Below are 56,357 nucleotides of genomic sequence, written 5' to 3'. Positions count from 1 at the left end.
CGCAGAACCAGTTCGACGCGATGGTATCGCTGGCATTCAACATCGGCGGGCCCGCTTTTGCAGGTTCAACGCTGGTGAAGAATTTCAATGCTGGTGATGCCCAGGGGGCGGCGGATGAATTCCCCAAATGGCGCAACTCGGCAGGCAAAGTTATGCCTGGGCTGGTGAAGCGTCGCGCGGCAGAACGCGAGATTTTTTTGTCATGAACACCTCATTCAGCTTCCGCGCGATGGCGATCGGCCTGTTGCTGGTGGCGCTGATTGTTGCCGGCAGGCTGGCGTTTCACTTCCACAGCAACGCAGTAAAGGCCGGTGAGAAAGTTAAGCAGCTTCAGAGCGATAACACCCTGCTGGCGAAGGCAATCGCCACTCAGGCATTTCAGTTCCAGCGCGCCAACGAAATCAGCAACGCGGCGACTCAGTATGGCATCAACACCGACGCGGCCACACAGGGGAAAGAAATTGAATACCGGACGATCCTCAAGAATCAGCCGACGTGCGATCTGGCTGTGCCTGCCGCTATTGCTGGTGGGCTGCTCGACTACACGCACCGTCTACGTTCCCGCGCAATGTCAGCCGATACCATCGTCGCTGACGCAACCGGTGCTGGCGCCACTGCCTCCGGCACCCTGACATACTGTCAGGCGGTGCTGTGGATTGATCCGCTGCTGGCGGCGCTCGACAAAGCGAACAACCAACTGCTGGCGATACGCCAGTTAGACAAGGGAGTACAGGATGGAAAACAAACAACGCAGTAGTGATGAAGATTGTGGCGAATCGTGGGCTACCGGTAGCTTCGAAGATGCAGCCAGGCCGTTAATCAGATGGTTGGCTGAAAACGCACACCCACACCACACAGCCATTGTCACCAGCAATCGCGCTGAGTTGTTAGAAGCACAATCAGTGGTTGCCACTGAGGTCTATTTGAAAGGCTAGCTACCGTTTTACAAAATTCTGCAGAAGGTATTCACTGAGTGCCTTTGACAGAATAAACACTCTGAATCATCGCGTGGTGTTCAACTGCATCGCCGGGGTTATATCCAGCGAACCAGCAGGAAATTCTAATATGGCATTATCAAAAGAAGAAGAGACTCAGCGGCTGATTCTGCTGGGCGCAATCAGTCAGCTGAATGAAGCTGAACGGAATGAAATTTATGCACTGAAAGATAAGTTTCTGGGGGTGTTCAAAACAGCAACCAAGCCAGAGCTTGCAATGGCAGCCTTAGGATTGGCCTCAGCGGACGCTCAGAAATAGGATTGATAAGGAGTCGAAATGACGCTGACAGAAGAACAGAAGGCGCTTTTCGATGCCCTGACGAAGCTGCAAAAGAAATTCGTTACCTGCCTATTGAATGGCGACCGCCAGGCGGAGGCCTACCGTAACGCGGGAGGGAAAGCGAAGGGCGACGGAGTCCACTCGAAAGCCGCCGTGATGGTAAGAAATGGTAATGTCCAAGCCTTCCTCAAGTCCGTGCAGTACGAAGCAATCAATGAGGCGATCATGACACGCACAGAGGCGCTGGAGCGTTTGTCGAAGATGGGCCGAACAGCGTTGACCGATATCGCAGAATTCAAAAACTGCCAGATAGGCGAGGACGAAGAGGGCAAACCAGTTTATCAAGCGTCCTGGTCATTCCGCGATTCGGCGTTGCAAGACCCTGAAGCGATGGCGGCCGTTGCCGAACTGACGACGGGTAAAGACGGCATCAAGTTGAAGATGCACGACCCGAAGGCGGCGATTAAGCAGCTCGGCGAAATGATGGGCTGGGAAGCGCCGAAGAAAACCGAACTATCCGGCCCCGGCGGTGGTGCTATCAAAACCGAGAGCACCAACCTGTCAGCTGAAGAGGCGGCCGAGGCCTATCGTAAGTTGATGGGGTAAAACTGCTGAAAACACCCCGGAAATTCAATTTCAGGGCTATGCAAAAACACCCTTGTTTTATGCATCGTTTATGCAGTCCGTTTCCGACCAATCCGACGAGAAAACCCTGACAAATCACCCACTGAGCGTAATCAGCGGGTGAGTGCTGTTTCGCCGGTGCGGGAAACGGTCATTATGTTAAATAACCCCATTTTTCACACATTTTTCCCAGAGTAGCGAGCTATGCCTATTCCGTTCCCGTTCGACTTCAAAAACCCGGATTACACCCAGGTGTTCGAATGGCGGATGGAGCGCCTGCAACGCATCAGGGCTAACCCAGAAACGCTGCCTGCTATTCGCGAGTTTTACCGTACCAACCCGGCACAGTTCATTATCGACTGGGGAATGACGACAGACCCCCGCAACATCGATTACGGTCTGCCGGTGACAATCCCGTTTCTGCTGTTCCCCAAACAGGAAGAGTGGATCCACTGGATTATGACGCGCCGGGAAAACATGGAAAACGGCATCACGGAAAAGAGCCGTGAAATGGGGCTGAGCTGGACGGCGATCGGGCTGGCTTGCTCGCTGTGCCTGTTCAACAAAGAAATGGTGATTGGCTTCGGCTCCCGTAAAGAGGAGTACGTGGACAGCACCGGCGACCCGAAGGCGCTGTTCTGGAAGGCGCGCAAATTCGTTGAAACACTGCCGGTGGAGTTTCGCGGCAGCTGGAGCGAAAAAAAACACGCCCCCTATATGCGCGTTGAATTCCCCGATACGGGCGCCGTTATCAAAGGTGAGGCTGGCGATAACATTGGACGCGGCGACCGCACCACGCTCTATCTGGTGGACGAGGCGGCATTCTTGCAGCGCCCTTTGCTGATTGATGCTGCGCTGTCGCAGACAACGCGCTGCCGTATCGATTTGAGTTCGGTCAACGGCATGGCTAACCCATTCGCCCAGAAGCGCCATAGCGGGAAAATCCCGGTGTTCACGTTCCACTGGCGCAGCGATCCGCGCAAAGACGATGCCTGGTATCGCAAGGAGTGCGACAAGATCGATAACCCGGTAGTGGTGGCGCAAGAGCTCGACCTTAACTACAGCGCATCCGCCGAGGGCGTGCTTATCCCGTCAGATTGGGTACAGGCTGCTGTTGATGCGCATATCAAGCTGGGTATTCAGCCTACTGGTAAACGCCTTGGCGCAATGGACGTTGCAGACGAAGGGCGCGATAAAAACTCCTTTTCGACCCGCCACGGTTTCCTGCTGGAGAACGTCCGCGAGTGGTCAGGCGTCGGCAGCGACATCTACCAGTCGGTTGAGAAGGTTTTCGGGTTCTGCGACGCGGACAACATCGATGAGTACCGTTTCGACGAGGACGGATTGGGGGCTGGTGTTCGCGGCGACGCCCGCGCCATCAACGAGCTGCGTAAAGCCGCCCGCCGGCCGATGATTCTGGCCACCCCATTCAGGGGAAGCGGCGCGGTATTCGACCCCGACGATGAAGCGGTACGCGGCGACAACGGCCAGCAGGCGCGACTGAACAAAGATTTCTTTGCCAACGCCAAAGCACAGAGCTGGTGGCGTCTGCGCAAGTTGTTCCAAAACACCTACCGCGCAGTTGTCGAAAAAATGCCGTACAACCCCGACGAAATCATCTCCATCAGCAGCACGATGGAAAGCAAAGACAAACTCATCATCGAACTTTCACAGCCGACCTACTCAATCAACGGGGTGGGGAAAATCGTTGTGGACAAACAGCCTGACGGCACCAAATCGCCCAACCTGGCCGACTCGGTGATGATCAGTTACGCGCCAATGAATTCAGCCCTGAATATCTGGGAGCTGTTAGGGAGACAGGCCTGATGGCACGAAATAAACCCACCTCAAAGCGGACGGCACAAGCCACCGCCGACGGGTACGAGAACTTTGTCGCCCGCGTTGGGATGCAAACCCCTAACCAGCATTCAGCATCGACTTACCGGGCAAACTTCACCAGTCGCAACCGCATGATGATTGAGTGGTCATATCGCTCATCCTGGGTGATTGGTGAAGCCGTAGACGCCATCCCTGACGATATGACCCGCAAAGGCATTCGCATCACCTCAGAGATTGACGCGAAAGACCGTGGCGTTATTGAGTCGCAACTGGACAACATGCAGATCTGGGATGCACTGAATGACGTACTGAAATGGTCACGGCTTTATGGCGGTGCGGTTGGCTTCATCATGATCGAGGGGCAAGCCCCGTTTACGCCGCTGCGCCTGGAAACGATTGGCGAAGGTAAGTTTAAGGGGATCCTCCCGCTTGACCGCTGGATGATTAACCCTGTGCTCACCCGCCGCATTAAAGAGATGGGGCCAGACCTCGGTAAGCCCGAATTCTACGACGTTGTGACGACTGCTACGGGCATTCCCGCCTGGCGGATACATCACAGCCGCCTGATCCGGTTCGACGGCGTTACGCTGCCATTCCAGCAGAAAATGACCGAGAACGAATGGGGGATGTCAGTTGTAGAGCGCATCTGGGACAGGCTGACCGCATTCGATAGCGCTACGGTAGGCGCTGCGCAGCTGGTTTACAAAGCACACCTTCGCACCTACAGCGTGGAGAAGCTTCGCGAACTGATCGCGCTTGGCGGCCCTGCGTTTGAGGCACTCCTGAAAAATATCGACCTTATCCGCCAATTCCAGAGCAATGAAGGTATGACGCTCATGGATACCAAGGATAAGTTTGAAACGCACCAGTACAGCTTCAGCGGGCTTGACGACGTCATATCACAGTTTGCAGAGCAGATAAGCGGCGCCGTCGGCATTCCGCTGGTGCGCCTGTTCGGCCAGTCGCCAAAAGGTTTCTCAACCGGTGACGCTGACCTTGCCAACTACTACGACCGTGTCAGCTCACTGCAAGAGCGCCGCCTGCGCCTCCCGCTTAGGAAGGTACTGGACATCATGCACCGCTCTGAGCTTGGTAAGGAGCTACCGGAGGACTTCACTTTTGAGTTTAATCCGCTGTGGCAGATGTCCGACGTTGACCGCTCAACCGTGGCGGTGAATACCGTTACCGCCATCAGCACCGCGCTGAATGACGGGCTGATGTCGCCAAAGGCTGCGATGACGGATTTGCGCGAAAACTCGGATGTGACGGGTATTGGTGCATCGATCACTGATGAGGACATCGATAATGCGCAGTCGCAGTATGAGGATCCTGAACTTGAAACCGGCCCTGCGCCGGCGTTCAGAAATCCAGTATCAGAAAAGCCTACTGGGGATAGTCAGTCAGATAAATCAGATCGTAACTGGCTCCTACGATGGTTCCCAGGCAAGCGCTGACACGGTAGCCGATCACCTCATCGACTACTCGCAGGTGCTGGACGACTGGGCGGCAATGGTCGGTCAGAAAATGTTCCTGCAGGTGGAGCGGGAAGAGTGGAAGCAGTGGAAATCGGTATCACAGCAGATTTCCGAGGGACTACGTGATGTGGTCGGAAACACGCCGATCGGCCAGGTGACACAGGATATCGTTTACCGGCAAATCCAGTTGATGAAGTCGCTTCCCCTGGAAGCCGCCGACCGTGTTCGCGAAATCCAGCAGCGCGCTATACAGGCCACCATTCACGGCGAACGCCCAGACGCGCTGTACGAAATGATCATGCAGTCCGGTGATGTGGCGGCCAGTAGGGCGAAGATGATTGCCCGCACGGAGATCGGACGCGCCACGGGCGCACTGACGCAGGCCCGCGCTCTTGCTGTTGGCTCTGAAGGGTATTGGTGGCGCATTGAGGGCGCCGGCACGCGACCATCGCATAAAAAAATGCGGGATAAGTTCGTGTACTGGCATAACCCGCCGACGCTGGACGGCATGACCGGTCATGCCGGTTGCCTGCCTAACTGCAAATGCTGGTCTGACGTTCACATACCTGGGCCGAGAAAGTGAAAAATGCGGGCTTCGCCATCAATTCTCGCTGAACTGCAATAGTGGTGAATTATTGCGAAAATGTTGTAGTGAAAAACGTGGACTTTCAGCCGAGAAATCTGTGAGTTTTACGCCTCTCAGCCCGCATTTGCAGCGAGTGCCGATCGCGTGGTGCGCAAAAGGTCTATTATGTTAAATACGCCGGAAATCGGCGAAATTATCCCCCTCGATACAGGTCGCGCAAGCGGCCTTTTTTATGCCCGCCATTCAGCAGGTAACCCATGAAATATTTCTTTGAAACCCGACTGGGTGAGACGCGCTATGCGTTGGCTGACGGCTCACTGCTGTGTAAGGACGTGCCGATCGCCCGAACAGGTACGCAAGTCTACTCAGCCAAAGACCTGCCTAATCTGAAGCCGAACGCAGCGGGAGAAATCATCGTCAGACGCTCGCCAGAGCAGGTATTCGATCCTGCTACGCTGGCCTCGTTTGAGGGGATGAGCATCACGGTGCTGCACCCGGAGGATGAAGAAGGCAACGTTCGGCTGATCAATCCGCAGAACTGGAAAGAGCTGGCGCATGGTCATATCCAGAACGTTAGGCGCGGGACGGGTGACCAATCCGATCTGATGCTGGCCGACATCATCGTCAAAGATGAGTACGCCATCCAGTTGATCGAGGAAGGTCTGCGGCAGGTGTCATGTGGCTATGACGCAGAGTACGAACAGACAGCCCCTGGCGCAGCTGACCAGGTGGATATCACAGGAAACCATGTGGCTCTTGTTCCAAAAGGCAGAGCCGGAAATCGTTGTGCAATTGGAGACAGAGACACAATGGCAACTCAAAAGAAAAGCTGGCTACAGCGCCTTCGTTTCGCCCACAAGACAGGTGACGCGGACACGATGAACGAACTGCTGGACTCTGCTCCGGCAGCCGTGACAGTGGATGAGGGGGACTTGCCAAGCGGCGTAAACCTCAACATCAATCTTTCACCTCAGCAGCCGCTCCCGAAGAAAGATCCGGAGATGGGCGGCGAGCCTACCGGCGACGGCGAGGACGATATCAAAACCTTGCTGAAAGCGTTGCTGGCAAAACTGGAAGGGACGACCACCGGCGATAATGCCGATGATCCAGAAGGCAAAGAGAAAAAGGAGCCCACCGGCGACGGCGAGGACGACGAAGAAGAAACCACCATTACCGGCGATTCTGCTTACCGTGCGGAAGTCATCGTTCCTGGTATCGACCTCACCCGCAAGGTGAAGCCAACCGCCTTTAAACGTGACGTGCTGGCCGCTGCTGATAAAGCGCTGGTGCGCCAGGTGGTGGGGGACGCTGATATCAGCAAACTGCCGAAACAGTCGGTAAACATGGCCTTTAACGCTATCTCTGAGATTGCGAAAGGTCGCAATACCCGATCAACTACCGGCGATGCCCGTAGCCCGAATATCGGTACTCCAAGCATTTCCGCCCTGAACAAGCAAAACGCCGACTTCTGGTCTAACCGAAAAGGATAAAACAATGACTGCATACCTGTACCGGATGCCTGTGGGCATTGCCGGGGCTATCTCTCGCCCGCAGGATTTGACCGTAGAGCCGGTAATCCTCAAATCCGCTAATGCCTTCCCGGCTTATGGCCTGGCGGGGAAAATCGACGCAGACGGCTTTTTCGTGCCGCTGGCTGACGGTGACACAGCCGACAAAGTGAAAGGTATCTATGTGCGGCCTTACCCAACCACGTCGCAGCCTGACATGGTTCGTCAGGTAGGCACCGACAAGAACTTCCCCGGCGATGCAATGAAGCGTGGCTACATGACCGTCAACGTGGGCTCCGATGCCAGCACCATCAAAAAGGGCGCGCCGGTCTACATCGTTGTTTCCCCTGATGCTTCTATCAATGTCCCCCTGGGCGGTTTCATGGCGACGCTGGTTACCGACAAAACCGTTCTGCTGCCTAACGCAGAATTCACTGGCGCCGGCGATGCCGACGGCAACGCTGAAATCTCCTGGAAGATTTAAGGAAAAGACGAATGATTACTTTTGATCAGGCAACCGTTGATGCCTCCGGTGCGTTTCTCATCGGCGAACTGGAGCGCCTCGACCAAACGCTGAACTTGCCGCTGGTGGGCTATACCTGGAGCCGTGATATTCAGCTGCGCGAAGATGTGTCAATTGCTGATGACATCTCCAGCTGGACAAACACCAGTTTCGGCGCTGCCGGTACTGGCGCAAACCCGAACGGCAAAAACTGGATCGGTAAAGACTCGACCGCTATTGCTGGTGTGAACGTCAATATCGGTAAAGACGGCAACCCACTGAACCTGTGGGGCATGGAATTGGGCTGGACTGTTGTTGAGCTGAAAGCAGCGGAGCAAGTTGGCCGTCCGATCGATACCCAGAAATACGAGGGTATGCAGCTCAAGTGGCAGATGGACAACGATGAGCAGGTTTACATCGGCGATGATTCACTGGGTCTGAAGGGATTGACCAACCTGGTCGGCGTTACGTTGAACAACGCGCCGAAAACCTGGGCGGCATCCACCAATGACGAAATTCTGGATAGCGTGAACAGCATTTTGTCGAATGCCTGGGCAGCGTCTGGCTATTCCGTTGTGCCTTCTGATCTGCGCATTCCGCCTGAGCAGTATTCTTTGCTGGCAAGCCGCAAGGTTTCCGAGGCAGGCAACATGTCTCTGCTGAGCTATCTCTCGGTTAACACCATTGCATACCATCAGAACGGCGTGCCACTTGAGATCAAGGCCGTCAAATGGCTGAAGAAACGCGGTGTGGGTGGCAAGGATCGCATGGTGGCTTACACCAACGACAAGAAATACGTCCGCTATCCGCTGGTTCCTCTGCAGAGCGTGCCTATTCAGTATCGCGGCCTGTACCAGATCGCCACCTACTACGCCAAGCTGGGTGCGGTTGAGCCGGTGTACAAAGAAACCCTGTCCTACGTGGACGGCATCTGATCACCAGAACGGCCCCGAAAGGGGCCTGAAGGATTACCGAAATGACGAAAGAAAAACTGGTTACGATCCACGTACACACCCCATTCAAACTCACTCACGCGGATAACTCGGTGCAGGAGTTCGGCAAGGGGCGTCACAACGTTCCCGAGTCTGTGGCCGCTCACTGGTTTGTCGAAGCGCACACCGAAGCTTTGGGCGATTTCACCCCGCCAAATATCGACGAAGCCGGCGCGCAACGCATTGCTGAGCTGGAAGGCAAGGTTACCGAACTGCAGCAGCTTCTGAAGATTGAAAAGGACAAGGTGGTAGAGCAAACCGAACAGTTGCAGGCTGCTGCAAACGGTCTGGTTGAGCGCAATGAACAAATCACCGCACTTAACACCCAGGTAGCGGATCTGACCGCACGACTGGAGAAATCCAATGGAGCAGCCAAGAAATAAGGCGCTGCCAACGCCTGCAGACTTTCGCCGCGACTTCCCGCAATTCGCTAATGCCGCCACCTACCCAGAAGCGCAGATTCAGTTTCGCCTTAACCTGGCTGACATCCTGCTGAGCGAGAAAGTAACTGGTGCCAAAATATTCCCCTATCTGGTGGAGCTATTTGTGGCCCATTACATGGCGCTCTTTGCTCAGGATCAGCGGTCTGCCGCTGCCGGCGGTGCGGGCGGTGCATCCAGCGGTGTCCAGACATCAAAATCGGTTGATAAGGTCAGCGTGAGCTATGACGCAAGCGCGACGCTTAACCCTGATGCTGGATTCTGGAACAACACGCGCTACGGCGCGGAGTTCTGGCAGCTGATCACGATGTTCGGGGCAGGCGGCCGGCAGCTATGAAAAGCGGACTCAAGGTCAGGAAGGACAATGCCGAATCGGTGCTGTCGTCTTTGCGCTCGCTGTCAAAAATGGATGTGCTGGTGGGCATTCCAGAGGCTAACGCAACGCGTGAAGATGGCGAGAGCCTGAACAACGCGGAGATCGGCTATCTGCAATCTACCGGCGCCACGGTGCAGCTTGGCGGCCAAACCGTCACGCTGCCACCGCGCCCGTTTCTGGATATGGGGATCGAGGATACCAAGCCTCGAACCACTGAACACCTGAAGGCGGCGGCCGTGGCTGCGCTGAATGGCAAAGCGGAGGCAGCGCAGCGGGAGCTTGAAAGCGCTGGGCAGATTGCGCGGGATGGCGCCAAGGCGGTCATTGGTGCCGGTGATAGGCTTCACCCTCTCTCTGAGATGACGAAGGCTAACCGGCGCGCCAGGGGCATTCCCGGCGACAAGCCGCTCTATGCACATGGCTACCTGCTGCGCTCAATCACTTACGTGGTAAGGAGTAAATAATGCCGCTTCTCGACGTGACCGAGGTACTGCTGGATCCTGATTTTGTCGATACGACGTTGGTTTGCCATCGGCAGATTCAGCATCGGGACGATGACAACTTCACGACCAACACCCAGCAGGACATTCCTTTCTCCGGCGTGGTGACGGTTGACCGCTCCTTGGAAGCTCGCCGTATGGCCGCCGGTCAGAACATTAATGGCGCCATTCTTATCGTGACGCAATTTCGGCTCACACAGGGCCAGCCTGGTCTTGATGCGGATGTCGTAACCTATCGGGGTAGGGAATACCGCGTGACGTTCGTAGACCCGTACACGGCGTATGGCGCCGGGTTCGTTCAGGCACACTGTGAGCTGATGGAGTTTGACGGAGGATCACCCGTTGAGTAACGACAGCACAGCGCCCGGATACCTGACGCCGGTCAGTGATGGGCCTACCTACGACGAGGCGCTGGAACGCCAGGTTAGTCGGTGGATCCGTGGTGTCACCGGCATGGACGCGGGCGACGTCTATCCGCGCTGGACTGACCCGCAACCGCAGATACCGAAAAACGGCACTACCTGGTGCGCCTTCGGCATTACCGGCGTACAGGAAGACGCCAACCCCGCGTATATCCAGGGCGATGAAAGCGCCGCACAGTGGTCGCACGAAACCATCGATGTTCTGGCGTGCTTCTACGGCCCGCAGGGCATGACGGTAGCAACCCGTTTCCGTGATGGTCTGTTTGTCTCGCAGAACAATGACGAGCTGAAAAACAGCGATCTGACCCTGCTCGACTGTGGGCGCATATTCAACCTTCCAGAACTCATCAACAACCAGTGGGTGCGCCGGTATGACATCGCCGTGCGCCTGCGTCGCAAAGTGATCCGCGAGTACGGCATCAAGTCGCTGGTGGAAGCACCGGTTCAATTCTTCGGAGAATAATCTATGTCACAGGGCTTACCTGTATCGAACATCGTCAATGTGACGGTGAATATGGCGCTGCGCGCTGCACAGGGGCGCAATTTCGGCGCGCTGCTGATCGTTGGTGGCTCTGATGTCATTGACGGCAGTCAGCGCATGCGCAGCTATTCGGGAATTACCGACGTCGGCGCAGATTTCGGCATGGATGCGCCGGAGTACAAGGCCGCTAACCTGTATTTCCAGCAGACGCCGCAGCCGCGCACGCTGTACATCGGCCGCTGGATTAAAGAAGACCAGGCGGCGCTGTTGCGCTGTGCCATTCTGACGCCGGCGCAGCAGGCGATCAGTACCTGGGCTTCTGTCACCGATGGCGCGATGAAAATCAGCATCGACGGCACCAACAAGACGATCACCGCCGTGGATTTCTCAGCAGAAACCAACCTGAACGGCGTGGCCGCGCGGATCGCTGAGAAGCTGAGCACGGCTAACGTGACGTGGGACGCAGTGAACAGCCGATTCATCATCACCTCAAAATCGACCGGCGCATCGTCGGCGGTGGGGTATGGTTCGGCTAACACGACCGGCACGGACATCTCGGCAATGATGGGGGCGGTGCAGAATGCCGGCGCGCTGGCTATTCCGCGTGCGGCTGCTGAAAATATCCAGTCCTGCATCTACAAGCTGGCCGATATGTCTACTGGCTGGTATGGCCTGCAGATCGCCGATACATCGCTGAGCGATGACGACGTAATCAGCGTGGCGGCCTTTATCCAGTCCGATGACGTTTCCCGCATTTTCGGTTACACCACGCAAAACACCGGCGTGCTGGATCTGGATAACGAGAACGACATCGCCAGCAAGTTGAAAAACGCCAAATACGGTCGCACCTTCATTCAGTATTCCAGCGCGAGCCCGTATGCGTCTGCGTCCATCTTCGGGCGTGCTTTTACCGTGAATTTCCTCGGTAACAACACCACGATCACGCTGAAATTCAAGCAGCAGCCAGGCATTGCGGCGGAAACGCTGACACAGACGCAGGCCAAGACGCTGACGGCGAAAAACTGCAACGTGTTCGTCAACTACGACAACGACACGGCGATCATCCAGGAAGGCCTGATGTGCAACGGCGATTTCTTCGATGAGCGCCACGGCCTGGACTGGCTGCAGAACTATGTGCAGAACAACCTCTATAACGTGCTCTATACCAGCACAACCAAAGTGCCGCAGACCGATCCGGGCATCACGCGCTTGCTGACCAGCGTCAACGGCTCGCTTGAGCAGGGCGTCACCAATGGCCTGATGGCACCTGGCGTGTGGAATGGCGACCCAATCGGCAACCTGGCGACCGGTGACACGCTCACCACGGGTTATTACACCTATGCGCCGCCTATCGCTAGCCAGGCGCAGGCAGACCGAGAGGCACGTAAGGCACCGGTGATCCAGTGTGCTATTAAACTGGCCGGCGCCGTGCATTTCGCCGACGTCATCATCAACGTTAACCGCTAAGGAGCCGGGGAATGTCTACTTACAGCTTTTTGGATTTTTCCGCCTCTATCGTTGGTCCCGGCGGTGCGTTTGATCTGGGCTATGGCTCAGGGAACGCCGAGGAAGGCGTGACCGTCACAATGGTTGAAGCGAAGAACACCATGACCACCGGCGCCGACGGATCTGTGATGCACAGCCTGCACGCCGGTAAAGGTGGCACGATCACGGTGACGTTACTCAAGACCTCGCCGACCAATGCGAAATTGAGTGCGATGTATAACGCGCAGTCGCTCTCTTCCGCTACGTGGGGAAATAACGTGATCGTGCTGCGCAACAGCGCCAGCAACGACGTTTGCACCGCGCGCTCGGTCGCGTTCCAGAAGCAACCCGACTGGCAGAACGCCAAAGACGGCGGCACTGTGTCCTGGGTATTTGACGCCGGCATGGTCGATCAACTGCTCGGCACCTTCTAAGGAGTGAAGCATGGAATTTGAAATTAAGGGCGTGCAGTATCGCGCGGCCAAACTAGACGCATTCGCTCAACAAGATGTGGCTATCGCGTTGGCGCCGGTTTTATCCGGCCTTATCCCGTTGCTGAAAGACATCATGGCCGGTAATGGGAAGTCGCTGCAGGAGGATAAAAACCGCCTGTTTGACGAGATCATTCCGCTGGTGGTGAAGGCCATCGGCCAGCTGAGCCGGGAAGGCCGCGCGGAGATAAACCATGCTTGCCTGTCTGTGGTACAGCGCCAACAGGGTAAGGCTTGGACAAAAATCTATGAGCCAAGTCAGCGCGTGATGATGTTCGACGACCTCAACGGACTTGATCTGGTGAAAATCGTAGGCAACGTAGTGCGGGATTCCCTCGGTGATTTTTTTCCCGCACTCCCCGTGAGCGACAGCAACGCGGCCCAGGAATCAGCTTAGCGCTTGAATCGCTGGCAAAGGGGCGCAGTTATCTGCTGCGCCCGGTACATGCCCGGATGTGCAGCTATGAGTCGCTTAAAGACGGCACGCTGTCACTGGCTGATATTGCGCTGATGAATGAGTCGCTTGATGTTGAGGCGGAAAATAATTACCTGATAAAAAAATGGCAGGCAGAAAATGAACGCTGAAACCATCAAGGACTTCCTGATCTCGCTGGGGTTCGACATCGACGAGGCCGGCGGCCGCAAGTTCGAATCGGTGGTTTCCGGCGTCACGATGAATGCGATCAAGATGGGTGCCGCGGTCGAAGCGGCTGCGCTGACCGTCGTCGGGTTCACGACCAAGATCGCCAGCAGCCTCGACCGCCTTTATTGGCAGTCACAGCGTACTGGTGCCACTGCGAACAATATCAGGGCTATCGGATACGCTTTCAGCCAGGCCGGCGGTAGCGTGGAGGGGTTCAACGGCACGCTGGACAATCTGGCGCGCTTCCTGCGTTCGACGCCAGGCGCAGAGGGGTTCCTGCGTAATCTGGGTATTCAGACGCGAGACGCGGCCGGCAATCTGCGTGACACAGCCCAATTGGTGACGCTGGTCGGCGACAAGCTGGCGAAAATGCCGTACTACCGCGCCAACCAGTATGCGCAAATCCTCGGTATTGACGAAAGCACGTTGCTGGCAATGCGGCGGGGTGTGAAGGGATTCACTTCTGATTATCAGAGCATGCTGCAGGCGACAGGGTTCGATTCGCAGAAAGCGGCGGAGCAGTCGAACAAGTTCATGACCCAAATGCGCGGGTTGGCGAATCTGTTCGGCATCATGCGAGACAAGATCGGCGGTAACCTTGCCGGCGGCCTGGCAGGGAATCTCGAAAGCTTCCGCAAAAATATCCTCCTCAACTTCCCCAAAATAGAGGGTACGATCACCGCCGTGCTGAAAAAGGTGCTTTCACTGGCTGATAGCATCATGACGTTGGTTTATCGGGGCGTGCAGGGCGCCGGTGATCTCATGAGATGGTGGGATCGGCTGGATGATACAACCAAGGGGCTGATTAAGGTGCTGGGCGGCCTGCTGTTAGCCTGGCGCATGCTGAATAGCGCGTTCCTCACTTCCCCGATCGGCATGGTCACGGCGCTCATTGCTGCGCTGGTGGCGCTCTATGACGATTATCAGGTCTGGAAAGAAGGCGGCGACAGCCTGATCAACTGGGGGAAATGGAAGCCTGAAATCGATGCCGCGATGAAGGGGATAAAAGAGCTGCGGGATTCCATATTCAGCGTCGGGCAGGAAATCGCCAAGCTGCTGAACATCGACCTGAAAAGCTGGTCTCTGAAAGGTGACATTGCCGACTTAACGAAGCAATTCGGCGAGTTCGGCAAGATGATGAAGATGATCGGCGATCTCATCAACGCGCTGAAGGACGGGAACTGGAGCGAGGTTGGCAGGCTTGGCAAGGCGTTGCTTAGCCAGGGGCAGGGAAATCCTGACGCGTTGCCTGCTGTCACCGACAGCGCGAACAGCGCCGCCGATTGGGTTAAGGACAAAACAGGATTCGACCCGCGCAGCGTTGGACAGTGGATACGCGGTCAGTTCTCAGGCGCTAACGAGCCGCGCGGCATCCGCAACAACAATCCCGGCAACCTGAACTACGTTGGCCAGAGCGGCGCGACTCTGGAAGATCACGCTACACCCCGATTTGCTCGATTCAATTCTGCTTTTGAAGGGTTCGCGGCGCTGGGTAAGCAGATCAAGGCGTACTACAACGGGACGTCAAAGGCCGCAGGTTATCAGAAGCTGCAATCTGTCGAGGACATCATCAGCCGCTTTGCGCCGGCCAGCGAGAACAACACCCAGGCCTATATCAACAAGCTGAGCAAAATGCTCGGCGTTGGTCGGGGTGACTCGCTGAATATTCAGGATCCGCAGGTGCTGGCAACACTGATGAATGGCATCACGCAGATTGAGAACGGAAAAAATCCCTACGCGCCGGACATGGTGCTGAAGGCGGCTCAGTCAGCCGTTGGTGCTGGTGGCTCGAATAGCTCCGTGTTCAACATCAACGTGCAGGGCGGCGGAGATCCACGCGAAACAGCACGCCTGACCGGTGACGCGGTTGAGGGCGTTTACCGCCGGCAGACGCGCAACATGCAAACACAGGTGGGCTGATGGATATTTTATCTGTGCTGTTCTCACAGCAGCGGCGCCGCATCGGCATTATCGTGCCGAGCGTAGCAATCAGCGAGAAGCACATGGACGCGACGGAAATCACTGAGCATCCCGTGGAGCTCGGCGCGCCGACAAGCGACCATGCGTATGATCGCCCCGCTGAGGTGACGATGGAGCTGGGGTTTGCCAGCGGTGGATCGCTGATAGACGGAATCGACACGACCGAGATTTTTAACGTCAGTACCGGTTTATCGCTTGGCACCAGCCCGGCGGATGTCTATCAGCAGTTGTTGGAACTGAAAAAAAGCAAAAAGCCGTTTGACGTGACGACCGGTAAGCGGCAGTACCAGAACATGCTGATCCGCGCTATCGAGGTGCTGACCGACAGAACCAGCGAAAACGTGCTGATGACGACGCTTACCCTACGCGAGCTCATCATTACCGAAACGCAGAAGGTGACGACCACACCGGCGGAAAACATGCAATCGCCCCAGGACACCGGCGGCGTGAGCAACACAGGGCTGAAAAACCCTACCACACCGGAAAAGCAGCAGAGCATTTTAAAGTCTGCGGGAGGCTTCATTGGCATTGGTTGAAATCCCCCTTACGCCGGTATCCCAGCAGTTCGCTATCCAACTGGCCGGTGTGCAGTACCAGCTTACGCTGATGTGGCGCGATGTGGCCGGATGGGTACTGGACATTGCCAGCAACGACAAGACGCCGATTATCAAAGGGATCCCGCTGGTGGCGGGTGCCGACCTGCTGGCGCAGTATCGTTATCTGGGGATTGGCGGTCAGCTGTTCGTGATGTCCGATCCCGCCGTGCTGGCGCCACCGACGCAGACTAATCTGGGCATTGAGTCCCATCTCTACTTTCTGACCAACTGACCGCCTTCGGGCGGTTTTTTATGGGGCGCCTATGACCACTAACTGGATGCGAAAATGCAGCCTGATCGTGGCGAACGATGCCGGGGAGGGGCTGGAGTTATCCGGCCTGAAAATCAGCTTCAACATCAGCAGACCCGACATCAGTTACCCCGCCACGGCGATGTTCAAGATTTACAACCTGAGCCGGAACACCAACAGCCGGATCAGGCAAAACGAGTTCACGCAGATAAAATTTGTCGCCGGTTATCAGGACAACTACGGACTGATTTTTTCCGGGCAAATCCAGTATTCCTACAGCGGGCGTGAAAACCCGACCGACACCTACGTGGTGATCCAGGCGGCCGACAGTGACCAGGCGCATAACTTTGCAGTGATGAACACCACTCTGGCGGCTGGGTACACGCAGCAGGACGTTCACACCGCGCTGATGAAGCCGATCGGGGTATACGACATCGTCGCCGGCGCTAAGCCGGAATTTGCCACCACCAAGGCGCCACGCGGTAAACCGATGTTCGGCATGCACCGCGATGAAGTTTCCAGCCTGGCGGCGCAGTGCAAGGCAACATGGCGCTATGAGAACGGGCGCCTTCAGATGGTGCCGGAAAACGCCTATCTGGCCGATGCCATCGTGCTGAATGCGCAGACTGGCCTGATCGGTATGCCTGAGCAAACCATTAACGGCGGCATCAACGTGAAATGCCTGATTAACCCGAATATCCAACTCGACACGCTGATCCGCCTCGACAACAAATCGATAAATCAGGTCGGCCTGTCCAACCAAGAGATCGCCACCGGCAGCACGGCGGGCGCCTCCGTACAACAGCCGGCAGTTCTGGACATGGACGGCGATTATATCGTGAAGAACATCGCCTATTACGGCGACACGCGCGGGAATGCCTGGTATCAGGACATGATCTGTATTGCCAAGGGCGGCGCGGGGCTGCTGAACCAATCAACTATCCGGGCAGGAGCATAACGTGGTAACGAACAATGAACGCCAGGACTCTCCCGAGCTAGTGCTGAAGGCCGTAGCCGATTCGCTCAGCACCAGCCTACGGGTGGCAATGCCGGGCATCATCCAGTCTTTCGACTCTGGCGCGGTAACTGCCACGATCCAACCGGCCGTAAAAGCCTCTGTGCGGCAATCTGACGGTGCCTTGTCATCGGTGGCGCTGCCACTGCTGGTAGATGTTCCTGTCGTGTTCCCGCGCGGTGGGGGCGTCACGCTGACGTTTCCTGTGGCCGCCGGCGATGAGTGCCTTGTCGTTTTCGCCGACCGCTGCATCGATTACTGGTGGCAGAACGGCGGGGTGCAGGAACCCGTAGACCAGCGCCAGCACCATCTTGCGGACGCTTTCGCAATGGTCGGCCCGCAGTCGCAAGCGAAGAAAATCAGCGGCATCAGTACCACCACCGCACAGTTGCGCACCGACGACGGCGCCGCATTTATCGAACTCGACCCAGGCAGCCATGCCGTTAACGTCACCACGCAGGGAAAACTGACCGCCAGCGCGCAGGGCGGCACGGAGATAAACTCCCCGGAAATCGTGCTCAACGGCAACGTGACCATCAACGGCAACCTGTCACAAGGCATGGGCGACGGAGGCGGCACGGCTACGATGCATGGGCCGGTGACCGTGACTAACGATGTCACCGCCGGCGGCATCAGCCTGCAGACGCATAAACACGGTGGCGTAGAAACTGGCGGCGGCCAGACAGGAGGCCCGGAGTGAAGTACCGCAAAGAGGACGAGAACGGCGATTACACCTTCGGCCAGGGTGACAACACCTTTTTGGAGAACACCCCGGAGGCAGTCGCACAGGCAGTGAAAACGCGCTTTGAACTGTGGACGGGCGAATGGTTTCTCGATGTGACCGACGGCACGCCGTATCGCGAGACGATACTCGGCAAGCACAAATCAGCCGCCTACAACATGGCGGTGCGCGAGCGGATCCTCGGCACGCAGGGCGTGACCGAAATCCTCGAATTCACCACGGAATATAACCCCGATACGCGCCGCGTGACGTTCACCGCGACCATCAACACGCTATACGGCGAAACGACTGTAACCAGCGAGGCATAATGCTAAATCTCGATACGTTAGGGCTTGCGGCCAAGGTGACCGCTAGCGGTATCAGCGCGCCTGATTATCAGACGATACTCAACACGCTGACTGGTTATTTCCAACAGATTTACGGTGATGATGTCTATCTGGAATCAGACAGCAAAGACGGCCAGATGCTGGCTATCTATGCTCGCGGCATCCATGACGTTAACAACATGGCGATCGCAGTCTATAACTCATTCAGCCCGGCAACGGCGCAGGGCCGCGGCCTGGCCTCCAACGTGAAAATTAACGGCATTTCGGTAACGCCGGCGTCTCGCTCCACTGCTGATGTGCGGATCGTGGGACAGGTTGGCACACCCATTACCAACGGCACAGTGCGCGACAGCAACGGCATCAGTTGGTCATTGCCTGCCAGTGTTGTCATAGGCATTGATGGCACGGTGACCGTGACCGCGACATGCCAGATTGATGGCGCTGTCGTGGCGCCTGCCGGCAGCATTACCGAGATCGGCACCCCTACGCGCGGCTGGCAGTCGGTAACCAACCCGGCGGCCGCAACCGCTGGGCGAAAAGTGGAGACGGACGCAGAGCTGCGTCAGCGCCAGGCTAAATCCGTAGCTATCCCATCACTGACGGTGCTAGATGGCATTATGGGCGCCGTTGCGACGTTGGACGGCGTAGAGCGATATCGTGGTTATGAGAACGACACCAGCGTAACAGACGCCAACGGCTTGCCGCCACACAGCATTTCGCTTGTTGTTGCCGGCGGTGACGTGGCTGCGATCGCCAAAACCATCGCCACGAAGAAAACGCCAGGCGGCGGCACCTATGGCACGACCACGATCGACGTTACCGACAAATACGGCATCGTGCATCCGATCAGCTTCTTCCGCCCGACCAGCGTTGATATTTACGCGCGCGTCGAGATCAAGGCGCTGCAGGGCTACACGTCTGCGGTCGGCGAGGAAATCAGAACGGCTGTTGCGGCATACATCAACGAAATCGAGATCGGCGATCCGGTATACCTGACGCGTCTATTCCTGCCTGCCAACCTGAACGGCAGCGCAGACAGCGCAACGTTCGACATTACCGACCTGCAGATAGGCACCTCACCGGGTAGCCTGGCGCCGGCAAACGTCGTGATCGGGTTCAACGCGGTAGCCGCTTGTGCGCCGGCGAATGTCGAAGTGGTGGTGATCCCATGAGTGAGACGAAATACCAAAAGCTCATCACGTCCTATCACAAGCACAAGCCGAAATTTTACGACCATATCTCCCTCATCACCCAGCCCCTGATCGACGTGCAGAACGCCACAGCTAAGCTGATTGACGATTTTGACCTGGATACTGCCGTGGGTGTGCAGCTGGATGCTGTCGGCTTATGGGTAGGGATAGGGCGGAAGATTGCGACGCCAATTACCGGCGTCTACTTCTCGTTTGATGATGAGGAACTCGGTTTTGATGCTGGGCTATGGCGCGGCCGATTCGATGCCGGCGGCTTCACTGAACTGGACGATGACACCTACCGAACCATCATCCGTGCGAAAATAGCGGCCAACCATTGGGACGGCACCACGGAGACGCTCAGTGACGTCTACCAGATTATTTTCCCAGACGGAAAAACGAAGATTTTCGCCGTCGATAACTTCGATATGACGATGTCGGTTTACATCACCGGCGAGAAGATAACGCCAGTCATGAAGGCCGTGATCGAACTGGGTTACCTGGACATCAAACCCTCAACTGTCCGCATCAAAAATTACACCATCACTACCGATTCAGGGCCGCTATTCGGCTTTGACATCGACAACGAATTTATCTCAGGCTTCGACAGCGGCGCCTGGGGAACATTGCTGGGAGCATCCAATGGCTAAGAATGAATTTTTACCCTTCGGCACAGCGGCAAACGCTAACGTTATACCTAATGCGGACTACCTGGCACTGCCTGAGCGCTCTTCAGGCTTTAACTCTGGTGTGGCTAAGTCTGAACAGCTCAACACTGTCTGGCGACAGGCATCAGTGATCGCCAGCGTCGTCGCGCAATTTATTGCGGATAACAGCGGGCAGGATGTGCTGGATGATGGCAATGTGACGACGCTGAAGACCAATTTGGAAGATGCTTTGATGGCATTTGCGGGGACTTCTCTAGACAGTGGTACTAATTTTCAGACAATGCCAGGTGGCATGATTTTTCAATGGGGAATAATTCAAACTGGAGCAGCGGGTAGCCCCACATTAATTAATTTCCAAAAGCCATATCAAAGGGTTATATCATCTATAAATGCAACGAGAACAAGTGCTTCTGCTACCGACACATCAAACAGTATTGTAGTAGCACCAGTGGGCTTGACTGGTTTCAATGTTAGAGCAAGAGAGGACAACATCACCGCATACTGGATGGCAATTGGCTATTAATTTTACTTGTAGGGAGAACATTAAGCATGTGGCTTACTAGCCATGTAATTCTATTTGCTATTGGTGTTATTAGGAAAGAAATAACCAAACTAAACACAAAGCAGGTTAGCGTTAATAATATGTAAAGATTTGATTTACTTAACACCTCTATAAATTCTGGTAGATTGGTTGTTATTGCATCAAGAACCATGATGTGAACTAGGTAAACGATGTAAGTTTTATCGCTTATTGATATTATCGCGTTTTTTATGTTATTGCTAATTGACTGTATTTTTTCACCTAGCTTTAAGAAGGTGATTAAAATTGCTGATGAATAAGCAAGCATTGTGACGTTTATATCGTACGGCCTAAAATGAATAAAATCTATGGATGATAACTTGTAGGTTGCGATTAGGCCAACAAGCGAAACAACAATTGGTGTATATATGTTTATCATAGACGAACACCTAGCTAACAGGCCACCGAATATGAAATATACAACCCACACAAAAGGCCCTGGCTTGAAATTATACTCTGGAGTATTGAGTGCAAAAGAAAGTGCGGGGTAATTAGAAATGAAAGCGTATATTATCAATGTGATTAATAATGCAGTGATTGATTTTTTTTCATTTATACAAGATAGGATTACTGTTATGATTGGCGAGAAAATATAGAGAGCCAAAATAACATATACAAACCAGAAATGAACGGACACTCCGGTAATGCTGGTTGTGATTGTTTTTATGTAATCCAATAACACATTGGGTGAAATGTCGTATAGATATATGTAATGAGCTAGTGAAATGATTATGAATGGTATTGTTATTTTAATTATTGAGTAAATGTAGGATTTCACATTCCATTTTTTATTTATCAAGAAAAAGCCTGACAAAAGAAAGAAAATTGGCAATCCAGCCCTGTAGAATGCCTGCATTAATAAGTTTGCGCTGTTATATTCCTGTCCGTTATTTATATGGATGGGAGTTGTATGTATCCCAACAACCATAAAGCAAGCAAGTATTCTAAGGATGTCGAGCCCTATGTTTCTATTCATATTTCACCATCATAAAATGCTTGCTTGCATTAAACGTGCAATCATTATTTCTTGTCAAAATTTATTCTATCCATATTAAAGCTAATCGTCAATTTGTAACCTCCAACAATACCGGAGAATCATCTATGTCCTCTGAAGGATTGCCAGTTGATGGCGTCGTTGGCACAGACATTGTGCTGGGTTCCCGCAGCACACAACAAGCCACTGACGAAGCAAAGAGCAGCCTATCTGCAGATAGTGCCGCCCAGTCAGCTGATGCGGCGTACAAATACAGCCGAGAAGCAAAGGCATTCGCTGCTTCTGCAAAAGAATCTGCAGAAAACGTCCAGAACATCGCAGACGCGAATACCTACTACACAACGCCTACCGATCCAGACGGAACGATTGCGGGCATAGCTGGGACACCAGACGGGAAAATGTTCCGAGTTGCTATTCCTGACGGCGGCGGTGTAACAGTCATTTTCAATTACTACAAAAATGCGGCGGGAGTTGCTGAATTTATTAACTCGGAGGCCAGTGAGCGGTTTGTAACGTCAGTATCGCGCCGGGTAATGCAGGCATTGCGCCGCGTTGGTGCGCTAGAGAGCAAAACAAAGCGCATTGCACAAAGCCGCGAGCACTTTTCTACGGCGCAGGATATGTCGGGCAATGTGCTGACATCATTCGAATTCGGTCGATTTGACGCGTTTGGGGCTGGTAATAGACTGGTTAAATCTATCGCTAAAAAACTACGGATAACTCAAAAAATGTTAAAGCCGATGCGTGACCTTGGTAATCTCATTGCGATAAAAGACCTATCTGATAATGTCATTCTCGGGTTTAAAGATGGAATGTTAGTCGCTAAAGGCATTCACAAAGACACATTAAAAAGTTCAGCAATAATGAGTTTTACGGATGGCAGCACGTTGTGGCCATACCGCGCTAAAGTGGCAAAGCATGATATTGGCAGCAACCAAAACCTGAGGGTTATCACTGTCGGCGATTCGTGGATGGAGTGGAAAGCGATTTCTCAGGCTATCGCTAATTTGATTTACTCCAAATATGGTCGTGGTGGAGATGGGTGGGTTTCATTTAACATTGACGGCGGTACGGAAACGAACAATTGCCTGAATAATGTTTCTATCGTTCACAACGGTTTCACTGTTTATGATGCGTCCAACGGTAGTGCGCCGAATAGTGACATTGGATGTTCACATGACGGGTTTTCGCTCACTTCTGCAAACCAGTTCGCCACACTTCAAATCAATGGCGCCAACTGCAATACGCTGCGCATCAACTATTACGATGGTGACGGTACGTTTAACTATCGCGTAGATGGGGCGGGTGATTGGGTTGCTGTTGTGGGGGGGAATACGAAAACGAAAAAATTCGTAGATATTACTGGTCTATCAGACGGAGAGCACTCACTGAGAATTAACACCACTGGTAATGCCGGCACGGTTGCGCTATATGGGTTTAATGCAGATAAACCTACTGGTGCCACGCTATACAAATGCGGTAATGGTGGCATGACAACGCAGAAGTATAGTTATGTTCTGCCACACATTCAGCATTTCGTTGAATATATTAAGCCAGATGTGGCAATTATCATCATCGGGGTGAATGACTACCGTCTTAGTGAAGATGTAAACGCATTTTATACGGGGTACAGCAATCTGATTGATTCATATCGCTCAGTTAATAAAGACATGGGGATTATTCTCATATCTCCACCAGTTCCAAACGCCTCTGGGGCTACTGATATGTCAGTATTTAATGACGCCATCAGGTCGCTAGCCGTAGCAAAAAACGCCGAGTTTTATAGTGGGTATGAGGCATTTCCAAAGGTGTGGGCCGATGGAGACGCCGCAGGACTCTGGTTTAACGCCCTCCATTTAAATGATGTTGGTGCTCAGTTGCTGGCAACACAGAATGTAGATAAATTCCTTTAAGAGGTGAATAAATGCCATTCCCAGAAATAATTAACTGGACAATGCCAGGTGTAGGATTCCCGAAAGCAAGTGACTTTGAAACTATGGCTCTGGATGTTCCTGTGAAATTAGGCCTGCTCGGTGCGTATTTCACAACTGAATATACCGCCGACGCACTTTACAACTATGCCGATCCAACCAAGCCGCTGAAAAAAATTGGTAGCCCGCAGCTCGATGGCCCGTATGCCGTCTGTAACGCGCAAAACTGCTTTGATACCGGCATTCCGTCACAGAACGAAATGAGCGTCATCTCAATAGCACTGCGCTCAGATACTGCAGTGTCCACCGGGCAGGGTATGGTGGTGTCGAACTATGACGGCGTCGGCGGCGATTCACTACGGCTTACTGACACATCCGTAGTAGCGAATGCATGGGTAACTGCAGGGCTGACAAATGCGATTACGCCGATCGTGAATATCCCGAATACAGACTTCGTGATCGCAACAGGTCAGTTTAACCCAGGCCGTTCTGTATCGGGTTTCTATGACCCCACTGCAAAAAACATTGTTTCCAACTCGTCGCTGGGTGCTGGCCGACAGGTGCAATCAAACACGCTGCTGATCGGTGGTCATCGCGGTGCTGGTCAGTTCACTGGCTGGGCGCATGTTTCGGTTGTGCTGGTATTCAATCGGCTGCTGACAGTCGATGAGTACAAGGCGATCTGCTTGTACTTGCGCTTCACGTTTGGGCCACAGTTCCTGATTTGGTAATGCCTTTGCGCCGGGAAGGATCCCGGCTACTTGTACAGGGTGGCAAAGTCGAATGCGAGCGCCGCATCAACGGCTTTGCCCTCAGTTTCGAATGGCGTTTCTGAGACGAGCGGCCAGCGCCCTTTATGCCATACATAAAGCCAGTGCTGGCGCTCCTCGTCTTCGCGTATCGCGAACATCGGAGGGCTGTTCTGCTGTGGTTCAGGGTATCTGTCGTTTTCGTTGAGAATGAAGATCTGCCGGCCGGCGATGGTGATGCTGCCCATTCCTATCTCCTGATAGCCATATCTTACAAAACGTAGTCTGCCGCTGGCTTTCGCGCAACGCATAGACAGTGTAAGATGCGCCCCATGCTATGTGGGTAGTTTTGGTTTTATGTCCATCACTGTGTCCACCGATTAAAAACGAAAGCGCTTAATCTGAGAAATAACCAATATAATGAAACACATAAGAAACTTTTCCATTATTGCCCATATTGACCACGGTAAGTCGACGCTGTCTGACCGCATTATCCAAATTTGCGGTGGCCTGTCCGACCGTGAAATGGCTGCGCAGGTGCTCGATTCCATGGATCTGGAGCGCGAGCGCGGCATCACCATCAAGGCGCAAAGCGTCACGCTGGATTACAAGGCGCTGGATGGGCAGACCTATCAGCTTAACTTTATCGACACCCCAGGCCACGTTGACTTCTCCTATGAAGTTTCCCGCTCGCTGGCGGCCTGCGAAGGCGCGCTGCTGGTGGTGGACGCCGGCCAGGGCGTAGAAGCCCAGACGCTGGCCAACTGCTACACCGCGATCGAAATGGATCTGGAAGTGGTGCCGGTGTTGAACAAAATCGACCTGCCGGCCGCCGATCCGGATCGCGCCGCGCAGGAAATTGAAGACATCGTCGGCATCGACGCCACCGATGCCGTGCGCTGCTCGGCCAAAACCGGCGTCGGCGTGCCCGACGTGCTGGAGCGCCTGGTGCGCGACATTCCTGCGCCGCAGGGCGATCCGGATGCGCCGCTGCAGGCGCTGATCATCGACTCCTGGTTCGATAACTACCTGGGCGTCGTGTCGCTGGTGCGCGTCAAGAACGGGACGCTGCGCAAGGGCGACAAGATCAAGGTCATGAGCACCGGCCAGGTGTACAACGCCGATCGTTTGGGCATTTTCACGCCGAAGCAGGTCGATCGCGACGTGCTGAACTGCGGCGAAGTGGGCTGGCTGGTCTGTGCGATCAAAGACATCCTCGGCGCGCCGGTGGGCGATACCCTGACGCAGGCGCGTCAGCCGGCGGATAAAGCGTTGCCGGGCTTCAAAAAAGTGAAGCCGCAGGTGTACGCCGGTCTGTTCCCGATCAGCTCCGACGACTATGAATCTTTCCGCGATGCGCTGGGCAAGCTGAGCCTTAACGACGCCTCCCTGTTCTACGAACCGGAAAGCTCCACCGCGTTGGGCTTCGGCTTCCGCTGCGGCTTCCTTGGTCTGCTGCATATGGAGATCATTCAGGAGCGTCTGGAGCGTGAATACGATCTGGATCTGATCACCACCGCGCCGACGGTAGTCTACGAAGTGGAAACCACCGGCAAAGAAGTGATCTACGTCGACAGCCCATCCAAGCTGCCGCCGTTGAACAACATCCAGGAACTGCGCGAGCCGATCGCCGAATGCCACATGCTGATGCCGCAGGAATACCTGGGCAACGTCATCACCCTGTGCGTTGAGAAACGCGGCGTGCAGACCAACATGGTCTACCACGGCAACCAGGTGGCGTTGACCTATGAAATCCCGATGGCGGAAGTGGTGCTCGACTTCTTTGACCGCCTGAAGTCCACGTCGCGCGGTTATGCGTCGCTGGATTACAACTTCAAGCGCTTCCAGGCCTCCGACATGGTGCGCGTGGACGTGCTGATCAACAACGAGCGCGTGGATGCGCTGGCGCTGATCACCCACCGCGACAACTCGCAGTATCGCGGCCGTGAATTGGTGGAAAAGATGAAAGATCTGATCCCGCGTCAGCAGTTCGACATCGCGATTCAGGCGGCGATCGGCACGCACATCATCGCGCGCTCCACCGTGAAGCAGCTGCGTAAAAACGTGCTGGCGAAATGCTACGGCGGTGACGTCAGCCGTAAGAAAAAGCTGCTGCAGAAACAGAAAGACGGTAAGAAGCGCATGAAGCAGGTCGGCAACGTCGAGCTGCCGCAGGAAGCGTTCCTGGCCATTCTGCACGTCGGTAAAGACGGCAAGTAACCGCGACGAGTTCGCGAAACGAGGGAGTTTGCATGGCGAATATGTTTGCCCTGATCCTGGCGTTGGCCACCCTGGTCACCGGGATCATCTGGTGCTTCGAGCGCTTTAAATGGGCGCCGGCCCGCCGCGCGAAGATTGCGGCGGTCAACGAGCAGACCGCGGGCGCAGTAGACGATAAAACGCTGGCGAAAGTGGCTAAGCAGCCAGGCTGGGTAGAGACCGGGGCATCGGTCTTCCCGGTGTTGCTGCTGGTCTTTGTGGTGCGCTCGTTTATTTACGAACCGTTCCAAATCCCGTCCGGCTCAATGATGCCGACGCTGTTGATTGGCGATTTCATTCTGGTGGAGAAATATGCTTACGGCATTAAAGATCCGATAACCCAGACCACGCTAATTGAAACCGGTCATCCGAAGCGCGGCGATATTGCGGTATTTAAATATCCGCTGGATCCGAAGCTGGATTATATCAAGCGCGTGATTGGCCTGCCGGGCGACCGTATTACTTACGATCCGGTGAATAAGCGCGTTACGGTGCAGCCGTCGTGCAACAGCGGGCAGTCCTGCGATACCGCGCTGGCGGTCACCTACGCCGACGCGCAGCCGAGCGACTTCGTACAGCTGTTCAGCCGCAGCGGCATGGGCGAGGCCAGCAACGGTTTCTACCAGATCCCGCTGAATGACAACGTGCCGCAGGGCGGCATTCGTCTGCGTGAACGTCAGGAGAGCCTGGGTAACGTGACGCACCGCATCCTGACCGTGCCGGGCACGCAGGATCAGGTGGGCGCTTACTACCAACAGCCGGGCAAACCGCTGGCGGAGTGGGTGGTGCCGGCCGGGCATTACTTCATGATGGGCGACAACCGCGACAACAGCGCGGACAGCCGTTACTGGGGCTTTGTGCCGGAGAAGAATCTGGTGGGTAAAGCCACGGCCATCTGGATGAGCTTTGAAAAGCAGGAAGGCGAGTGGCCTACCGGCGTGCGTTTCAGCCGGATTGGCGGCATTCATTAATCGCTGATTTATTCCCTGTCAATTTCACGCCGCAGCCTGCTGCGGCGTGAAAGATTAAGGGGATATAAACACAGCATTATGTTTCCACTCGTTGTAGAATACTTTCTCGAGCGATAAAAGTTGGCTCCTGCAGGGAGCCACTGCAAACGAAACAGCTTTGGATCGGCTTTCGGCGAAGCAGGCCTGTTCCGTATGCTGCAAGTTTTTGACGCATTCTTGATCTATTGGTAACTCATGAACCCCATCGTAATAAACAGGCTGCAGCGGAAGCTGGGCTACACTTTTCAACAGCAGGAGCTTTTACTGCAGGCTTTGACTCACCGCAGCGCCAGCAGTAAACACAATGAACGTCTTGAGTTTCTGGGTGACTCGATTCTTAGCTTTGTCATCGCCAATGCGCTCTATCACCGCTTTCCTCGCGTAGACGAGGGCGATATGAGCCGCATGCGCGCCACGCTGGTGCGCGGCAACACGCTGGCGGAGATGGCGCGCGAGTTTGACCTGGGCGAATGTCTGCGGCTTGGGCCGGGCGAATTGAAAAGTGGTGGGTTCCGCCGCGAGTCAATCCTGGCGGATACGGTGGAGGCATTGATCGGCGGCGTGTTCCTGGACAGCGACATCCAGACCGTCGAGCGCCTGATTTTGGACTGGTATCGCAGCCGGTTGGACGAAATCAGCCCCGGTGATAAGCAGAAAGACCCGAAAACCCGTTTGCAGGAATTTTTGCAGGGGCGTCATCTGCCGTTGCCTTCTTATTTGGTGGTGCAGGTTCGCGGTGAAGCGCACGACCAAGAGTTTACCATCCACTGCCAGGTGAGTGGTTTGAGCGAGCCCGTGGTGGGCACCGGCTCGAGCCGCCGTAAAGCCGAGCAGGCGGCAGCGGAACAAGCGCTGAAAAAGCTGGAGCTTGAATGAGTGAAGTAAAACAACACTGCGGTTTTATCGCCATCGTCGGCCGCCCGAACGTGGGCAAATCGACGTTGCTGAACCAACTGCTGGGGCAGAAGGTTTCCATTACGTCGCGTAAGCCGCAGACGACCCGTCACCGCATCATGGGCATCGACACCGATGGCGCCTATCAGGCGATCTACGTCGATACCCCAGGGTTGCACATCGAAGAAAAACGCGCCATCAACCGTTTGATGAACCGCGCGGCCAGCAGCTCGATCGGCGACGTCGAACTGGTTATCTTCGTGGTTGAAGGCACCAACTGGACCGCCGACGACGAAATGGTGGTCAACAAGCTGCGCAGCCTGCGCTGCCCGGTATTGCTGGCGATCAACAAGGTAGATAACGTCACCGACAAATCCAAGCTGTTGCCGCATATCGCGTTCCTTAGCCAGCAGATGAATTTCCTCGACGTGGTGCCTATCTCCGCCGAGAAAGGGATGAACGTCGACACCATCGCCGGCATCGTGCGCAAGCTGCTGCCGGAAGCGGAACACCACTTCCCGGAAGACTACATCACCGATCGCTCCCAGCGCTTTATGGCGTCCGAGATCATCCGCGAGAAGCTGATGCGTTTCCTGGGTGAAGAGCTGCCGTATTCGGTGACGGTGGAAATCGAACAGTTCGTGGCCAACGATCGCGGCGGCTACGATGTGCACGGCCTGATCCTGGTCGAGCGCGAAGGCCAGAAGAAAATGGTCATCGGCAACAAGGGCGCCAAGATCAAAACCATCGGCATCGAAGCGCGCCAGGACATGGAACAGATGTTCGATGCCAAAGTGCATCTGGAGCTGTGGGTGAAAGTGAAATCCGGTTGGGCGGACGACGAACGTGCGCTGCGCAGCCTGGGCTATGTTGACGATCTGAAGTAACGCCGTGGACGGCTGGGAGCGCGCTTTCGTCCTGCATGGGCGGCCGTACAGTGAAACCAGTCTGATGCTGGATCTGTTTACCGAAGGTCATGGGCGGGTGCGCTTGCTGGCAAAAGGCGCGCGCAGCCGCCGCTCCAATCTGAAGGGTTGCCTGCAGCCCTTTACCCCCCTGTTAGTGCGCTGGGGCGGCCGCGGCGAAGTGAAAACGCTGCGCAACGCCGAAGCGGTCTCTCTCGGTTTACCCCTCAGCGGCATGATGCTTTACAGCGGCCTGTACGTGAACGAACTGCTGGCGCGCGTGCTGGAGCAGGAAACCAACTACTCGGTGCTGTTCTTCGACTACCTGCAATGCCTGCAGGCGCTGGCGGCGGAAGACAGCTCGCCGGAACAGGCGTTGCGCCAGTTCGAGCTGGCCTTGTTGCAGCACCTGGGTTACGGCCTCGATTTCCTGCACTGCGCCGGCAGCGGCCTGCCGGTGGATGACACCATGACCTACCGCTACCGTGAAGAGAAAGGCTTTATCGCCAGCCTGGTGGTGGATCACTACAGCTTCACCGGGCGCGAACTGCGCGCGCTGGCGGAGCGGCAGTTTCCCGATGCCGAGACGCTGCGCGCCGCCAAGCGCTTCACCCGCATGGCGCTGAAACCCTACCTCGGCGGCAAGCCGTTGAAGAGCCGCGAACTGTTTCGCCAATTCGTGCGCAAACAGCCGAATACGCCGGTCGACGACGCCTGACCTTTTCCCCTTTTGCCGCCCTGCGCCCGCGTGTAAACTGCTGGCACTGAAAATCGTATTTAGAGGTTGTCATGGCTGATTTGCTGCTGGGCGTCAATATCGATCACATCGCCACGTTACGTAACGCGCGCGGAACCCAATACCCGGATCCGGTTCAGGCGGCATTCATTGCCGAACAGGCGGGGGCCGATGGCATTACCGTGCATCTGCGCGAAGATCGCCGCCACATCACCGACCGCGACGTGCGCTTGCTGCGCCAGACCATCCAGACGCGCATGAATCTTGAGATGGCGGTGACCGACGAGATGCTGGACATCGCCGTGGAGTTGAAGCCGCACTTCTGCTGCCTGGTGCCGGAAAAGCGTGAAGAAGTGACTACCGAAGGCGGCCTGGACGTTGCCGGCCAGCTGGACAAAATGAGCGTGGCGGTCGAGCGCCTGGCGCAGGCGGGCATTCTGGTCTCGCTGTTCATCGATCCCGATCATCGCCAAATCGACGCGGCGGTGGCGGTGGGCGCCCCCTATATCGAAATCCACACCGGCGCCTACGCCGAAGCGCAGGGCGAGCTGGCGGTACAGGCCGAGCTGCGCCGCATCGCGGTCGCCGCCGCCTACGCGGCCGAGAAGGGGCTGAAGGTCAACGCCGGCCACGGCCTGACCTATCACAACGTGCAGCCGATCGCCGCGCTGCCGGAAATGCACGAGCTGAACATCGGCCATGCGATTATCGGCCAGGCGGTGATGAGCGGGCTGCCGGCCGCGGTTGCCGACATGAAAGTGCTGATGCGGGAAGCGCGCCGGTAATGGCGGTGCTCGGGCTGGGTACCGACATCGTCGAGATGGCGCGTATCGAAGCGGTGGTGGAGCGCAGCGGCGATCGTCTGGCGCGCCGCGTGCTGAGCGACGCCGAATGGGCGCTGTACCAGCAGCACCAGCAGCCGATTCGCTTTCTGGCCAAGCGTTTCGCCGTGAAAGAGGCCGCCGCCAAGGCGTTCGGCACCGGCATTCGCAACGGCCTGGCGTTCAACCAGTTCGAGGTGTTCAACGATGCGTTGGGCAAACCGAATATTCGTTTGCACGGCCGCGCCGCCGAGCTGGCGGGGGAGATGGGGGTCACCGCGATCCACGTTTCGCTGGCCGATGAACGGCGCTATGCCTGCGCGACGGTGATCGTCGAAAGCTGAAAATAGAAAGGGCGCCCTGCGGCGCCCTTGTCAGTCCTGCGGCGGGTTAAATGCGATCGGCGTGGTGCAACACCACGAACTTATCCCACAGCTGCTCATTAGTCTCGCGATGCTGCGGATCGGTAATGATGGTGTTGTCGATGGGGCAGACCTGCTGACAGGTTGGCGTATCGTAATGGCCAACGCACTCGGTGCAGCGGTCGGTATCGATTTGGTAGATCTCATCGCCCATCGAAATCGCCTGGTTCGGGCATTCCGGCTCGCACATGTCGCAGTTGATGCATTTGCGTGTGATTAGCAGGGCCATGACGTATCTCTCATTATTAACAGGGGTATTTTTCGCAGCGGCGATTATACCGGTTAAACCAACTTTTTCATCAATTGTTCGCTGTGCCTGATACGGTCGCGGGCATGATCGAGGTCGTGCTGGATCAGCGCCATAAACAGCAGGTCGGTGAGAGCGTACTGGGCGGTGCTGGAAGAGATGGCCGCGCTGCGGGTGCGGGGCTCTTCGGCGATGGTATAAAGACAGTGATCGGCGCGTTGCTGCAGGCCGTTGGGCGAGAAGCTGGTCAGCGCCAGCACCCTGGCGCCGGCCTGGCGCGCTTCTTCCGCCGCCAGATTGATTTCACGCCGCTCGCCGCTGAAGGAGATCGCCACCAGCAGATCGCGTTTGTCCAGCGCCTGCACCGCCGCCAGTTGAACGTGCATATCCGCTTCGGCCACCGCCATCACCCCGATTTTCAGCAGCTTGAAGGAAAAATCCTTGGCCACCAGCCCGGAGGCGCCGATGCCGATCAGCATCACCCGGCGCGCCTGGCGCAGCATGTCCAGCGCCTGATGCAGCCGTTCTTCGCTGTTGATGTCCAGCGTCGCGCGCAGCGCCGCCTGCTTTTCCGCCAACAGCTTTTCACCGACGGTTTTCAGCGTGTCGCTGCTGAGAATGTGGTTATGAACGGTCACTACCGGTTCGGCCTGCGGCTGGGCCAGCGTCTCGCTCAGCGCCAGCTTCAGCGCCGGGAAACCTTTATAGCCCAGCTTTTGGGCGAACTTCACCACGCTCGACTGGCTGACGCCGGCCAGCTGGGCCAGCTTTTGCGAGCTGAGATGGCGCGCCTGTTCGGCGTTGTTCAGCAAAAAATCCGCCAGCTTGCGGTCGTTTTGCGCCAGTGTCGGATACATCTGGCGAATGCGCAGAAGGGTACTCATTGATCTTTCCCTGGAAACCAGCGGCCATTTTGCCACGCAGGCAGCGAAAACGCGCGGTGAAAATTTTTGTGAGCTCGTCGTTAAAATAGCAAATAGCGCTCGCTTTGTTGAATAAAATATTCAAATATTGATTTAATTTTGTGAATTAAAAATTCAAAGGTGAACAGATGAACTTAGGCGCACTGGTATCGGAAACCCGCAACCCGGCCACCATGGGGCTGGATGAGATGTCGACGCTGGACATGGTCCGCTGCTTTAACCAGGAAGATCGCAAGGTGCCGGAGGCGATTGAAAAGGTGCTGCCGGCGATCGCGCAGGCGGTCGATTTGGCCGCGGTGGCGCTGAAGGCCGGCGGGCGGCTGATTTATTTGGGCGCCGGCACCAGCGGGCGCCTGGGCGTATTGGATGCCTCCGAGTGCCCGCCGACCTTCGGCGTGCCGCACGGCGTGGTGGTGGGGCTAATCGCCGGCGGGCCGGGCGCGCTGCTCAAAGCGGTGGAAGGGGCGGAAGATGACGCAGCCCTGGGCGAGGCCGACCTCCGGGCGCTGAACCTGACCGCCGTCGATATGGTGGTGGGGTTGGCGGCCTCGGGGCGCACGCCCTACGTGATCGGCGCGCTGCGCTATGCGCGCGGGCTGGGTTGCCCGACGGCGGCCATCTCCTGCAACCCGGATTCGCCGATCGCGCACGAAGCGCAGGTGGCGATCTCGCCGGTGGTGGGGCCGGAGGCGCTGACCGGTTCGACGCGCCTGAAATCCGGCACCGCGCAGAAGCTGGTGCTCAATATGCTGTCGACCGGCGCGATGGTCAAGCTGGGCAAGGTCTACCAGAACCTGATGGTGGACGTGAAGGCCACCAACGTCAAACTGGTGGATCGCGCCTGCCGCATCGTGGTGGAGGCCACCGGCGCCGAACGCGCTCAGGCGGAGGCGGCGCTGGCGCAGACCGGCTTTGAGGTCAAACCGGCGATCCTGATGATTTTAGCCGGCGTCAGCGCCGATGAGGCGCAGCAGCGGCTGCAGCGGCACGACGGCTACCTGCGCGCGGCGTTGGCGCGTTAATTCACGGTGGGGGCGGCGATGGACAAGACAACGGCATTGGCGACACAGATCCTGGCGGGCGTGGGGGGCGAGGGCAATATCCTCAAACTGGAGAACTGCATGACGCGGGTGCGCGTCGAGGTCAGCGACGAACAGCGTCTGGATCTGGCGGCCCTCAAGCAGTTGCCCGGCGTGAAGGGCTATATCAAGCAGGGTGAACAGCATCAGTTTATCGTCGGCCCGGGCGCCGCCGCCAAGGTGGTGGACGCCATGCGCGCTTTGCTGAGCGGCAGCGCGCAGCCCGCCGTTGGTGACGCCGCCCGCACCAAGGCGCAGGCCAAACAGAAATACGCGGCGCCGATGAGCGGCGCGCTGAAAAAGCTGGCCGACGTTTTTATTCCGCTGATCCCGGCGTTTATCGCCTCGGGGCTGATCACTGGCATCATCAACCTGCTGAAACGGCCCGACATCGCCGGACAGTTGGCGTTGGACTACCCGAACGCGCTGGGGCTGCTGGCGATCTTCGGCAGCGCGGTGTTCGCCATCATGAACATTCTGGTTGGGGTGAACGCCGCGCGGGTGTTCGGCGGCTCACAGGCGATGGGCGGCGTGATGGCCGGGATCCTCTCCAGCCCGGCGCTGGCGCAGATCACCCTGTTTGGCGAGGCGCTGCAGCCGGGGCGCGGCGGGGTGATCGCCGTACTGCTGGTGGTGGCGTTGATGTGCTGGGTGGAGAAACGCCTGCGCACGCTACTGCCGGAGTCGGTCGAACTGATCCTCAATCCGCTGCTGACCACGCTGGTGACCGCCTCGTTGGCGATCCTGATCCTGCAGCCGATCGGCGGCGCCATTTCCGATGCCATCGCCCACGGCGCCAATCTGGCGATCGACAAGGGCGGGCTGCTTGTCGGGGCGCTGCTCTCCGGGCTGTTCCTGCCGCTGGTGCTGTCCGGCTTGCACCAGGGGCTGGTGCCGATCCACGTCGAGCTGGTGCAGGCGCACGGTTCCAACCCGCTGTTGCCGATCCTGGCGATGGCCGGCGTCGGTCAGGTGGGGGCGGCGCTGGCGGTGCTGTTGAAAACCCGTAACGCGCGGCTGAAGAAGGTGATCAAAGGGGCGTTGCCGGTCGGCATTCTCGGCATCGGCGAGCCGCTGATCTTCGGGGTGACGCTGCCGCTGGGCCGGCCGTTTATCGGCGCCTGCCTCGGCGGTGCGGTAGGCGGCGCGCTGATCAGCTATTGGAAAGTGGCGACGGTGATTACCTTTGGCATTTCGGGGCTGCCTTTGGCGTTGACCATCGTCTCAGGTAAGGTGATGTTGTATCTGGCGGGGATGCTGATTACGATTATCGCCGGTTTTCTCTTCACCTGGATGATGGGGTTCAACGATCCCGAGGAGTAGCGTTTGAACGACAAGCAGCAACCGTCGGCCGCAGCAGGGCGCCGCGTGGTCTTTTTCGATCTGGACGGCACTCTGCATCAGGAGGATATGTTCGGCAGTTTCTTGCGTTTCCTGCTGCGCCGTTTACCGCTGAATTTGCTGCTGGTGATACCGCTGTTGCCATTGATTGGCCTGGCGCTGTTGCTGCTGGGGCGCGCCGCGCGCTGGCCGATGAGCCTGTTGTTGTGGGCTATCACCTTCGGGCGTACCGAAGCGACGCTGAAGGCGCTGGAGCGGCAGTTCATCGAGGTTTTCCGCCAGAAGGTCACTGCGTTTCCGGTGGTGCAAATGCGCTTGCGGCAGTATCTGGATGAGCACGATGCCGAGGTGTGGCTGATTACCGGCTCGCCGGAGCAACTGGTGGCGCAGGTGTATCGGGATTCGGCGTTTCTGCCGCGGGTGCGGTTGGTCGGCAGCCGCATCGCGCGCCGCTATGGCGGCTGGGTGCTGACCTTGCGCTGTCTGGGCGTACAAAAAGTGGTGCAGTTGGAGCAACGGCTCGGCGCGCCGCTGAAACTGTACAGCGGTTACAGCGACAGCAAGCAGGATAACCCGCTGCTGTTTTTTTGCGAGCACCGTTGGCGGGTGAGCAAGCAGGGCGAGCTGCAGCAGCTGGAATAAACAAAGGGCGGAGAATTCCGCCCTTTGCTGTTATCGCTGCCGCGATCAGTCGTCGGTTACGTCGTGCGGTTTGCGTCCGAGCTGCCAAATCTTCTCCGCATAATGCCCCAGCGCCCACAGGCTCAGGCCGAGCAGCGCGAAGAAAATCGTCTTCGGCATGCTGTCCCAGAAAAACTCGAACAGGCGGGTATAGAGGTTGATGCCGAGGAAGGTCAGCCCGAAACCGCGCAGCATGGCGTCGTCATGCTTCAACCCCAGCCAGATGGCGGCGAAGGCGGCCAGCCCGAACAGCAGGCTCCAGTGGAACAGCTCAATCTGGCGCGCGCGGTACCAGCTGTCGAGATCGCCGTAGTTGCCGAAGATGGACAGCAGCCACAGCGCGATGAACAGGTACAGCAGGCCCATCGCCAGCGACACCCGCTGCAGGCCGCGCTGCGCCAATAGCGGCCGCAGCAGCAATGCGGCGGCGATCAGCACCGCGCCGAAGGCGATAAAGCGAATCGGGTAGCTCATGCCGAGCCAGTAGGCGCCCCAGCCGGACAGGTAGCCGGTCTCGGCGCCGAAGGCATTGCCGAGCGACAGCAGGGCGAACCACCATACCAGCCCGGAGCGGCTGAACCAGCCGATGGCGCCGTACAGCAGCGCGGCGACCAGCAGCAGCACGGAAACCCGCCCGCTGCCGTTATCCAGCCAGACGCCCAGTTGCCATAAGGCGCAGGCGGTGAGCAACACGGCGACAAACAGCGCCGCCTCATTGCCGTAGCGTTTTTCCGGGTGGCGTTGACGACGACGCAGCGCCCAGACGTAGGCCAGCGCCGCCAGTACGCCGGCGATCGCCATGCGCACCGGCGCGTCGAAGCGGAACAGTTCGCTCAGCCATTCAAGCAGTGCGCTGTCGGCGAACAGGCTGGTGACGGCGATCAGCAACGAGGCCAGCGCGGCGAGAAACGCATAGCGCGCCAGCCGTCGCCAGTCGAAAGGCTGCACGTCCACATGCAGCAGCAGTTGCTGTTGTTGCTCGGGGGTCAAGGCGCCTTCCCCAACCCAGCCGTCCAGCGCCTTGCGCACCACGACGGCGTTCTTTTTACTGAGTTTCATGTTTCTTGTCCCTGAATCACACGCTGATGTGGCCAGTATAGCCATTGGCGGGCGGCTACGACAAAGGGAGGCTAGTGTGTATAATGCCCGCCGCAAAAGCGCACGAGGAATTATGCGATGACTGAATATAACGATGAGTACTGGATGCGTCAGGCATTGCAGCTGGCCCTGCGCGCGCAGGAAGAGGGCGAGGTGCCGGTGGGTGCGCTGCTGGTGCTGGACAATCAGGTGATCGGCGAGGGCTGGAACCGGCCGATCGGCCGGCACGATCCTACCGCGCACGCCGAGATCATGGCGCTGCGCCAGGGCGGCGCGGTGCTGCAAAACTACCGCTTGTTGAACGCCACGCTGTACGTCACGCTGGAACCCTGCGTGATGTGCGCCGGCGCGATGGTGCACAGCCGCATCCGCCGGTTGGTGTACGGCGCCGCCGACGAGAAAACCGGCGCGGCCGGTTCGCTGGTGGATATTTTGCGCCATCCGGGCATGAATCATCAGGTGGAGATCGTCTCGGGCGTGCTGGCGGACGAATGCGCCACCACCCTGAGCAATTTCTTCCGCCTGCGCCGCGAACAGAAAAAAGCGCTCAAGCTGGCGCAGCGGGCGGCGGATAAGCCGGAATAATCAGTAGTTGAGCGCCAGTTCCGGCATCACCGTCGGATAGCCTTTTCCCAACGCTTCCTGCTCGGCGGCCGCTTGCGCCGCCTTTCTCTCTTTTTCCTGCAGATAACCCACCAGGCTGACCTGGTAGCGGCGGATGTTTTCTACATAATTGTAGGCTTCGCGCCCGCGCGCATAGCCATAGGTCAGCTGCGGGTAGTAGCGCTTTTGGCTGAGCATCGGCAGACGCTGTTTGACGTCGACCCAGCTGTCCGGGTTGCCTTTTTGCGTTTTGGTCAGCTTGCGCGCGTCCAGCATATGGCCCCAGCCCATGTTGTAGGCCGCCAGCGAGAACCAGATGCGCTCATCTTCCGGCACGCTGTCCGGCACCTTGGCCATCAGCCGCTGCAGGTACAGGGCGCCACCCTGAATGCTCTCTTCCGGATCGAGGCGATCGTTGACCCCCAGGCCGTCGGCGGTGGCGCGGGTCAGCATCATCAGGCCGCGCACGCCGGTGGGGGAGGTGGCCTGCGGATTCCAGTGCGATTCCTGATAGGCGATGGCCGCCAGCAGCTTCCAGTCGATCTCGTTGGCGTGTTTCTCGAACAGCGGGCGGAAGTTGGGCAGCACCGAGTCGATGGCCGACAGGAAGGTTTTGGTATCCACGTAGTCGAAGCTGCCGACGTGGCCGAGGTATTTCTCTTCCAGCCGCGCCAGGGTGCCGTCGTCCACCATTTGACTGTAGAAATCCAGCATCGCCGCGTACAGGCTGTCGTCGCCGTCGCGTTTGAGGTACCAGGTGACCGGCTCTTCGTCGGTGACGTCGAACGCCACCGCCAGCTGCGGATGGATGCGCTGCAGCAACGCGATGGTCACCGAATCGCCGAGGGTATAGTCCAGCTTGCCGTCGGCCACCCGCTCCAGCAGCTCTTTGGAGGTGAGATCGCTGGAGGACTCCCAGGCGAGATCCGGGTATTTATCCTGTTTGAGCTGCTTTAGCGTGCTGACGTGCGCGGAACCGGAGGCGACCGCCAGCTTGCCTTTGATGTCGGCGAAGCCTTTTGGCCGCGGGGTGCCCAGCCGGTACACCAGCTGTTGGGAAACGGAGTAGTAGGCGGGGCCGGTGCGCGCGCGGCTGAGGCGCTCCTGGTTGTAGATAAGGCCCGCCGCCAGCAGGTCGGCGTCGTCGTCGTCCAGATCGTCGAACAGGTCATTGATGTTCTGATGGGGGAGCACCACCAGTTTTACCCCGAGGTAGTTGGCGAAGCGCTTGGCCAGTTCGTAGTCGAGCCCACCCGGCCCTTGCTTGGTGTTGAAATAGGTCAGCGGTGAGTTCAGCGTGCTGATACGCAACTCGCCGCGGGAAATGATCTCCTGGAGTTGCCCGCCCTGGCCGCTGCGCCAGGTGATATTGGGCCACAGCGCGAGAGCCAGAAGCAGGGTGACAACGCCGATGAGGATGTAGTTTATTTTAAGACGTTTCAAATAGTTATCCAGTGGTGGCACAGGTACGCCGGCGACGACAACCGCGACTTTTCTCATGGTTAAATCACCAGTGCGGGGGGCATTTTGCGCAACAAAACGCCAGTGTGCAACTTTATTGACACGTTATGACAATTCGACGGTGCGGCGCGCTTTTATCAATAATCCCTACGCAAACGGTTTCGTCGGCGGCGAGGATTCTCTATAATGACGCGCGTTTTCCCCTGTTGCGCCCAATGAAGCGTCTTATCCGTCGCTTCGAAGACGAGAGAACTTTGATTATGGAAATTCTGCGTGGTTCGCCCGCTTTATCGGCTTTTCGCATTACCAAACTGCTGTCCCGCTGCCAGGACGCCCACCTGCCCGTCAGTGATATCTACGCCGAGTACGTCCACTTTGCCGATGTTAGCGCACCGCTAAGTGCCGAAGAACACGCCAAACTTCAGCGCTTGCTCAAGTACGGTCCTTCTCTCGCCGAACACGCCCCCGAAGGCCGGCTGCTGCTGGTCACGCCGCGCCCGGGCACCATTTCCCCCTGGTCTTCCAAAGCCACCGACATCGCCCACAACTGCGGTTTGCAACAGGTGCTGCGGCTGGAGCGCGGTCTGGCGTTCTACGTCAAGGCGCCTGAGCTGACGGAGGCCCAGTGGCACCAGCTCGCCGCGCTGCTGCACGATCGCATGATGGAAACCGTCTTCAGCGAGTTGCAACAGGCTGAACAGCTGTTCGCGCACCATCAGCCGGCGCCGTATCAGTCGGTCGACGTGCTGGGCGCAGGGCGCGCCGCGCTGGAGCAGGCCAACGTCCGGCTCGGCCTGGCGCTGGCGCAGGACGAGATCGATTACCTGCTGAATGCCTTTACCGGTTTGGGGCGCAACCCGACGGATATCGAACTCTATATGTTTGCGCAGGCCAACTCTGAGCACTGCCGCCACAAGATTTTCAACGCCGACTGGATCATCGACGGCGAACAGCAGCCCAAGTCGCTGTTCAAAATGATCAAGAACACCTATGAGCAGACGCCGGACTATGTGCTGTCGGCGTATAAAGACAACGCCGCGGTGATGGAAGGCTCGCAGGTCGGCCGCTTCTTCGCCGCGCCGGAGAACGGCACGTACGATTACCATCAGGAAGACGCGCATATCCTGATGAAGGTGGAAACCCACAACCACCCGACGGCGATCTCGCCGTGGCCGGGCGCCGCGACCGGCTCCGGCGGCGAGATCCGCGACGAAGGCGCCACCGGCCGCGGCGCCAAGCCGAAGGCAGGCCTGGTGGGCTTCTCGGTGTCCAACCTGCGCATTCCCGGCTTTGAACAGCCGTGGGAGCAGGACTTCGGCAAACCGGAGCGCATCGTCACCGCGCTGGACATCATGACCGAAGGCCCGCTGGGCGGCGCGGCGTTCAACAACGAATTCGGTCGCCCGGCGCTGCTGGGCTACTTCCGTACCTATGAAGAACGCGTCAACAGCCATAACGGCGTGGAGCTGCGCGGCTACCACAAACCGATCATGCTGGCGGGCGGTATCGGCAACATCCGCGCCGATCACGTGCAGAAAGGGGAAATCACCGTCGGCGCCAAGCTGGTGGTGCTGGGCGGCCCGGCGATGAATATCGGTCTGGGCGGCGGCGCGGCGTCATCGATGGCGTCCGGCCAGTCCGATGCCGATTTGGACTTCGCGTCGGTGCAGCGCGACAACCCGGAAATGGAACGCCGCTGTCAGGAAGTGATCGACCGCTGCTGGCAGCTGGGCGACCAGAACCCGATCCTGTTTATCCATGACGTCGGCGCCGGCGGCCTGTCCAACGCCATGCCGGAGCTGGTGAGCGACGGCGGCCGCGGCGGCCGTTTCGAACTGCGCGATATCCTCAACGACGAGCCGGGCATGAGCCCGCTGGAAGTATGGTGCAACGAATCGCAGGAACGTTACGTGATGGCGATCGCCCCGGCGCAGATGGCGCAGTTCGACGAGATCTGCCGCCGCGAGCGCGCGCCTTACGCGGTGATCGGCGAAGCGACCGAAGAGCAACATCTGACGTTGAACGATCGTCACTTCGACAATCAGCCGATCGACATGCCGCTGGATGTGCTGCTCGGCAAGACGCCGAAGATGACCCGCGACGTGACCCGTCTGCAGGCGCAGGGCCAGGCGGTACAGCGTGAGAACATCACGCTGGCCGACGCGGTGAAGCGCGTGCTGCATCTGCCGGCCGTCGCGGAGAAAACCTTCCTGATCACCATCGGCGACCGCACCGTCACCGGCATGGTGGCGCGCGACCAAATGGTCGGCCCGTGGCAGATCCCGGTAGCCGACTGCGCGGTCACCACCGCCAGTCTGGACAGCTATTACGGCGAAGCGATGTCGCTCGGCGAACGCGCGCCGGTGGCGCTGCTGGACTTCGCCGCCTCCGGCCGCCTGGCGGTCGGGGAAGCGCTGACCAACCTGGCCGCCACGGAAATCGGCAGCCTGAAGCGCGTGAAGCTGTCCGCCAACTGGATGGCCGCCGCCGGCCACCCGGGTGAAGACGCCGGCCTGTACGAAGCGGTGAAAGCGGTGGGCGAAGAGCTGTGTCCGGCGCTGGGCATCACCATTCCGGTGGGCAAAGACTCCATGTCGATGAAAACCCGCTGGCAGGAAGGCAATGAACAGCGTGAAATGACCTCGCCGCTGTCGCTGGTCATTACCGCCTTCGCCCGCGTGGAAGACGTGCGCCACACCGTGACGCCGCAATTGCGCACCGATAAGGGCGACAGCGCGCTGCTGTTGATCGACCTGGGCAACGGCCATAACGCGCTGGGCGCTACCGCGCTGGCGCAGGTTTATCGCCAACTGGGCGACAAACCGGCCGATGTGCGCGATGTCGCGCAGCTGGCGGGCTTCTTCAACGCCATGCAGCAGCTGGTGGCCGATCGCGCGCTGCTGGCTTATCACGACCGCGCTGACGGCGGCCTGCTGGTGACGCTGGCGGAGATGGCCTTCGCCGGTCACTGTGGCGTAGAGGTTAACCTCGATGGCCTCGGCGACGATGCGCTGGCGGTGCTGTTCAACGAAGAGCTGGGCGCGGTGATCCAGGTGAGCGCCGAACGTCTCGACGACGTGAAGCGGGCGTTCGCGCAGCACGGTCTGACCGACAACGTGCATCACATCGGCAGCGTACAGGCCGGCGATCGTTTCGTCATCAATCAGCACGGCAAAGCGTTGTACAGCGAAAGCCGCAATACCCTGCGCACCTGGTGGGCGGAAACGACCTGGCAGATGCAGCGTTTGCGCGACAACCCGGCGTGCGCCGATCAGGAACATCAGGCCAAGCAGGATGAACAAGATCCCGGCCTGAACGTGAAGCTGACCTTCGCACCCGAGGAAGACATCGCTGCGCCGTACATCGCCAAGGGCGCTCGCCCGAAAGTGGCGGTGCTGCGCGAGCAGGGGGTGAACTCCCACGTTGAAATGGCGGCGGCGTTCCACCGCGCCGGCTTTGACGCCGTGGATGTGCACATGAGCGATCTGCTGGCCGGGCGCCGCGATCTGCAGGACTTCCACACGCTGGTGGCCTGCGGCGGCTTCTCTTACGGCGACGTTCTGGGCGCCGGCGAAGGCTGGGCGAAGTCTATCCTGTTCAACGAGCGAGCGCGCGACGAGTTCGAGGCGTTCTTCCACCGTCCGCAGACGCTGGCGCTGGGCGTGTGCAACGGCTGCCAGATGATGTCCAACCTGCGTGAGCTGATCCCGGGCGCCGAACACTGGCCGCGCTTCGTGCGCAACCTGTCGGATCGCTTCGAGGCGCGCTTCAGCCTGGTGGAAGTGGCGGCCAGCCCGTCGCTGTTCATGCAGGGCATGACCGGCTCGCGCATGCCGATCGCCGTTTCCCATGGCGAAGGGCATGTCGAAGTGCGCGATGCGGCGCATCTGGCGGCGTTGGAAAGCCACGGCCTGGTGGCGCTGCGTTTCGTCAACAACGCCGGTCAGGTCACGGAAGCTTACCCGGCTAACCCGAACGGTTCGCCGAATGGCATCACCGCCGTGACCAGCGCCAACGGGCGCGCAACGGTGATGATGCCGCATCCGGAACGCGTGTTCCGCACCGTCAGCAACTCCTGGCACCCGGAAGAGTGGGGCGAGGATAGCCCGTGGATGCGCATGTTCCGCAACGCCCGTAAGCAACTGGGCTAAAAACGGCCACCACCGTATAGAGGGCGCAAGCAATTGCGCCCTTTTTTATGGCCGGCACTCGGCGATTGGCGGCAGTGTCTGCATTTAGCGACAAGCGCTGGTTTGCTTGTCGCTAAATGGAGACATTTAACCCATTGATTTTATTATCGGTAAACAGGTTTGACTTTAGTTGTCGGCGTTTGGCGACAGGGTGGTGTTTTTTTCATCGTGCATTGGTGCTGATTGGGCGCATGGATTTACCTTTTTTTATTTATTATCAAATAAAATCATTGTATTATGATTTTTGTTGCAAAGTTGGCACGTAACGTGCATTATTCTCGGCGGCTGCTCATTCACCTTTTTATGACGGTGCCGTAATTAGACGGCAAATTACCTCATAAGCCTCCGAATGATGCCAAAGAAATGGTGCCTATCGTCCAACCAAACCGATAACAGACCGTGCAAGCGGCTTTATCAAGCATCGGGCGACACGTGGAGTGAGGCACCGCCTGTATCCAACTGTGATGAAGGGTTCATCAATCCTGGATACTTACGGATGCTATTCGTCCTGTTCGATGCCAGCCGCTGCGCTACATCACCCTGGGGACGAGGTTCAAGGGCATCCACACTTTCCTTGCGGCGGGGCAAGCTTATTGCCCCGGCGTCAATTCTCAACGCTGCGCTTACTCCTGTTTCGTTGCCTATGCCCTCGAACGCAGACGCTATTCCCACACTCTCGCTTTCGTACCGGTTTTTGTTACCGGGGCCGTATGCCATCGGCAGGCCAACCCTATCGACGCGGTTCACCGATCCCGCGGCTTTTTCCTTGTGCGTTCAGGATTCTCCCTTGCCGGGCTTTTCTCTTTCCGGCGAGTCAGTTAGCATCGTGACAGGCCTGAGAGAATGAGATGATTTCGTTGAAAAAATGGCGTTTATTCCCACGTTCGCTGCGGCAATTGGTGCTGCTGGCGTTCCTGTTGGTGCTGCTGCCGCTGTTGGTGCTGGCCTATCAGGCCTACCAGAGTCTGGATCACCTGAGCGCGCAGGCGGCGGACATCAACCGCACCACGCTGGTGGACGCGCGGCGCAGCGAGGCGATGACCAGCGTGGCGCTGGAGATGGAGCGCAGCTATCGTCAGTACTGCGTGCTGGTTGAGCCCACGCTGCAGAAGCTGTACCAAAATCAGCGCAAGCAGTATTCGCAGATGCTGGACGCCCACGCGCCGATCTTGCCGGACGAGCGCTATTACCAAACGTTGCGTCAGTTGCTGACCCAGCTGGCGGCGATCAAGTGCTATAACAGCGGGCCGGACCAAGAGGCTTCGGCCTTGCTCGAGTCGTTCTCCCGTTCCAACGCCGAAATGGTGCAGGCCACGCGCGCGGTGGTGTTCTCGCGCGGCCAGCAGCTGCAGCAGGCCATCGCCGAGCGCGGCCAGTTCTTCGGCTGGCAGGCGCTGCTGCTGTTTCTGGTCAGCGTGCTGCTGGTGGTGCTGTTCACCCGCATGATCATCGGGCCGGTCAAGGCCGTGGAGCGGATGATCAACCGCCTGGGGGAAGGGCGCGCGTTGGGCAGCACCGCATCGTTCAAAGGGCCGCGCGAGCTGCGTTCGCTGGCGCAGCGCATCATCTGGCTGAGCGAACGGCTGGCGTGGCTGGAGTCGCAGCGCCACGAGTTCCTGCGCCATATCTCGCACGAATTGAAAACGCCGCTGGCCAGCATGCGCGAAGGCACCGAACTGCTGGCCGACGAGGTGGCGGGGCCGCTGACTTCCGACCAGAAAGAGGTGGTGACGATCCTCGACAACAGCAGCCGCCACCTGCAGCAGCTGATTGAACAACTGCTGGATTACAACCGCAAACTGGCCGATGGCCCGGCGGAGCACGAGAACGTCGAGCTGCGCGAGATGGTCGATTTGGTGGTCGCCGCGCACAGTTTGCCGGCGCGGGCGAAGATGATTTCCACCGAAATCGCGCTGGAAGCGGAAATCTGCTGGGCAGAGCCTACGCTATTAATGCGCGTGCTGGATAATCTCTACTCCAATGCGGTGCACTACGGCAAGGAATCCGGTAACATTTGGATCCGCAGCCGTCAGGTTGGACAACGGGTGCAAATCGACGTCGCCAATACCGGCACGCCGATCCCCGAGGCTGAAAGAGCCATGATTTTCGAGCCTTTTTTCCAGGGTAGTCACCAGCGAAAAGGGGCGGTAAAAGGAAGCGGACTGGGGTTGAGCATCGCTCAGGACTGTATCCGTCGCATGCGCGGTGAGCTGCAACTGGCGACGGTCGCCGGTGCAGACGTCTGCTTCCGCATTGAACTGCCGTTAACCGCCGAGAATGAATAAATAATGTACACATGGTCTAAACGCCTTCGTCTTTCACAGACCGAACGTTCACCGCGTGCCACGCACAGAGCGCCGCTCGGCAAACGCCCGATCACCTGGCTGGGCGCCGTTTTCTTTATGCCGTTGTTGCTGGCGGGCTGCGTCGATCGCGCCGTCAGCGGCGGATTGAGCGCTCAGCAGCAAGAGGCGATCCCGGATACCAAGGTGATCGATTACCGCACCGCGGCTTGCGATACCCTGTGGCAATTGGACGACAAGGACGCGCTGGATAACGCGCTCTACTGGCTGCGCGCGATGGACTGCGCCGATCGCATCGGCTCGACCCAGGCGCGTGCGCTGGCGAAAACGGTGCCGGGCGACAGCTGGTCCGGCGTTTTCAAACAGAGCATCCTGCTGGGGAGCGCGCAGCCGACCTCCGGTGAACGCCGCCAGATGCTCGACAGGATCAACAGTTACCGGATGGAGTTCCCCGGTTCGCTGCGTCCGTTGACGCAGCTGTGGCGCCAGCAGCAGATGCTGCAGATCACGTTGTTCGATGAGAAAGCGCGCTATCAGCATCTGCAGGAGAGCAGCGACAGCCAGATCGATTCGCTGCGCCAGAATCAGGCGCGCCTGCAGTCGCAGCTGCAGGACACCTCGCGCAAGCTGGAAAACCTGACCGATATCGAACGCCAGCTCTCATCGCGCAAGCAGCTGCAAGGGGAAATCCCGGAAAACGGCGCGGGCCAGCAGAAGGGCGAAGCCGCCGGTAAAAGCGGCGCGGCCGCCAAAGGCGCTGAAACGCAGGACGAACCGGAAAAAGGCACCGCGCTGCCGGTTGAACCGGAAGACACCTATACGCCGCATCCCGCCAATAAGGAGTCCCACGCGCAATGACCGCACGCAAACCGGCCAACCTGTTATTGGTTGACGACGATCCCAGCCTGCTGAAGCTGCTGGGCATGCGCCTGACCAGCGAAGGTTTTCACGTCACCACCGCCGAAAGCGGCCAGGAGGCGCTGCGCCTGTTGGCGCGCGAACAGATCGATCTGGTGATCAGCGATCTGCGCATGGATGAGATGGACGGCATGGCGCTGTTCGCCGAAATCCAAAAGCATCAGCCGGGCATGCCGGTGATCATTCTTACCGCGCACGGTTCGATTCCCGATGCGGTGGCCGCCACCCAGCAGGGAGTGTTCAGCTTCCTCACCAAACCGGTGGATCGCGATGCGCTCTATAAGGCCATCGACGAGGCGCTGTCGCTGTCGGCCTCCCCCGCGGGTGACGACGCCTGGCGCGAAGACATCGTCACCCGCAGCCCGTTGATGCTGCGGCTGCTGGAGCAGGTGAAAATGGTGGCGCAGTCCGACGTCAGCGTGTTGATCAACGGCCAGAGCGGCACCGGCAAAGAGGTGTTGGCGCAGGCGATCCACGCCGCCAGCCCGCGCGCCGGCAAGGCGTTCATCGCCATCAACTGCGGGGCGCTGCCGGAGCAACTGCTGGAGTCCGAACTGTTCGGCCACGCCAAGGGCGCCTTCACCGGCGCGGTCAGCAGCCGCGAAGGGCTGTTCCAGGCGGCGGCGGGCGGCACGCTGTTCCTCGACGAGATAGGCGACATGCCGCTGTCGCTGCAGGTGAAACTGCTGCGCGTGCTGCAGGAGCGCAAGGTGCGGCCGCTGGGCAGCAACCGCGATCTGGACATCGACGTGCGCATCATCTCCGCCACCCACCGCGATCTGCAAAAGGCGATGGCGAAGAACGAGTTCCGCGAGGATCTCTACTATCGTCTCAACGTGGTGAATCTGAAGATCCCGGCGCTCAACGAGCGCGCCGAAGACATTCCGCTGCTGGCCAATCACCTGTTGCGCGAAGCGGCTCAGCGGCACAAGCCGTTCGTGCGCAGCTTCTCGACCGACGCCATGAAGCGGCTGATGACCGCCAGCTGGCCGGGCAACGTGCGTCAGTTGGTCAACGTCATCGAGCAGTGCGTGGCGCTGACTTCGGCGCCGGTGATCAGCGAGGCGCTAGTGGAACAGGCGCTGGAAGGGGAAAACACTGCGCTGCCGACTTTCGCCGAAGCGCGCAACCAGTTTGAGTTGCACTATCTGCGCAAACTGCTGCAGATCACCAAGGGCAACGTGACCCAGGCCGCGCGCATGGCGGGCCGCAACCGCACCGAGTTTTACAAATTGCTGTCGCGCCACGAGCTGGACGCCAACGATTTCAAAGAATGACAGATTCCCGCCGGCGCCTGCCACGCAGGTTCTCAACAAATCCGGCGGAATGATTTACACTCCGTTCTCTTTGCCGCGGCGCGCCCCGGCGTAGAGCACCATGGAACGTATTAAGCGGGATCGTACACAAATGAGCAGATCACTTTCCATCGCCCTGGCCCAGCTGAACCTGCTGGTCGGCGACATTGAAGGCAACACCGAACGCATGTTGCAAATCGTGCAGGAGCAGCAGAAGGCGGGAGCCGATCTGGTCATGTTCACCGAACTGGCGCTGTCCGGCTACCCGCCGGAAGACCTGCTGTACCGCAATGATTTCTATCAGCGCTGTGATGCGCAGCTGCTGCGCCTGCAGCAGGCTTCCGCCGAGACGGCGATCCTGGTCGGCCACCCGTGGCGCGAAGGCGACAAGCTGTACAACGCGCTGTCTCTGTTTGCCGAAGGCCGCCTGCTGACCCGCTACTTCAAGCAGCAGTTGCCGAACTACGGCGTGTTCGATGAGAAGCGCTATTTCCACGCCGGCAACGACACCTGCGTGGTGGAACTGAAAGGCTACCGTCTGGGGCTGCTGATTTGCGAAGATCTGTGGTTCCCGGAGCCGATCGACGCCGCCAAGGCCGCCGGCGCGGAGATTATCCTGTCGATCAACGCTTCGCCGTATAACCGCGAAAAACCGTATATCCGCAAAACGCTGATGGCCGGCCACTGCCAGCGCACCCAGCTGCCGCTGGTGTACCTCAACCAGGTCGGCGGCCAGGATGAGCTGATCTTCGACGGCTGCTCCAAGGTCTTCGACGCCGCCGGCACCATGACCCACCGTCTGGCGGCCTTCGACGAGCAGGTCACTCGCCTGGAATTCAACGAGCTGGACGTGGTGCCGATGGCCGATCCGGCCGCCGAACTGCCGCAGCTGGCGCAGGTGTATCAGGCGCTGGTGTTGGCGGTGCGCGACTACGTGACCAAGAACGGTTTCAAAGGCGCGGTGCTGGGGCTGTCCGGCGGCATCGACTCGGCGCTGACGCTGGCGATCGCCGTGGATGCGTTAGGTAAAGACAAGGTGCAGGCGCTGATGATGCCGTTCCGCTATACCGCGGATATCAGCATCGCCGACGCCAAGGAAGAGGCGGAAATCCTCGGCGTGGAGTTCGATATCGTCTCCATCGAGCCGATGTTCGATGCCTTTATGGGCCAGCTGTCGCCGATGTTCGCCGGCACCGAGCGCGACACTACCGAAGAGAACCTGCAGGCGCGTTGCCGCGGGGTGGTGCTGATGGCGCTGTCCAACAAACGCCGCAGCATCGTGCTGACCACCGGCAACAAGAGCGAAATGGCGGTCGGTTACGCTACGCTGTACGGCGATATGGCCGGCGGTTTCGACGTGCTGAAGGACGTGCCGAAAACGCTGGTGTTCAAGCTGTCCGAATACCGCAACACCGTCTCCTACGTGATCCCGCAGCGGGTGATCGATCGTCCGCCGTCCGCCGAGCTGGCGCCGGATCAGGTCGATCAGGACAGCCTGCCGCCGTACGATATCCTGGATGCGATCCTGGAAGGCTACGTTGAGCGCGACAAGTCGGTCGCCGATCTGGTGGCCGAAGGCTTCGACGAAGCGATCGTGCGCAAGGTGATCCGCCTGGTGGACATCAACGAATACAAGCGGCGTCAGGCCGCCGTCGGGCCGCGCATCACCGCCCGTAACTTCGGCAAAGACCGCCGTTATCCCATCACATCCGGTTTTGGCCGCAAAAATTGGTAATAAGGAAAGAAGATGAAAAAGATCGACGCGATTATCAAGCCGTTCAAACTGGATGACGTCCGCGAAGCGCTGGCCGAAGTGGGCATCACCGGCATGACGGTCACCGAAGTGAAAGGCTTCGGCCGCCAGAAGGGCCACACCGAGCTGTACCGCGGCGCCGAGTACATGGTCGACTTTCTGCCTAAGGTGAAGATCGAGATTGTGGTTGCCGACGACATCGTCGACACCTGCGTAGAAACCATCATGCAGACGGCGCAGACCGGCAAGATCGGCGACGGCAAGATCTTCGTCTTCGACGTGGCGCGCGTGGTGCGCATCCGTACCGGCGAGCAGGACGAAGAAGCGATCTGATCCTCCGCAGGATCATCGGTCATCAGGGCGCAGCTTGCTGCGCCCTTGTCATTTCTGTCCCCCGCACATCGCACTTCTTCGCCTCATTGTTCCCCCCATTTTTGCCTGTCGGCATTCTAAAAAAGCGAACGCTATCGCGTTTTTGATACTTTTCCCGATCGCTTCACGGCCGGCGTCTACACTCAACGCAATGTTTTTGCTTGAGGAATCACCCCCATGATGACGTTACGCCAAATCCGCCACTTCATCGCCGTGGCGGAAACCGGGTCGATCTCCGCCGGCGCCCAGGCGGTGTTTGTCTCCCAGTCTTCGCTGACGCTCGCTATCCAGCAGCTGGAAACCGAGATCGGCGTGCGGCTGTTCGATCGCCACGCCAAGGGCATGACGCTGACCCATCAGGGGCACCAGTTTTTGCGTCAGTCGTATCTGATCCTGGCGACGGTGGACAACGCCAAGCGCAGCCTGCAGATCGGCACCGAAAGCCTGACCGGCAAGCTGACCGTCGGCGTCACCAGCCTGGTGGCCGGCTACTTTCTGGTGGAGCTGCTCACGCGCTTTAAATCGGCCTATCCCAACGTCACCGTGCAGGTGGTTGAAGATGAACGCCCGTACATCGAGCATCTGCTGGTCAGCGGCGAGATCGACATCGGCGTGCTGATCTTGTCGAACATCGAGGACCGCGACGCGCTGCAGACCGAGGTGCTGATGCACTCGCCGTATCGCCTGTGGCTACCGCCGCTGCACCCGCTGCTGGAGCACGAGAGCATCAGCCTGGCGGACGTGGCCAAACAGCCGCTGATCCAGCTCAACGCTGATGAAATGGACGTGCACGCGCGGCGCATCTGGGCGCGCGCCGGGCTGAAGCCGGAGATCGCGATGAAGACCGCCTCGACCGAGGCGGTGCGCAGCCTGGTGGCGGCGGGGATGGGGGTCTCCATCCAGCCGGACATGGCGTACCGCGCCTGGTCGCTGGAGGGCAATATGATCGAGGCGCGCAAGCTGGACGATCTGCTGGAGCCGCTGGATATCGGGCTGGCATGGCGGCGCGGCAGCGCGCGGCCGGAGCTGGTGACGCCGTTCCTCACCATCGCGCGCGAGAACGGCAGCAAACACGCCGCCGGGCTTAAGCATTCGATTTAATCGAACGCGGCGTTCAGTATTTAGAATTTGTTGCCCGCCAGAGGCTCGCTTAGGCTGATTAAAACTAACTTATTCACATTTAGTTAACGTTTTTGTCACTTAGGGGCGTCAGGCGATGGCGGATGTGCAGGTTCTCTCAGGTTTGTCCTGTCAGCAGTTCATTAACGGTCAGCTTATCGACGGCGAAGGCCAGCAGGAATGCATCGTCAATCCGGCCAACGGCGAGACGCTGATCGCCCTGACCGAAGCCTCTTCGGCGCAGGTCGGCAGCGCGGTAAAAGCCGCACAGCAGGCGTTCGGCCACTGGTCGCGCACTACGCCGGCCCAGCGCGCCACGCTGTTGCTGCGCATCGCCGACGCCATCGAGCGGCAGGCGCCGCAGCTGGCGCAGCTGGAGGCCCTCAACTGCGGCAAGCCGCTGCATCAGGCGCTCAATGACGATCTGCCGGCGGCGGTCGACGTGTTCCGCTTCTTCGCCGGCGCGGTGCGTACGCAACAAGGGCAGCTGGCCGGCGAGTATGTGCCGGGCCACACCTCGATGATCCGCCGCGATCCGATCGGCGTGGTGGCCTCGATCGCCCCCTGGAACTATCCGCTGATGATGGCGGCGTGGAAAATCGCGCCGGCGCTGGCGGCGGGCAATACCGTGGTGTTTAAACCGTCCGAACATACGCCGCTGACCATTCTGGCGCTGGTGCCGGCGCTGCAGGAGATCCTGCCGCCGGGCGTGCTGAACATCGTCTACGGCGGCGGTGAAGGGGTCGGCAGCCAGCTGGTGGGGCACCCGCAGGTACGGCTGGTGTCGGTCACCGGCGATATCGTCACCGGGCAAAAGATTCTTCAGGCGGCGGCCAAAAGCGTCAAGCGCACCCATCTGGAGCTGGGGGGCAAGGCGCCGGTGATCGTCTGCGACGACGCCGATCTTGACGAAGTGGTCAACGGCATTCGCACCTATGGCTATTACAACGCCGGCCAGGACTGCACCGCCGCCTGCCGCATCTACGCGCAGGCCGGCATCTATCCCAAACTGGTGGACGCGCTGGGCGAGGCGGTCGCCAGCCTGCGCTTCGCCCGCAAGCGCGATCAGGACAACGAGATCGGCCCGTTGATAAGCAGCCGCCAGCGCGATCGCGTCGCCAGCTTTGTCGAGCGGGCGCTCAGCCAACCGCATATCGAATTGATCACCGGCGCCGCGGCGCACTCCGGGCCGGGATTCTACTATCAGCCGACCCTGCTGGCGGGCTGCCTGCAAAGCGACGAGATCGTGCAGCGCGAGGTGTTTGGCCCAGTGGTCAGCGTCACGCGCTTCGAGCATCTGGCGCAGGCGGTCGAGTGGGCCAACGACTCGGAATATGGGCTGGCTTCGTCGGTGTGGACGCAAAATATCGATCGGGCGCTGCACATTGCCGCCCATCTGCAGTACGGCAGCACCTGGATCAACACCCATTTCACCTTGGCGAGCGAAATGCCGCACGGCGGCCTGAAACGCTCCGGCTACGGCAAGGATCTGTCCAGCGATTCGCTGCAGGATTACAGCGTTGTCAGGCACGTAATGGCGAAGTTCAAAGCCAGCTTCTAGCGGTTCTATAAAGCAAAATCGGGCGGCAGCCGTTCCCTGCCGCACACAGATACGCAACACAGGGGTAATTACGATGAGAAAAACTACCGCAGTCACCACCACCGTCTCCGCGCTCTGTCTCACCGTGCTGTGCGGCCTGGCTCAGGCGGCCGATCTGCCGCAGTCGCTGGGCAAAGGCGAAGGCCGGCTGGATATCATCGCCTGGCCCGGCTACATCGAACGCGGCCAGTCCGACAAAAACTACGACTGGGTCACCCAGTTTGAGAAGCAAACCGGCTGTGCGGTGAACGTGAAGACCGCCGCCACCTCCGATGAAATGGTCAGCCTGATGGCCAAAGGCGGCTACGATCTGGTGACCGCCTCCGGCGACGCCTCGCTGCGCCTGATCTTCGGCAAGCGGGTGCAGCCGATCAACACCGCGCTGATCCCGAACTGGAAGAACATCGATCCGCGCCTGCTGAACGGCGCCTGGTATACCGTGGACGGCAAAACCTACGGCACGCCGTACCAGTGGGGGCCAAACCTGCTGATGTACAACACCAAAACCTTCCCGACGCCGCCGGACAGCTGGGCGGTGATCTTCCAGCAGCAGAACCTGCCGGACGGCAAGAGCAACCAGGGGCGGGTGCAGGCTTACGACGGCCCGATCTACATCGCCGACGCGGCGCTGTTCCTGAAAGCCACCCAACCGCAGCTCGGCATCAGCGATCCTTACCAGCTCAACGAAGAACAGTATCAGGCGGCGCTGAAGCTGCTGCGCAGCCAGCACGCGCTGATCCACCGCTACTGGCACGATACCTCGGTGCAGATGAGCGACTTTAAAAACGAAGGCGTGGTGGCTTCCAGCGCCTGGCCGTATCAGGCCAACGCCCTGAAGGGCGAGGGGCAGCCGATCGCCACCGTGTTCCCGAAAGAGGGCGTGACCGGCTGGGCGGATACCACCATGTTGCACAGCGACGCCAAACACCCGAGCTGCGCCTACCAGTGGATGAACTGGTCGCTGGAGCCGAAGGTGCAGGGCGACGTGGCGGCCTGGTTCGGGTCGGTGCCGGCTTCGCCGGCGGGCTGCAAGGCCAGCGCGCTGCTGGGTGAGAAGGGCTGCGAAACCAACGGCTTCAACCAGTTCGACAAAATCGCCTTCTGGAAAACACCTCAGGCGCAGGGCGGCAAGTTCGTGCCGTACAGCCGCTGGACCCAGGACTACATCGCCATCATGGGCGGCCGCTAAGCCGCGGGGCGCAGCCCGCTGCGCCCGAATTACATCCGTATGGAGCACAGAAAATGACCATTGCCGTGCAATTCATCGATGTTTCGCGGACTTTCGGCGATGTTCGCGCCGTGGATCGGGTATCCATCGATATTCAGGACGGGGAATTCTTCTCCATGCTCGGGCCATCCGGCTCGGGCAAAACCACCTGCCTGCGCCTGATCGCCGGCTTTGAACAGCTGACTTCCGGCTCGATTCGCATTCACGGTCAGGAAGCCGCCAACCTGCCGCCGTATCAGCGCGACGTGAACACCGTGTTTCAGGATTACGCGCTGTTCCCGCACATGTCGGTGCTGGAAAACGTCGCCTACGGCCTGATGGTGAAGGGCGTCGCCAAACGTGAGCGGCTGGCGCGGGCGCAAGAGGCGCTGGAGAGCGTGGCGCTCGGTTTCGTCGCCGAACGCAAACCGGCGCACCTGTCGGGCGGCCAGCGCCAGCGCGTGGCGTTAGCGCGCGCGCTGGTCAATCGGCCGCGGGTGCTGCTGCTGGACGAGCCGCTCGGCGCGCTGGATCTCAAGCTGCGCGAGCAGATGCAGGGCGAGCTGAAGAAGCTGCAGCGTCAGCTGGGCATCACCTTTATCTTCGTCACCCACGATCAAAGCGAAGCGCTGTCGATGTCCGATCGGGTGGCGGTGTTCAATAACGGCCGCATCGAACAGGTGGATACGCCGCGCGAGCTTTACATGCGGCCGAAGACGCCGTTCGTCGCCGAGTTCGTCGGCACCTCCAACGTGGTGCGCAGCGAGCTGGCGCAGCGCCTGCTCGGCGAAAGCCGAACCTTCTCGATCCGGCCGGAACATATCCGCCTGCTGGAGCAAGGCGGCGCGGCGCAGGACGAGATCCAGGTGCAGGGCACGCTGCAGGAAATCCATTACCAGGGCGCGGCCACACGCTATGAAATCGCGCTGAACGGCGGCGAAAAGCTGTTGGTCAGCCAGGCCAATCCGCAGTGGATCGCCGAAGGGCAACAGCGGCAGATCGGCCAGCCGATCGTCGCCTGCTGGCCGCGCGCGGCGATGGTGCCGCTGCTGGAGGAGAGGTGAGATGGACATGAGCATCGATTCCCCCTCGACGCGCGGCGGCACCGTGCGCGCGCTGTCGACCTGGCTTTATCGCCGGTCGACGCTGTATCTGCTTTTGCTGCTGGTGCCGCCGCTGCTGTGGTTCGGCGCGGTGTACCTCGGTTCGCTGCTGACGCTGCTGTGGCAAGGATTTTACACCTTCGACGATTTCACCATGGCGGTGACGCCGGATCTGACCTTCGCCAACCTGGCGGCGCTGTTCAACCCGGCCAACTACGACATTATCCTGCGCACGCTGACCATGGCGGTGCTGGTGTCGCTGGCCAGCGCGGCGCTGGCGTTCCCCATCGCCTATTACATGGCGCGTTACACCAGCGGCCGCGTCAAGGCGTTCTTTTACATCGCCGTGATGATGCCGATGTGGGCCAGCTATATCGTTAAAGCCTATGCCTGGACTTTGCTGCTGGCGAAAGACGGCGTGGCGCAGTGGTTCCTGCAGCACCTGGGGCTGGAGCCGCTGTTGGCGTCGCTGCTGACGGTGCCCGGCGTCGGTGGCAACACGCTGTCGACCTCGGGGCTGGGGCGTTTTCTGGTGTTCGTCTATATCTGGCTGCCGTTCATGATCCTGCCGATCCAGGCGGCGCTGGAGCGCCTGCCGCCCTCGCTGCTGCACGCTTCGGCGGATCTGGGCGCCCGGCCGGCGCAGACCTTCCGCCACGTCATTTTGCCGCTGGCGGTGCCGGGCATCGCCGCCGGATCGATCTTCACCTTCTCGCTGACACTGGGCGACTTTATCGTGCCGCAGCTGGTGGGGCCGCCGGGTTATTTCATCGGCAGCATGGTGTACGCCCAGCAGGGCGCGATCGGCAATATGCCGATGGCTGCGGCCTTTACGCTGGTGCCGATCGTCCTGATCGCCATCTATCTTTCCATCGTCAAACGTCTGGGGGCTTTCGATGCACTCTGAACGCGCGCCCTTAGGGCTGAAGCTGGCCGCCTGGGGCGGACTTGTCTTCCTGCATTTCCCGTTGGCGATCATCGCCATCTACGCCTTCAACACCGAGGACGCGGCCTTCAGCTTCCCGCCGAAGGGCTTCACGCTGCACTGGTTCAACGTCGCCGCCGGGCGGCAGGACATTATCGATGCGGTGTTGCTGTCGGCGCAGATCGCCTGCCTGGCGACCGCCATCGCACTGGTGCTCGGCACCCTGGCGGCGGCGGCGCTGTATCGGCGCGATTTCTTCGGCAAGGACAGCATTTCGCTGCTGTTGCTGCTGCCGATTGCGCTGCCGGGGATCGTCACCGGCCTGGCGCTGCTGGCGGCGTTCAAGGCGCTGAACATCGAGCCCGGCATCCTGACCATCGTCGTCGGCCATGCGACGTTCTGCGTGGTGATCGTGTTCAACAACGTCATCGC

At 58.6% G+C, this 56,357-nt stretch carries 60 protein-coding genes (2 of these 60 only partly in view); 54 read left to right on the top strand and 6 right to left on the bottom strand.

The genetic code is table 11. From position 1 onward, the window contains the following. From ACSBQS_RS19530 to ACSBQS_RS19390, 29 genes are all read left to right on the top strand, one after another. Positions 1-206 carry the 3' end of a lysozyme gene (locus ACSBQS_RS19530; RefSeq protein ID WP_434991300.1) on the top strand. Its footprint begins 229 nt before the window's first position, so the window shows 206 of its 435 coding nt (coding positions 230-435); its start codon lies beyond the left edge, outside the window; its stop codon occupies positions 204-206. After that, positions 203-757 carry a hypothetical protein gene (locus ACSBQS_RS19525; RefSeq protein ID WP_434991299.1) on the top strand — a complete coding sequence of 185 codons (555 nt, stop codon included), beginning with the start codon at positions 203-205 and terminating at the stop codon, positions 755-757. The genes ACSBQS_RS19530 and ACSBQS_RS19525 overlap by 4 nt, the downstream gene beginning before the upstream one ends. Further along, a complete protein-coding gene (locus ACSBQS_RS19520; protein WP_434991298.1) occupies positions 735-935 on the top strand; it encodes a hypothetical protein in 201 nt (66 codons plus the stop codon). The genes ACSBQS_RS19525 and ACSBQS_RS19520 overlap by 23 nt, the downstream gene beginning before the upstream one ends. 130 nt (positions 936-1,065) lie before the next feature. Further along, positions 1,066-1,254 carry a hypothetical protein gene (locus tag ACSBQS_RS19515; RefSeq protein WP_089196687.1) on the top strand — a complete coding sequence of 63 codons (189 nt, stop codon included), beginning with the start codon at positions 1,066-1,068 and terminating at the stop codon, positions 1,252-1,254. 18 nt (positions 1,255-1,272) lie between these two features. Further along, positions 1,273-1,881 (top strand): terminase small subunit, encoded by a 609-nt coding sequence (locus ACSBQS_RS19510; protein WP_208093570.1) that lies wholly within the window; start codon positions 1,273-1,275, stop codon positions 1,879-1,881. 222 nt (positions 1,882-2,103) lie between these two features. Then, complete coding sequence (locus ACSBQS_RS19505) at positions 2,104-3,726, top strand: TerL protein (RefSeq protein ID WP_406876392.1); 1,623 nt, start codon at positions 2,104-2,106, stop codon at positions 3,724-3,726. Then, positions 3,726-5,192, top strand: coding sequence for a DUF1073 domain-containing protein (locus ACSBQS_RS19500; protein WP_434991297.1), 1,467 nt, complete (start codon positions 3,726-3,728; stop codon positions 5,190-5,192). The genes ACSBQS_RS19505 and ACSBQS_RS19500 overlap by 1 nt, the downstream gene beginning before the upstream one ends. Before the next feature lie 55 nt (positions 5,193-5,247). Next, complete coding sequence (locus ACSBQS_RS19495; protein WP_434991320.1) at positions 5,248-5,796, top strand: phage head morphogenesis protein; 549 nt, start codon at positions 5,248-5,250, stop codon at positions 5,794-5,796. Positions 5,797-6,056: 260 nt separating this feature from the next. Continuing rightward, entirely contained in the window at positions 6,057-7,289 is a 1,233-nt protein-coding gene (locus ACSBQS_RS19490) for a DUF2213 domain-containing protein (RefSeq protein WP_434991296.1), read from the top strand. 4 nt (positions 7,290-7,293) lie between these two features. Beyond that, the gene (locus ACSBQS_RS19485; protein WP_434991295.1) at positions 7,294-7,791 is read left to right on the top strand and encodes a structural cement protein Gp24; all 498 of its coding nucleotides are present in this window, start codon (positions 7,294-7,296) and stop codon (positions 7,789-7,791) included. A gap of 11 nt (positions 7,792-7,802) precedes the next feature. Continuing rightward, complete coding sequence (locus ACSBQS_RS19480) at positions 7,803-8,744, top strand: DUF2184 domain-containing protein (protein WP_164134396.1); 942 nt, start codon at positions 7,803-7,805, stop codon at positions 8,742-8,744. 41 nt (positions 8,745-8,785) lie between these two features. After that, positions 8,786-9,184, top strand: a complete 399-nt coding sequence (locus tag ACSBQS_RS19475) for an STY1053 family phage-associated protein (RefSeq protein WP_060432002.1) — start codon at positions 8,786-8,788, stop codon at positions 9,182-9,184. Further along, entirely contained in the window at positions 9,165-9,578 is a 414-nt protein-coding gene (locus ACSBQS_RS19470) for a DUF4054 domain-containing protein (protein WP_434991294.1), read from the top strand. Before ACSBQS_RS19475 ends, ACSBQS_RS19470 begins: the two co-directional genes overlap by 20 nt. Then, a complete protein-coding gene (locus ACSBQS_RS19465) occupies positions 9,575-10,081 on the top strand; it encodes a hypothetical protein (protein ID WP_241170913.1) in 507 nt (168 codons plus the stop codon). The genes ACSBQS_RS19470 and ACSBQS_RS19465 overlap by 4 nt, the downstream gene beginning before the upstream one ends. Continuing rightward, the gene (locus ACSBQS_RS19460; RefSeq protein ID WP_434991293.1) at positions 10,081-10,467 is read left to right on the top strand and encodes a head-tail adaptor; all 387 of its coding nucleotides are present in this window, start codon (positions 10,081-10,083) and stop codon (positions 10,465-10,467) included. The genes ACSBQS_RS19465 and ACSBQS_RS19460 overlap by 1 nt, the downstream gene beginning before the upstream one ends. Beyond that, positions 10,460-11,002 carry a phage neck terminator protein gene (locus tag ACSBQS_RS19455; protein ID WP_434991292.1) on the top strand — a complete coding sequence of 181 codons (543 nt, stop codon included), beginning with the start codon at positions 10,460-10,462 and terminating at the stop codon, positions 11,000-11,002. The genes ACSBQS_RS19460 and ACSBQS_RS19455 overlap by 8 nt, the downstream gene beginning before the upstream one ends. 3 nt (positions 11,003-11,005) lie before the next feature. Then, positions 11,006-12,487, top strand: a complete 1,482-nt coding sequence (locus ACSBQS_RS19450) for a DUF3383 domain-containing protein (RefSeq protein WP_208093577.1) — start codon at positions 11,006-11,008, stop codon at positions 12,485-12,487. 11 nt (positions 12,488-12,498) lie between these two features. After that, positions 12,499-12,939 carry a DUF3277 family protein gene (locus tag ACSBQS_RS19445; RefSeq protein ID WP_434991291.1) on the top strand — a complete coding sequence of 147 codons (441 nt, stop codon included), beginning with the start codon at positions 12,499-12,501 and terminating at the stop codon, positions 12,937-12,939. A gap of 10 nt (positions 12,940-12,949) precedes the next feature. Then, entirely contained in the window at positions 12,950-13,393 is a 444-nt protein-coding gene (locus ACSBQS_RS19440; protein ID WP_434991290.1) for a phage tail assembly chaperone, read from the top strand. A 56-nt stretch (positions 13,394-13,449) separates the two neighbouring features. Next, a complete protein-coding gene (locus ACSBQS_RS19435) occupies positions 13,450-13,581 on the top strand; it encodes a DUF6889 family protein (RefSeq protein ID WP_373681455.1) in 132 nt (43 codons plus the stop codon). Then, the gene (locus tag ACSBQS_RS19430; protein ID WP_434991289.1) at positions 13,571-15,559 is read left to right on the top strand and encodes a lytic transglycosylase; all 1,989 of its coding nucleotides are present in this window, start codon (positions 13,571-13,573) and stop codon (positions 15,557-15,559) included. The genes ACSBQS_RS19435 and ACSBQS_RS19430 overlap by 11 nt, the downstream gene beginning before the upstream one ends. Further along, complete coding sequence (locus ACSBQS_RS19425) at positions 15,559-16,155, top strand: phage baseplate protein (RefSeq protein WP_201884228.1); 597 nt, start codon at positions 15,559-15,561, stop codon at positions 16,153-16,155. The genes ACSBQS_RS19430 and ACSBQS_RS19425 overlap by 1 nt, the downstream gene beginning before the upstream one ends. Further along, positions 16,142-16,447 carry a phage baseplate plug family protein gene (locus ACSBQS_RS19420; protein ID WP_434991288.1) on the top strand — a complete coding sequence of 102 codons (306 nt, stop codon included), beginning with the start codon at positions 16,142-16,144 and terminating at the stop codon, positions 16,445-16,447. The genes ACSBQS_RS19425 and ACSBQS_RS19420 overlap by 14 nt, the downstream gene beginning before the upstream one ends. Before the next feature lie 31 nt (positions 16,448-16,478). Then, positions 16,479-17,423 carry a phage protein gene (locus tag ACSBQS_RS19415; protein WP_434991287.1) on the top strand — a complete coding sequence of 315 codons (945 nt, stop codon included), beginning with the start codon at positions 16,479-16,481 and terminating at the stop codon, positions 17,421-17,423. Between the two features lie 40 nt (positions 17,424-17,463). Further along, the gene (locus ACSBQS_RS19410) at positions 17,464-18,180 is read left to right on the top strand and encodes a Gp138 family membrane-puncturing spike protein (protein WP_434991319.1); all 717 of its coding nucleotides are present in this window, start codon (positions 17,464-17,466) and stop codon (positions 18,178-18,180) included. Continuing rightward, positions 18,177-18,530, top strand: coding sequence for a hypothetical protein (locus tag ACSBQS_RS19405; protein ID WP_057523820.1), 354 nt, complete (start codon positions 18,177-18,179; stop codon positions 18,528-18,530). The genes ACSBQS_RS19410 and ACSBQS_RS19405 overlap by 4 nt, the downstream gene beginning before the upstream one ends. Then, positions 18,527-19,720, top strand: coding sequence for a baseplate J/gp47 family protein (locus ACSBQS_RS19400; protein WP_419426477.1), 1,194 nt, complete (start codon positions 18,527-18,529; stop codon positions 19,718-19,720). Before ACSBQS_RS19405 ends, ACSBQS_RS19400 begins: the two co-directional genes overlap by 4 nt. Next, positions 19,717-20,388 carry a DUF2612 domain-containing protein gene (locus ACSBQS_RS19395; protein ID WP_434991286.1) on the top strand — a complete coding sequence of 224 codons (672 nt, stop codon included), beginning with the start codon at positions 19,717-19,719 and terminating at the stop codon, positions 20,386-20,388. Before ACSBQS_RS19400 ends, ACSBQS_RS19395 begins: the two co-directional genes overlap by 4 nt. Continuing rightward, complete coding sequence (locus ACSBQS_RS19390) at positions 20,381-20,929, top strand: gp53-like domain-containing protein (RefSeq protein ID WP_434991285.1); 549 nt, start codon at positions 20,381-20,383, stop codon at positions 20,927-20,929. Before ACSBQS_RS19395 ends, ACSBQS_RS19390 begins: the two co-directional genes overlap by 8 nt. Here the strand turns inward: ACSBQS_RS19390 and ACSBQS_RS19385 are convergent. Further along, the gene (locus tag ACSBQS_RS19385) at positions 20,898-21,962 is read right to left on the bottom strand and encodes an acyltransferase (protein ID WP_434991284.1); all 1,065 of its coding nucleotides are present in this window, start codon (positions 21,960-21,962) and stop codon (positions 20,898-20,900) included. The genes ACSBQS_RS19390 and ACSBQS_RS19385 overlap by 32 nt on opposite strands. Before the next feature lie 125 nt (positions 21,963-22,087). Here ACSBQS_RS19385 and ACSBQS_RS19380 point away from each other — a divergent pair, with 125 nt between their 5' ends. Continuing rightward, positions 22,088-23,893, top strand: a complete 1,806-nt coding sequence (locus ACSBQS_RS19380; RefSeq protein WP_434991283.1) for a GDSL-type esterase/lipase family protein — start codon at positions 22,088-22,090, stop codon at positions 23,891-23,893. A gap of 11 nt (positions 23,894-23,904) precedes the next feature. Then, complete coding sequence (locus ACSBQS_RS19375) at positions 23,905-24,642, top strand: hypothetical protein (RefSeq protein ID WP_434991282.1); 738 nt, start codon at positions 23,905-23,907, stop codon at positions 24,640-24,642. A 26-nt stretch (positions 24,643-24,668) separates the two neighbouring features. Here ACSBQS_RS19375 and ACSBQS_RS19370 read toward each other — a convergent pair whose 3' ends face one another. Next, a complete protein-coding gene (locus ACSBQS_RS19370) occupies positions 24,669-24,908 on the bottom strand; it encodes a hypothetical protein (RefSeq protein ID WP_434991281.1) in 240 nt (79 codons plus the stop codon). 172 nt (positions 24,909-25,080) lie between these two features. On the opposite strand from ACSBQS_RS19370, the gene lepA reads away from it, so the two are divergent. From lepA to acpS, 7 genes are all read left to right on the top strand, one after another. Beyond that, positions 25,081-26,880 (top strand): translation elongation factor 4, encoded by a 1,800-nt coding sequence (lepA, locus tag ACSBQS_RS19365; protein ID WP_019452315.1) that lies wholly within the window; start codon positions 25,081-25,083, stop codon positions 26,878-26,880. Positions 26,881-26,912: 32 nt separating this feature from the next. Beyond that, positions 26,913-27,890: a signal peptidase I gene (lepB, locus tag ACSBQS_RS19360; protein WP_033644122.1), complete on the top strand. Its 978-nt coding sequence runs from the start codon at positions 26,913-26,915 to the stop codon at positions 27,888-27,890. Between the two features lie 234 nt (positions 27,891-28,124). Then, positions 28,125-28,805, top strand: coding sequence for a ribonuclease III (gene rnc, locus ACSBQS_RS19355; protein WP_004929158.1), 681 nt, complete (start codon positions 28,125-28,127; stop codon positions 28,803-28,805). After that, complete coding sequence (gene era / locus ACSBQS_RS19350; protein ID WP_004929162.1) at positions 28,802-29,710, top strand: GTPase Era; 909 nt, start codon at positions 28,802-28,804, stop codon at positions 29,708-29,710. Before rnc ends, era begins: the two co-directional genes overlap by 4 nt. Positions 29,711-29,714: 4 nt before the next feature. Continuing rightward, entirely contained in the window at positions 29,715-30,446 is a 732-nt protein-coding gene (gene recO / locus ACSBQS_RS19345; protein WP_197750023.1) for a DNA repair protein RecO, read from the top strand. Positions 30,447-30,517: 71 nt separating this feature from the next. Continuing rightward, complete coding sequence (gene pdxJ / locus ACSBQS_RS19340) at positions 30,518-31,249, top strand: pyridoxine 5'-phosphate synthase (RefSeq protein WP_033651585.1); 732 nt, start codon at positions 30,518-30,520, stop codon at positions 31,247-31,249. Continuing rightward, the gene (gene acpS, locus ACSBQS_RS19335; protein WP_004929169.1) at positions 31,249-31,629 is read left to right on the top strand and encodes a holo-ACP synthase; all 381 of its coding nucleotides are present in this window, start codon (positions 31,249-31,251) and stop codon (positions 31,627-31,629) included. Before pdxJ ends, acpS begins: the two co-directional genes overlap by 1 nt. Before the next feature lie 46 nt (positions 31,630-31,675). On the opposite strand, the gene ACSBQS_RS19330 is transcribed toward acpS, so the two are convergent. Together ACSBQS_RS19330 and ACSBQS_RS19325 are read right to left on the bottom strand one after the other, a co-directional pair. Further along, entirely contained in the window at positions 31,676-31,936 is a 261-nt protein-coding gene (locus ACSBQS_RS19330; RefSeq protein WP_033632309.1) for a YfhL family 4Fe-4S dicluster ferredoxin, read from the bottom strand. A 53-nt stretch (positions 31,937-31,989) separates the two neighbouring features. After that, positions 31,990-32,838: a MurR/RpiR family transcriptional regulator gene (locus tag ACSBQS_RS19325; protein ID WP_033644119.1), complete on the bottom strand. Its 849-nt coding sequence runs from the start codon at positions 32,836-32,838 to the stop codon at positions 31,990-31,992. A gap of 167 nt (positions 32,839-33,005) precedes the next feature. Here ACSBQS_RS19325 and murQ point away from each other — a divergent pair, with 167 nt between their 5' ends. Genes murQ through yfhb form a run of 3 tightly spaced genes read left to right on the top strand, consistent with a single transcriptional unit; the run spans position 33,006 to position 35,939 of the window. Then, positions 33,006-33,899, top strand: a complete 894-nt coding sequence (gene murQ, locus ACSBQS_RS19320) for an N-acetylmuramic acid 6-phosphate etherase (protein WP_033644118.1) — start codon at positions 33,006-33,008, stop codon at positions 33,897-33,899. Positions 33,900-33,917: 18 nt separating this feature from the next. Beyond that, on the top strand, positions 33,918-35,279 hold the full coding sequence (locus ACSBQS_RS19315; RefSeq protein WP_033644117.1) for a PTS transporter subunit EIIC: 1,362 nt from the start codon (positions 33,918-33,920) through the stop codon (positions 35,277-35,279). Positions 35,280-35,282: 3 nt separating this feature from the next. Further along, positions 35,283-35,939: a phosphatidylglycerophosphatase C gene (yfhb, locus tag ACSBQS_RS19310; RefSeq protein ID WP_046897770.1), complete on the top strand. Its 657-nt coding sequence runs from the start codon at positions 35,283-35,285 to the stop codon at positions 35,937-35,939. A 45-nt stretch (positions 35,940-35,984) separates the two neighbouring features. On the opposite strand, the gene ACSBQS_RS19305 is transcribed toward yfhb, so the two are convergent. Beyond that, positions 35,985-37,037 carry a DUF2157 domain-containing protein gene (locus tag ACSBQS_RS19305; RefSeq protein ID WP_033644115.1) on the bottom strand — a complete coding sequence of 351 codons (1,053 nt, stop codon included), beginning with the start codon at positions 37,035-37,037 and terminating at the stop codon, positions 35,985-35,987. A 117-nt stretch (positions 37,038-37,154) separates the two neighbouring features. On the opposite strand from ACSBQS_RS19305, the gene tadA reads away from it, so the two are divergent. Next, complete coding sequence (tadA, locus tag ACSBQS_RS19300; RefSeq protein WP_197750025.1) at positions 37,155-37,661, top strand: tRNA adenosine(34) deaminase TadA; 507 nt, start codon at positions 37,155-37,157, stop codon at positions 37,659-37,661. On the opposite strand, the gene mltF is transcribed toward tadA, so the two are convergent. Continuing rightward, positions 37,662-39,122, bottom strand: a complete 1,461-nt coding sequence (gene mltF / locus ACSBQS_RS19295; RefSeq protein ID WP_197666709.1) for a membrane-bound lytic murein transglycosylase MltF — start codon at positions 39,120-39,122, stop codon at positions 37,662-37,664. It abuts the gene before it with no gap. Between the two features lie 275 nt (positions 39,123-39,397). Between mltF and purL the strand changes: the two genes are divergently transcribed. The 12 genes from purL to ACSBQS_RS19235 all read left to right on the top strand — a co-directional run. Continuing rightward, positions 39,398-43,291, top strand: a complete 3,894-nt coding sequence (gene purL, locus ACSBQS_RS19290; RefSeq protein WP_434991318.1) for a phosphoribosylformylglycinamidine synthase — start codon at positions 39,398-39,400, stop codon at positions 43,289-43,291. Positions 43,292-44,178: 887 nt separating this feature from the next. Then, positions 44,179-45,615 (top strand): sensor histidine kinase, encoded by a 1,437-nt coding sequence (locus tag ACSBQS_RS19285; protein WP_197666637.1) that lies wholly within the window; start codon positions 44,179-44,181, stop codon positions 45,613-45,615. Positions 45,616-45,618: 3 nt separating this feature from the next. Continuing rightward, positions 45,619-46,491 (top strand): two-component system QseEF-associated lipoprotein QseG, encoded by an 873-nt coding sequence (gene qseG / locus ACSBQS_RS19280; protein WP_052133764.1) that lies wholly within the window; start codon positions 45,619-45,621, stop codon positions 46,489-46,491. Further along, on the top strand, positions 46,488-47,828 hold the full coding sequence (gene glrR / locus ACSBQS_RS19275; protein ID WP_033644111.1) for a two-component system response regulator GlrR: 1,341 nt from the start codon (positions 46,488-46,490) through the stop codon (positions 47,826-47,828). Before qseG ends, glrR begins: the two co-directional genes overlap by 4 nt. Before the next feature lie 130 nt (positions 47,829-47,958). Continuing rightward, positions 47,959-49,581: an NAD+ synthase gene (locus ACSBQS_RS19270; RefSeq protein ID WP_033644110.1), complete on the top strand. Its 1,623-nt coding sequence runs from the start codon at positions 47,959-47,961 to the stop codon at positions 49,579-49,581. 12 nt (positions 49,582-49,593) lie between these two features. Continuing rightward, positions 49,594-49,932, top strand: coding sequence for a nitrogen regulatory protein P-II (glnB, locus tag ACSBQS_RS19265; protein WP_004847623.1), 339 nt, complete (start codon positions 49,594-49,596; stop codon positions 49,930-49,932). 216 nt (positions 49,933-50,148) lie between these two features. Next, positions 50,149-51,072: a LysR substrate-binding domain-containing protein gene (locus ACSBQS_RS19260; protein ID WP_004941365.1), complete on the top strand. Its 924-nt coding sequence runs from the start codon at positions 50,149-50,151 to the stop codon at positions 51,070-51,072. 115 nt (positions 51,073-51,187) lie between these two features. Next, positions 51,188-52,651 (top strand): gamma-aminobutyraldehyde dehydrogenase, encoded by a 1,464-nt coding sequence (locus ACSBQS_RS19255; protein ID WP_042785220.1) that lies wholly within the window; start codon positions 51,188-51,190, stop codon positions 52,649-52,651. 73 nt (positions 52,652-52,724) lie between these two features. Continuing rightward, positions 52,725-53,879 carry a putative ABC transporter substrate-binding protein YdcS gene (ydcS, locus tag ACSBQS_RS19250; protein WP_025303928.1) on the top strand — a complete coding sequence of 385 codons (1,155 nt, stop codon included), beginning with the start codon at positions 52,725-52,727 and terminating at the stop codon, positions 53,877-53,879. A 53-nt stretch (positions 53,880-53,932) separates the two neighbouring features. Next, positions 53,933-54,961, top strand: coding sequence for an ABC transporter ATP-binding protein (locus tag ACSBQS_RS19245; RefSeq protein ID WP_015378790.1), 1,029 nt, complete (start codon positions 53,933-53,935; stop codon positions 54,959-54,961). 1 nt (position 54,962) lies between these two features. Continuing rightward, positions 54,963-55,907, top strand: coding sequence for an ABC transporter permease (locus ACSBQS_RS19240; protein ID WP_101453847.1), 945 nt, complete (start codon positions 54,963-54,965; stop codon positions 55,905-55,907). Beyond that, a protein-coding gene (locus ACSBQS_RS19235) for an ABC transporter permease (RefSeq protein WP_016929774.1) crosses the window boundary here: on the top strand, positions 55,897-56,357 show its 5' portion. The gene runs 346 nt beyond the window's last position; the window shows 461 of its 807 coding nt (coding positions 1-461); the start codon lies at positions 55,897-55,899; its stop codon lies beyond the right edge, outside the window. The genes ACSBQS_RS19240 and ACSBQS_RS19235 overlap by 11 nt, the downstream gene beginning before the upstream one ends.

The organism is Serratia sp. H402Y, assembly GCF_051172415.1.
In the GTDB taxonomy this organism is placed as follows: domain Bacteria; phylum Pseudomonadota; class Gammaproteobacteria; order Enterobacterales; family Enterobacteriaceae; genus Serratia; species Serratia ureilytica.
Note: the sequence above shows the minus strand (reverse complement) of the source record. Positions and strands in the feature narration are given on the sequence as shown.

Excerpts from the sequence above, each read along its gene's own strand:
- acpS (WP_004929169.1), top strand. The coding sequence starts at position 31,249 with ATGGCGGTGCTCGGGCTGGGTACCGACATCGTCGAGATGGCGCGTATC.
- ACSBQS_RS19460 (WP_434991293.1), top strand. The coding sequence starts at position 10,081 with ATGCCGCTTCTCGACGTGACCGAGGTACTGCTGGATCCTGATTTTGTC.
- ACSBQS_RS19380 (WP_434991283.1), top strand. The coding sequence starts at position 22,088 with ATGTCCTCTGAAGGATTGCCAGTTGATGGCGTCGTTGGCACAGACATT.
- lepA (WP_019452315.1), top strand. The coding sequence starts at position 25,081 with ATGAAACACATAAGAAACTTTTCCATTATTGCCCATATTGACCACGGT.
- tadA (WP_197750025.1), top strand. The coding sequence starts at position 37,155 with ATGACTGAATATAACGATGAGTACTGGATGCGTCAGGCATTGCAGCTG.
- ACSBQS_RS19385 (WP_434991284.1), bottom strand. The coding sequence starts at position 21,962 with ATGAATAGAAACATAGGGCTCGACATCCTTAGAATACTTGCTTGCTTT.
- ACSBQS_RS19240 (WP_101453847.1), top strand. The coding sequence starts at position 54,963 with ATGGACATGAGCATCGATTCCCCCTCGACGCGCGGCGGCACCGTGCGC.
- ACSBQS_RS19260 (WP_004941365.1), top strand. The coding sequence starts at position 50,149 with ATGATGACGTTACGCCAAATCCGCCACTTCATCGCCGTGGCGGAAACC.
- ACSBQS_RS19505 (WP_406876392.1), top strand. The coding sequence starts at position 2,104 with ATGCCTATTCCGTTCCCGTTCGACTTCAAAAACCCGGATTACACCCAG.
- qseG (WP_052133764.1), top strand. The coding sequence starts at position 45,619 with ATGTACACATGGTCTAAACGCCTTCGTCTTTCACAGACCGAACGTTCA.
- ACSBQS_RS19445 (WP_434991291.1), top strand. The coding sequence starts at position 12,499 with ATGTCTACTTACAGCTTTTTGGATTTTTCCGCCTCTATCGTTGGTCCC.
- ACSBQS_RS19495 (WP_434991320.1), top strand. The coding sequence starts at position 5,248 with ATGGTCGGTCAGAAAATGTTCCTGCAGGTGGAGCGGGAAGAGTGGAAG.
- ACSBQS_RS19305 (WP_033644115.1), bottom strand. The coding sequence starts at position 37,037 with ATGAAACTCAGTAAAAAGAACGCCGTCGTGGTGCGCAAGGCGCTGGAC.
- ydcS (WP_025303928.1), top strand. The coding sequence starts at position 52,725 with ATGAGAAAAACTACCGCAGTCACCACCACCGTCTCCGCGCTCTGTCTC.
- ACSBQS_RS19510 (WP_208093570.1), top strand. The coding sequence starts at position 1,273 with ATGACGCTGACAGAAGAACAGAAGGCGCTTTTCGATGCCCTGACGAAG.
- ACSBQS_RS19315 (WP_033644117.1), top strand. The coding sequence starts at position 33,918 with ATGGACAAGACAACGGCATTGGCGACACAGATCCTGGCGGGCGTGGGG.
- ACSBQS_RS19285 (WP_197666637.1), top strand. The coding sequence starts at position 44,179 with ATGATTTCGTTGAAAAAATGGCGTTTATTCCCACGTTCGCTGCGGCAA.
- ACSBQS_RS19465 (WP_241170913.1), top strand. The coding sequence starts at position 9,575 with ATGAAAAGCGGACTCAAGGTCAGGAAGGACAATGCCGAATCGGTGCTG.
- ACSBQS_RS19525 (WP_434991299.1), top strand. The coding sequence starts at position 203 with ATGAACACCTCATTCAGCTTCCGCGCGATGGCGATCGGCCTGTTGCTG.
- ACSBQS_RS19395 (WP_434991286.1), top strand. The coding sequence starts at position 19,717 with ATGAGTGAGACGAAATACCAAAAGCTCATCACGTCCTATCACAAGCAC.
- glrR (WP_033644111.1), top strand. The coding sequence starts at position 46,488 with ATGACCGCACGCAAACCGGCCAACCTGTTATTGGTTGACGACGATCCC.
- ACSBQS_RS19270 (WP_033644110.1), top strand. The coding sequence starts at position 47,959 with ATGAGCAGATCACTTTCCATCGCCCTGGCCCAGCTGAACCTGCTGGTC.
- ACSBQS_RS19450 (WP_208093577.1), top strand. The coding sequence starts at position 11,006 with ATGTCACAGGGCTTACCTGTATCGAACATCGTCAATGTGACGGTGAAT.
- ACSBQS_RS19330 (WP_033632309.1), bottom strand. The coding sequence starts at position 31,936 with ATGGCCCTGCTAATCACACGCAAATGCATCAACTGCGACATGTGCGAG.
- ACSBQS_RS19500 (WP_434991297.1), top strand. The coding sequence starts at position 3,726 with ATGGCACGAAATAAACCCACCTCAAAGCGGACGGCACAAGCCACCGCC.
- rnc (WP_004929158.1), top strand. The coding sequence starts at position 28,125 with ATGAACCCCATCGTAATAAACAGGCTGCAGCGGAAGCTGGGCTACACT.
- ACSBQS_RS19475 (WP_060432002.1), top strand. The coding sequence starts at position 8,786 with ATGACGAAAGAAAAACTGGTTACGATCCACGTACACACCCCATTCAAA.
- ACSBQS_RS19485 (WP_434991295.1), top strand. The coding sequence starts at position 7,294 with ATGACTGCATACCTGTACCGGATGCCTGTGGGCATTGCCGGGGCTATC.
- lepB (WP_033644122.1), top strand. The coding sequence starts at position 26,913 with ATGGCGAATATGTTTGCCCTGATCCTGGCGTTGGCCACCCTGGTCACC.
- ACSBQS_RS19490 (WP_434991296.1), top strand. The coding sequence starts at position 6,057 with ATGAAATATTTCTTTGAAACCCGACTGGGTGAGACGCGCTATGCGTTG.
- ACSBQS_RS19430 (WP_434991289.1), top strand. The coding sequence starts at position 13,571 with ATGAACGCTGAAACCATCAAGGACTTCCTGATCTCGCTGGGGTTCGAC.
- ACSBQS_RS19415 (WP_434991287.1), top strand. The coding sequence starts at position 16,479 with ATGACCACTAACTGGATGCGAAAATGCAGCCTGATCGTGGCGAACGAT.
- ACSBQS_RS19370 (WP_434991281.1), bottom strand. The coding sequence starts at position 24,908 with ATGGGCAGCATCACCATCGCCGGCCGGCAGATCTTCATTCTCAACGAA.
- ACSBQS_RS19390 (WP_434991285.1), top strand. The coding sequence starts at position 20,381 with ATGGCTAAGAATGAATTTTTACCCTTCGGCACAGCGGCAAACGCTAAC.
- ACSBQS_RS19425 (WP_201884228.1), top strand. The coding sequence starts at position 15,559 with ATGGATATTTTATCTGTGCTGTTCTCACAGCAGCGGCGCCGCATCGGC.
- ACSBQS_RS19470 (WP_434991294.1), top strand. The coding sequence starts at position 9,165 with ATGGAGCAGCCAAGAAATAAGGCGCTGCCAACGCCTGCAGACTTTCGC.
- ACSBQS_RS19480 (WP_164134396.1), top strand. The coding sequence starts at position 7,803 with ATGATTACTTTTGATCAGGCAACCGTTGATGCCTCCGGTGCGTTTCTC.
- murQ (WP_033644118.1), top strand. The coding sequence starts at position 33,006 with ATGAACTTAGGCGCACTGGTATCGGAAACCCGCAACCCGGCCACCATG.
- ACSBQS_RS19325 (WP_033644119.1), bottom strand. The coding sequence starts at position 32,838 with ATGAGTACCCTTCTGCGCATTCGCCAGATGTATCCGACACTGGCGCAA.
- ACSBQS_RS19440 (WP_434991290.1), top strand. The coding sequence starts at position 12,950 with ATGGAATTTGAAATTAAGGGCGTGCAGTATCGCGCGGCCAAACTAGAC.
- ACSBQS_RS19375 (WP_434991282.1), top strand. The coding sequence starts at position 23,905 with ATGCCATTCCCAGAAATAATTAACTGGACAATGCCAGGTGTAGGATTC.
- glnB (WP_004847623.1), top strand. The coding sequence starts at position 49,594 with ATGAAAAAGATCGACGCGATTATCAAGCCGTTCAAACTGGATGACGTC.
- ACSBQS_RS19520 (WP_434991298.1), top strand. The coding sequence starts at position 735 with ATGGAAAACAAACAACGCAGTAGTGATGAAGATTGTGGCGAATCGTGG.
- ACSBQS_RS19515 (WP_089196687.1), top strand. The coding sequence starts at position 1,066 with ATGGCATTATCAAAAGAAGAAGAGACTCAGCGGCTGATTCTGCTGGGC.
- pdxJ (WP_033651585.1), top strand. The coding sequence starts at position 30,518 with ATGGCTGATTTGCTGCTGGGCGTCAATATCGATCACATCGCCACGTTA.
- ACSBQS_RS19245 (WP_015378790.1), top strand. The coding sequence starts at position 53,933 with ATGACCATTGCCGTGCAATTCATCGATGTTTCGCGGACTTTCGGCGAT.
- ACSBQS_RS19435 (WP_373681455.1), top strand. The coding sequence starts at position 13,450 with ATGTGCAGCTATGAGTCGCTTAAAGACGGCACGCTGTCACTGGCTGAT.
- ACSBQS_RS19255 (WP_042785220.1), top strand. The coding sequence starts at position 51,188 with ATGGCGGATGTGCAGGTTCTCTCAGGTTTGTCCTGTCAGCAGTTCATT.
- era (WP_004929162.1), top strand. The coding sequence starts at position 28,802 with ATGAGTGAAGTAAAACAACACTGCGGTTTTATCGCCATCGTCGGCCGC.